The 51,531-nt window shown below is 69.6% G+C and carries 49 protein-coding genes, 2 tRNA genes and 13 pseudogenes; 31 read left to right on the plus strand and 33 right to left on the minus strand.

All coding sequences use genetic code 11. The features are described 5' to 3' along the window. Window positions 1-99: pseudogene (locus ACZ5ON_RS32200) on the plus strand (DDE-type integrase/transposase/recombinase); the annotation flags it as partial. Between the two features lie 21 nt (window positions 100-120). Here the strand turns inward: ACZ5ON_RS32200 and ACZ5ON_RS32205 are convergent. The 6 genes from ACZ5ON_RS32205 to ACZ5ON_RS32230 form a co-directional block, all read right to left on the minus strand. After that, on the minus strand, window positions 121-522 hold the full coding sequence (locus tag ACZ5ON_RS32205) for a hypothetical protein (RefSeq protein WP_465600086.1): 402 nt from the start codon (window positions 520-522) through the stop codon (window positions 121-123). After that, window positions 519-1,679, minus strand: a complete 1,161-nt coding sequence (locus ACZ5ON_RS32210) for an NADAR family protein (RefSeq protein ID WP_465600088.1) — start codon at window positions 1,677-1,679, stop codon at window positions 519-521. The genes ACZ5ON_RS32205 and ACZ5ON_RS32210 overlap by 4 nt, the downstream gene beginning before the upstream one ends. Window positions 1,680-1,847: 168 nt before the next feature. Continuing rightward, window positions 1,848-2,147, minus strand: coding sequence for a hypothetical protein (locus ACZ5ON_RS32215; RefSeq protein WP_465600090.1), 300 nt, complete (start codon window positions 2,145-2,147; stop codon window positions 1,848-1,850). Beyond that, window positions 2,148-2,792: a hypothetical protein gene (locus ACZ5ON_RS32220; RefSeq protein WP_465600092.1), complete on the minus strand. Its 645-nt coding sequence runs from the start codon at window positions 2,790-2,792 to the stop codon at window positions 2,148-2,150. Beyond that, the gene (locus ACZ5ON_RS32225) at window positions 2,789-3,469 is read right to left on the minus strand and encodes a hypothetical protein (RefSeq protein WP_465600094.1); all 681 of its coding nucleotides are present in this window, start codon (window positions 3,467-3,469) and stop codon (window positions 2,789-2,791) included. The genes ACZ5ON_RS32220 and ACZ5ON_RS32225 overlap by 4 nt, the downstream gene beginning before the upstream one ends. Before the next feature lie 29 nt (window positions 3,470-3,498). Further along, a complete protein-coding gene (locus tag ACZ5ON_RS32230; protein ID WP_465600096.1) occupies window positions 3,499-4,116 on the minus strand; it encodes a hypothetical protein in 618 nt (205 codons plus the stop codon). Between the two features lie 438 nt (window positions 4,117-4,554). Between ACZ5ON_RS32230 and ACZ5ON_RS32235 the strand changes: the two genes are divergently transcribed. The 8 genes and pseudogenes from ACZ5ON_RS32235 (at window position 4,555) to ACZ5ON_RS32270 (ending at window position 12,796) form a co-directional block, all read left to right on the plus strand. Continuing rightward, entirely contained in the window at window positions 4,555-4,986 is a 432-nt protein-coding gene (locus ACZ5ON_RS32235) for a hypothetical protein (protein WP_465600098.1), read from the plus strand. A 101-nt stretch (window positions 4,987-5,087) separates the two neighbouring features. Beyond that, entirely contained in the window at window positions 5,088-5,588 is a 501-nt protein-coding gene (locus ACZ5ON_RS32240; RefSeq protein WP_465600100.1) for a hypothetical protein, read from the plus strand. 428 nt (window positions 5,589-6,016) lie between these two features. Continuing rightward, on the plus strand, window positions 6,017-7,168 hold the full coding sequence (locus tag ACZ5ON_RS32245; RefSeq protein ID WP_465600102.1) for an ATP-binding protein: 1,152 nt from the start codon (window positions 6,017-6,019) through the stop codon (window positions 7,166-7,168). Window positions 7,169-7,874: 706 nt separating this feature from the next. Next, a pseudogene (locus ACZ5ON_RS32250) lies at window positions 7,875-8,035 on the plus strand (transposase); the annotation flags it as partial. A 358-nt stretch (window positions 8,036-8,393) separates the two neighbouring features. After that, the gene (locus ACZ5ON_RS32255) at window positions 8,394-9,833 is read left to right on the plus strand and encodes a serine/threonine-protein kinase (RefSeq protein WP_465600104.1); all 1,440 of its coding nucleotides are present in this window, start codon (window positions 8,394-8,396) and stop codon (window positions 9,831-9,833) included. A gap of 284 nt (window positions 9,834-10,117) precedes the next feature. Beyond that, window positions 10,118-11,224, plus strand: a complete 1,107-nt coding sequence (locus tag ACZ5ON_RS32260; protein WP_465600106.1) for a hypothetical protein — start codon at window positions 10,118-10,120, stop codon at window positions 11,222-11,224. Between the two features lie 70 nt (window positions 11,225-11,294). After that, the gene (locus tag ACZ5ON_RS32265; protein WP_465600108.1) at window positions 11,295-11,954 is read left to right on the plus strand and encodes a hypothetical protein; all 660 of its coding nucleotides are present in this window, start codon (window positions 11,295-11,297) and stop codon (window positions 11,952-11,954) included. A 147-nt stretch (window positions 11,955-12,101) separates the two neighbouring features. Then, window positions 12,102-12,796, plus strand: a pseudogene (locus ACZ5ON_RS32270) (DUF6928 family protein). Here ACZ5ON_RS32270 and ACZ5ON_RS32275 read toward each other — a convergent pair. Both ACZ5ON_RS32275 and ACZ5ON_RS32280 read right to left on the minus strand, forming a co-directional pair. Next, complete coding sequence (locus ACZ5ON_RS32275; RefSeq protein WP_465600110.1) at window positions 12,777-13,046, minus strand: ribosomal protein L7/L12; 270 nt, start codon at window positions 13,044-13,046, stop codon at window positions 12,777-12,779. The pseudogene ACZ5ON_RS32270 and the gene ACZ5ON_RS32275 sit on opposite strands and share 20 nt — an antisense overlap. A gap of 46 nt (window positions 13,047-13,092) precedes the next feature. Further along, window positions 13,093-13,469, minus strand: a pseudogene (locus ACZ5ON_RS32280) (hypothetical protein). Window positions 13,470-13,717: 248 nt separating this feature from the next. Between ACZ5ON_RS32280 and ACZ5ON_RS32285 the strand changes: the two are divergent. Beyond that, window positions 13,718-13,790 (plus strand) — tRNA-Trp (locus ACZ5ON_RS32285). 443 nt (window positions 13,791-14,233) lie between these two features. Here the strand turns inward: ACZ5ON_RS32285 and ACZ5ON_RS32290 are convergent. The 3 genes and pseudogenes from ACZ5ON_RS32290 to ACZ5ON_RS32300 all read right to left on the minus strand — a co-directional run. Beyond that, a pseudogene (locus tag ACZ5ON_RS32290) lies at window positions 14,234-14,395 on the minus strand (oxidoreductase C-terminal domain-containing protein); the annotation flags it as partial. Window positions 14,396-14,448: 53 nt separating this feature from the next. Continuing rightward, window positions 14,449-14,613 (minus strand): transposase domain-containing protein, encoded by a 165-nt coding sequence (locus tag ACZ5ON_RS32295; protein ID WP_465600112.1) that lies wholly within the window; start codon window positions 14,611-14,613, stop codon window positions 14,449-14,451. Between the two features lie 129 nt (window positions 14,614-14,742). Further along, a pseudogene (locus ACZ5ON_RS32300) lies at window positions 14,743-14,895 on the minus strand (nitroreductase family protein); the annotation flags it as partial. A 152-nt stretch (window positions 14,896-15,047) separates the two neighbouring features. Between ACZ5ON_RS32300 and ACZ5ON_RS32305 the strand changes: the two are divergent. The 9 genes and pseudogenes from ACZ5ON_RS32305 to ACZ5ON_RS32345 all read left to right on the plus strand — a co-directional run bounded on the left by ACZ5ON_RS32305 (window position 15,048) and on the right by ACZ5ON_RS32345 (window position 24,075). After that, window positions 15,048-15,200, plus strand: a complete 153-nt coding sequence (locus tag ACZ5ON_RS32305; protein WP_465600114.1) for a DUF6223 family protein — start codon at window positions 15,048-15,050, stop codon at window positions 15,198-15,200. Between the two features lie 238 nt (window positions 15,201-15,438). Continuing rightward, window positions 15,439-16,653: an NAD(P)/FAD-dependent oxidoreductase gene (locus tag ACZ5ON_RS32310; protein WP_465600116.1), complete on the plus strand. Its 1,215-nt coding sequence runs from the start codon at window positions 15,439-15,441 to the stop codon at window positions 16,651-16,653. Between the two features lie 18 nt (window positions 16,654-16,671). Then, window positions 16,672-17,625 (plus strand): sigma-70 family RNA polymerase sigma factor, encoded by a 954-nt coding sequence (locus ACZ5ON_RS32315; protein ID WP_465600118.1) that lies wholly within the window; start codon window positions 16,672-16,674, stop codon window positions 17,623-17,625. A gap of 273 nt (window positions 17,626-17,898) precedes the next feature. Then, window positions 17,899-19,098, plus strand: a complete 1,200-nt coding sequence (locus ACZ5ON_RS32320; RefSeq protein ID WP_465600120.1) for an NAD(P)/FAD-dependent oxidoreductase — start codon at window positions 17,899-17,901, stop codon at window positions 19,096-19,098. A 118-nt stretch (window positions 19,099-19,216) separates the two neighbouring features. Continuing rightward, window positions 19,217-20,113, plus strand: coding sequence for an RNA polymerase sigma-70 factor (locus tag ACZ5ON_RS32325; RefSeq protein ID WP_465600122.1), 897 nt, complete (start codon window positions 19,217-19,219; stop codon window positions 20,111-20,113). A 62-nt stretch (window positions 20,114-20,175) separates the two neighbouring features. Further along, window positions 20,176-20,580, plus strand: coding sequence for a hypothetical protein (locus ACZ5ON_RS32330; RefSeq protein WP_465600124.1), 405 nt, complete (start codon window positions 20,176-20,178; stop codon window positions 20,578-20,580). 152 nt (window positions 20,581-20,732) lie between these two features. Further along, a complete protein-coding gene (locus ACZ5ON_RS32335) occupies window positions 20,733-21,758 on the plus strand; it encodes an ABC transporter permease (RefSeq protein WP_465600126.1) in 1,026 nt (341 codons plus the stop codon). Between the two features lie 218 nt (window positions 21,759-21,976). Further along, window positions 21,977-22,545 (plus strand): annotated as a pseudogene (locus ACZ5ON_RS32340) (transposase family protein); the annotation flags it as partial. A 315-nt stretch (window positions 22,546-22,860) separates the two neighbouring features. Continuing rightward, a complete protein-coding gene (locus tag ACZ5ON_RS32345) occupies window positions 22,861-24,075 on the plus strand; it encodes a glycosyltransferase (protein ID WP_465600128.1) in 1,215 nt (404 codons plus the stop codon). A gap of 380 nt (window positions 24,076-24,455) precedes the next feature. Here the strand turns inward: ACZ5ON_RS32345 and ACZ5ON_RS32350 are convergent, their stop codons facing one another. Both ACZ5ON_RS32350 and ACZ5ON_RS32355 read right to left on the minus strand, forming a co-directional pair. Continuing rightward, window positions 24,456-25,322 (minus strand): hypothetical protein, encoded by an 867-nt coding sequence (locus ACZ5ON_RS32350; protein ID WP_465600130.1) that lies wholly within the window; start codon window positions 25,320-25,322, stop codon window positions 24,456-24,458. Window positions 25,323-26,032: 710 nt separating this feature from the next. Continuing rightward, window positions 26,033-26,353 carry a hypothetical protein gene (locus tag ACZ5ON_RS32355; RefSeq protein WP_465600131.1) on the minus strand — a complete coding sequence of 107 codons (321 nt, stop codon included), beginning with the start codon at window positions 26,351-26,353 and terminating at the stop codon, window positions 26,033-26,035. A gap of 398 nt (window positions 26,354-26,751) precedes the next feature. On the opposite strand from ACZ5ON_RS32355, the pseudogene ACZ5ON_RS32360 reads away from it, so the two are divergent. After that, window positions 26,752-27,111 (plus strand): annotated as a pseudogene (locus tag ACZ5ON_RS32360) (IS4 family transposase); the annotation flags it as partial. Between the two features lie 228 nt (window positions 27,112-27,339). Here the strand turns inward: ACZ5ON_RS32360 and ACZ5ON_RS32365 are convergent. Then, window positions 27,340-28,284 carry an IS3 family transposase gene (locus tag ACZ5ON_RS32365; RefSeq protein ID WP_465600187.1) on the minus strand — a complete coding sequence of 315 codons (945 nt, stop codon included), beginning with the start codon at window positions 28,282-28,284 and terminating at the stop codon, window positions 27,340-27,342. A gap of 416 nt (window positions 28,285-28,700) precedes the next feature. Between ACZ5ON_RS32365 and ACZ5ON_RS32370 the strand changes: the two genes are divergently transcribed. Continuing rightward, window positions 28,701-28,774, plus strand: a tRNA-Met gene (locus ACZ5ON_RS32370). Window positions 28,775-29,017: 243 nt separating this feature from the next. On the opposite strand, the gene ACZ5ON_RS32375 is transcribed toward ACZ5ON_RS32370, so the two are convergent. From ACZ5ON_RS32375 to ACZ5ON_RS32395, 5 genes are all read right to left on the minus strand, one after another. Next, window positions 29,018-29,641, minus strand: coding sequence for a PASTA domain-containing protein (locus ACZ5ON_RS32375; RefSeq protein ID WP_465600133.1), 624 nt, complete (start codon window positions 29,639-29,641; stop codon window positions 29,018-29,020). After that, window positions 29,641-30,174 carry a SigE family RNA polymerase sigma factor gene (locus ACZ5ON_RS32380; protein ID WP_465600190.1) on the minus strand — a complete coding sequence of 178 codons (534 nt, stop codon included), beginning with the start codon at window positions 30,172-30,174 and terminating at the stop codon, window positions 29,641-29,643. Before ACZ5ON_RS32380 ends, ACZ5ON_RS32375 begins: the two co-directional genes overlap by 1 nt. A gap of 223 nt (window positions 30,175-30,397) precedes the next feature. Then, window positions 30,398-30,517 (minus strand): hypothetical protein, encoded by a 120-nt coding sequence (locus ACZ5ON_RS32385; protein ID WP_465600135.1) that lies wholly within the window; start codon window positions 30,515-30,517, stop codon window positions 30,398-30,400. A 235-nt stretch (window positions 30,518-30,752) separates the two neighbouring features. Beyond that, window positions 30,753-30,908: a hypothetical protein gene (locus ACZ5ON_RS32390; protein WP_465600137.1), complete on the minus strand. Its 156-nt coding sequence runs from the start codon at window positions 30,906-30,908 to the stop codon at window positions 30,753-30,755. Between the two features lie 103 nt (window positions 30,909-31,011). Then, entirely contained in the window at window positions 31,012-31,386 is a 375-nt protein-coding gene (locus ACZ5ON_RS32395; RefSeq protein ID WP_465600139.1) for a cupin domain-containing protein, read from the minus strand. A 118-nt stretch (window positions 31,387-31,504) separates the two neighbouring features. Here ACZ5ON_RS32395 and ACZ5ON_RS32400 point away from each other — a divergent pair, with 118 nt between their 5' ends. Further along, the gene (locus tag ACZ5ON_RS32400) at window positions 31,505-32,002 is read left to right on the plus strand and encodes a MarR family winged helix-turn-helix transcriptional regulator (RefSeq protein ID WP_465600141.1); all 498 of its coding nucleotides are present in this window, start codon (window positions 31,505-31,507) and stop codon (window positions 32,000-32,002) included. A gap of 861 nt (window positions 32,003-32,863) precedes the next feature. Here the strand turns inward: ACZ5ON_RS32400 and ACZ5ON_RS32405 are convergent. The 4 genes and pseudogenes from ACZ5ON_RS32405 to ACZ5ON_RS32420 form a co-directional block, all read right to left on the minus strand. Further along, window positions 32,864-33,727 (minus strand): annotated as a pseudogene (locus ACZ5ON_RS32405) (hypothetical protein); the annotation flags it as partial. Window positions 33,728-33,797: 70 nt separating this feature from the next. After that, a pseudogene (locus ACZ5ON_RS32410) lies at window positions 33,798-34,532 on the minus strand (cation-transporting P-type ATPase); the annotation flags it as partial. Window positions 34,533-34,559: 27 nt separating this feature from the next. Then, window positions 34,560-34,769: a hypothetical protein gene (locus ACZ5ON_RS32415; protein ID WP_465600143.1), complete on the minus strand. Its 210-nt coding sequence runs from the start codon at window positions 34,767-34,769 to the stop codon at window positions 34,560-34,562. Window positions 34,770-34,897: 128 nt separating this feature from the next. Beyond that, a complete protein-coding gene (locus tag ACZ5ON_RS32420; RefSeq protein ID WP_465600145.1) occupies window positions 34,898-35,392 on the minus strand; it encodes a universal stress protein in 495 nt (164 codons plus the stop codon). Window positions 35,393-35,550: 158 nt separating this feature from the next. On the opposite strand from ACZ5ON_RS32420, the pseudogene ACZ5ON_RS32425 reads away from it, so the two are divergent. Then, window positions 35,551-35,718, plus strand: a pseudogene (locus ACZ5ON_RS32425) (trypco2 family protein); the annotation flags it as partial. A 58-nt stretch (window positions 35,719-35,776) separates the two neighbouring features. Here ACZ5ON_RS32425 and ACZ5ON_RS32430 read toward each other — a convergent pair. The 3 genes and pseudogenes from ACZ5ON_RS32430 to ACZ5ON_RS32440 form a co-directional block, all read right to left on the minus strand. Continuing rightward, window positions 35,777-35,899 (minus strand): annotated as a pseudogene (locus tag ACZ5ON_RS32430) (integrase core domain-containing protein); the annotation flags it as partial. A gap of 255 nt (window positions 35,900-36,154) precedes the next feature. Further along, entirely contained in the window at window positions 36,155-36,472 is a 318-nt protein-coding gene (locus ACZ5ON_RS32435; RefSeq protein ID WP_465600192.1) for a universal stress protein, read from the minus strand. Continuing rightward, a complete protein-coding gene (locus tag ACZ5ON_RS32440; RefSeq protein WP_465600147.1) occupies window positions 36,414-37,685 on the minus strand; it encodes an SPFH domain-containing protein in 1,272 nt (423 codons plus the stop codon). The genes ACZ5ON_RS32435 and ACZ5ON_RS32440 overlap by 59 nt, the downstream gene beginning before the upstream one ends. A 565-nt stretch (window positions 37,686-38,250) precedes the next feature. Between ACZ5ON_RS32440 and ACZ5ON_RS32445 the strand changes: the two genes are divergently transcribed. The 3 genes from ACZ5ON_RS32445 to ACZ5ON_RS32455 all read left to right on the plus strand — a co-directional run bounded on the left by ACZ5ON_RS32445 (window position 38,251) and on the right by ACZ5ON_RS32455 (window position 39,814). Then, window positions 38,251-38,742: a DUF5994 family protein gene (locus tag ACZ5ON_RS32445; RefSeq protein WP_465600150.1), complete on the plus strand. Its 492-nt coding sequence runs from the start codon at window positions 38,251-38,253 to the stop codon at window positions 38,740-38,742. A 59-nt stretch (window positions 38,743-38,801) separates the two neighbouring features. Further along, on the plus strand, window positions 38,802-39,047 hold the full coding sequence (locus ACZ5ON_RS32450) for a hypothetical protein (protein WP_344639253.1): 246 nt from the start codon (window positions 38,802-38,804) through the stop codon (window positions 39,045-39,047). A gap of 446 nt (window positions 39,048-39,493) precedes the next feature. Then, on the plus strand, window positions 39,494-39,814 hold the full coding sequence (locus ACZ5ON_RS32455; RefSeq protein ID WP_465600154.1) for an adenine nucleotide alpha hydrolase family protein: 321 nt from the start codon (window positions 39,494-39,496) through the stop codon (window positions 39,812-39,814). Between the two features lie 285 nt (window positions 39,815-40,099). Here ACZ5ON_RS32455 and ACZ5ON_RS32460 read toward each other — a convergent pair whose 3' ends face one another. Together ACZ5ON_RS32460 and ACZ5ON_RS32465 are read right to left on the minus strand one after the other, a co-directional pair. Beyond that, the gene (locus ACZ5ON_RS32460; protein ID WP_465600157.1) at window positions 40,100-40,309 is read right to left on the minus strand and encodes a hypothetical protein; all 210 of its coding nucleotides are present in this window, start codon (window positions 40,307-40,309) and stop codon (window positions 40,100-40,102) included. Between the two features lie 160 nt (window positions 40,310-40,469). Then, window positions 40,470-41,012 (minus strand): annotated as a pseudogene (locus tag ACZ5ON_RS32465) (amino acid permease); the annotation flags it as partial. Between the two features lie 338 nt (window positions 41,013-41,350). Here ACZ5ON_RS32465 and ACZ5ON_RS32470 point away from each other — a divergent pair. Then, window positions 41,351-41,602 carry a hypothetical protein gene (locus tag ACZ5ON_RS32470; protein ID WP_465600160.1) on the plus strand — a complete coding sequence of 84 codons (252 nt, stop codon included), beginning with the start codon at window positions 41,351-41,353 and terminating at the stop codon, window positions 41,600-41,602. 797 nt (window positions 41,603-42,399) lie between these two features. Here the strand turns inward: ACZ5ON_RS32470 and mgtA are convergent. Continuing rightward, window positions 42,400-45,054, minus strand: a complete 2,655-nt coding sequence (gene mgtA / locus ACZ5ON_RS32475) for a magnesium-translocating P-type ATPase (RefSeq protein ID WP_465600163.1) — start codon at window positions 45,052-45,054, stop codon at window positions 42,400-42,402. A gap of 488 nt (window positions 45,055-45,542) precedes the next feature. Here mgtA and ACZ5ON_RS32480 point away from each other — a divergent pair, with 488 nt between their 5' ends. Further along, window positions 45,543-46,034: a DUF5994 family protein gene (locus ACZ5ON_RS32480; protein WP_465600166.1), complete on the plus strand. Its 492-nt coding sequence runs from the start codon at window positions 45,543-45,545 to the stop codon at window positions 46,032-46,034. A gap of 55 nt (window positions 46,035-46,089) precedes the next feature. After that, window positions 46,090-46,299 carry a hypothetical protein gene (locus tag ACZ5ON_RS32485; protein ID WP_465600168.1) on the plus strand — a complete coding sequence of 70 codons (210 nt, stop codon included), beginning with the start codon at window positions 46,090-46,092 and terminating at the stop codon, window positions 46,297-46,299. 497 nt (window positions 46,300-46,796) lie between these two features. On the opposite strand, the gene ACZ5ON_RS32490 is transcribed toward ACZ5ON_RS32485, so the two are convergent. Further along, on the minus strand, window positions 46,797-47,375 hold the full coding sequence (locus ACZ5ON_RS32490) for a DUF5994 family protein (protein ID WP_465600171.1): 579 nt from the start codon (window positions 47,373-47,375) through the stop codon (window positions 46,797-46,799). A 370-nt stretch (window positions 47,376-47,745) separates the two neighbouring features. Beyond that, the gene (locus ACZ5ON_RS32495) at window positions 47,746-48,192 is read right to left on the minus strand and encodes a DUF5994 family protein (protein WP_465600174.1); all 447 of its coding nucleotides are present in this window, start codon (window positions 48,190-48,192) and stop codon (window positions 47,746-47,748) included. 258 nt (window positions 48,193-48,450) lie between these two features. Here ACZ5ON_RS32495 and ACZ5ON_RS32500 point away from each other — a divergent pair, with 258 nt between their 5' ends. Continuing rightward, window positions 48,451-48,879: a CBS domain-containing protein gene (locus tag ACZ5ON_RS32500; RefSeq protein WP_465600176.1), complete on the plus strand. Its 429-nt coding sequence runs from the start codon at window positions 48,451-48,453 to the stop codon at window positions 48,877-48,879. Between the two features lie 370 nt (window positions 48,880-49,249). On the opposite strand, the gene ACZ5ON_RS32505 is transcribed toward ACZ5ON_RS32500, so the two are convergent. Continuing rightward, window positions 49,250-50,074, minus strand: a complete 825-nt coding sequence (locus ACZ5ON_RS32505) for an alpha/beta fold hydrolase (protein WP_465600179.1) — start codon at window positions 50,072-50,074, stop codon at window positions 49,250-49,252. Between the two features lie 44 nt (window positions 50,075-50,118). Continuing rightward, window positions 50,119-50,739: a TetR/AcrR family transcriptional regulator gene (locus tag ACZ5ON_RS32510; RefSeq protein ID WP_465600181.1), complete on the minus strand. Its 621-nt coding sequence runs from the start codon at window positions 50,737-50,739 to the stop codon at window positions 50,119-50,121. A 92-nt stretch (window positions 50,740-50,831) separates the two neighbouring features. Here ACZ5ON_RS32510 and ACZ5ON_RS32515 point away from each other — a divergent pair, with 92 nt between their 5' ends. Then, the gene (locus tag ACZ5ON_RS32515) at window positions 50,832-51,383 is read left to right on the plus strand and encodes a dihydrofolate reductase family protein (RefSeq protein WP_465600184.1); all 552 of its coding nucleotides are present in this window, start codon (window positions 50,832-50,834) and stop codon (window positions 51,381-51,383) included. Window positions 51,384-51,531 lie beyond the last annotated feature (148 nt).

Below are 51,531 nucleotides of genomic sequence, written 5' to 3' on the forward strand. Positions count from 1 at the left end.
CGCGGCGACATCACCTACATCCCCACCGAGGAGGGCTGGCTCTACCTGGCCACCGTCATCGACATCGCCTCCCGCCGCGTCGTCGGCTGGGCCACCGGTGTCCGTCAAAGCGGAGCAAGCTCACTTTGACAAGATCCAGGCTCGCTTCTCCGGGCCTGCGGTGTTCCAGTTCCAACTCATCGGCCGTTCCCGCATGGCCCGCTCGTGGGTGCTGACGGGCTTCCTGCGGGAGGACCGCCGGCTGCGTGGCCTGGCGGACAACGGCAGGTTGTCGCAAAGGTCGGCCAGAAACCTGATGCGGTCGAAGGTGTCGGCAGCCGAGACCTCGTCCGGCAGGCGCCGAGCGCGTCCGGCAAGGGAGCGGATCTCAAGAAGCGCCATGGCTGCCAGATGCGGGGCCAACTCCCGGTCGTCGATCTCTCCCGCACGGGCGTGCCTGGCAGCGAGCCTCGCGACGATGGACGAGGCCGAGGTCAGCTCTGACGTCGCCTGCGTCCGAGCTTGGCTGTTCGGGCTTGTCATCTCTGCGAACCCGTGGATTCCGTCATCAGCGCTATGGCCTGTTCGAGGTCACGGTGGTTCTGGAGTGTCTGCCCGGCGGCGAGTTCGGAGCGGACCAGCTCCAGCAGGCGGCCCATCCAGTTCCGTCCCCGACCGCCGGGGATTTCCCTCCAGAATGGGGAGTCCGAGAGGCCGGTGTAGCTGATCCTCGCGTCCCCGGTGGCGAGGAGGATCTCGGCGATCTCGGGGTGCTGGGTGAACTTCGCGCGCAGCAAGCCGCTCATGACCGCGAGCCGGATGCTGGGCCAGTCCGATCGCCGTGCCACCCGGCCGCCCAGTTCGTGTGCTTCTCGCGCGCCCGGCGCCTCCCGGATCCGCTTGTGGTCGGCAGCATCGGCCGCTGAGAGAGCCCAGTAGCCGTGGAGTGCCGATGGATAGGTTTCGCCGGCGAAGACGATCTGCGCTGGATACTCGTTGCGCAGCACGAACAGGCCCAGCTCCTCTGGCCAGCCCTGCGGGTAGACGGTCTCGTGCGAGATGACGGTCGGCTGGCCGGCCTCGGTCGGATCGTCGGCGTGCAGGACGGCACGCCTTTCCTTCTCGCGTGCGATGCCTTCGTCTGCGCGGCGGAAGTAGTCGAGGGCCTCCTGGTGCATGTCCGCTGTCACTGTTGGGCCGTCTCCGTCGACGGCGGTGCCGATCTCGGTGAGCAGGATCCGAAGAGGGCGGTCCTGGCGGTCCATGTCGCCCAGGACGTAGATCCGGCGGTGCGGTGGAACGGCCATGTAGGCGTCCCGCAGCAGTGTGCGGTTGAGCTCGTTCGGTTCCTGTTGGAAGTGCTGGATGGCATCCCAGCAGCGCTGGCCGGCGGTCGGCCGTCCGTTGAGCTCCTCGATCTTGTCGGCAACCTCGCGGAGGAAGCCCTCCGGGGTCAACGGCTCACTGCGGCGCGAGTGCCATTTCGACGCTTCGTCAGGAAGAGTCGGCGCGCCTGGCTCCGTCACAGCAATTCGGCCCGATGCCAGCAGTTTCTCCAGGCCGGACAGGTCGGTCCGTTCCTCGCATCTGATTGCCCCGTCCGCGAAGACGATCAGATCGTCGATGAAGTACCTGCTGTCCCATCGACTCCGCCGCCAGACGTGGCACCAGACCCCGTCGATCCGCTCCCCATCCACCATTCGATACGTCGGTCCCCGCCATGTCATGGGTGCACGCTACCGCCCGAGAGGCGATCACGTGTGCGAGCTGCCGCAGGTGGGAACGACGACAGGCTGCGGAGGGCGGCACCTCGAGTCGGGTGTGGCAGGCCCTTCCCGGGGACCGTGGCGGGTACCGCGCGGTTGGCTTCACCACGTGCGGTGGGTGAGGGCGAGCAGTCGGTCGAGTTCGTGACGCAGGAGCACGTCGCGGAGCTGGTCCCGAAGTGGTGCACAGGAGTTGAGCAGGTGTCTGACGCGCTGTGGGTCGACCTGTCCGGCCTCGGGCAGTGCGTCGAGGCAGGCGCGGACCACCTCGTCGGCATTGGGCAGGACGCCGGCCAGCTCGTCCGGGCCGAGGTGCCAGCGCAGGTTGGCGGAGAGGACGGCCATACGCTCGGCGCGTTGGGCACGGTCGAAGACTTCCAGCTCGTTGCTCCGCTGGATCATTCAGAGCAGCAGACGGGCCCAGGGGAGCTGCTTGTCCGGAGTGGCGGAGACCATCCCGTCGATCACCGCGAGCTTTCCCGTCCACCAGGCCGGTCGCTCGGAGCCGTCGGGTTGGTTGCGCCCGATCCAGCGCAGCTGGTCCTCGTCGGAGGCGTCGAGAAGATGGCGGATCTGGTCGCGCTCGGCCCGAGTCGAGCGGAGCCCCTGGCGCAGGTCCGCGTAGTCGGGGGCAACCGGGCCGGTGATCTGGTGCAGGGTGCCGTCTCGAGTATCGACGAGGATGGCCACTCTGCTCCCGGGTTGCCAGTACTCGTCGAGGTCACAGGTGAGGGGCGTGATCTCCTCGACTTCACAGGCCAGTGTCGTCAGGGCTGTTCGGAGGTCCGCGAAGGTGGGCACGGGCGTGGGGCCGTGCTCGAGGCGGTGGCACTGGACGGTGAACCGGCAGCCCTGCCACGGTTCGTTCCTGGAGGGCCGCTCCCAGGTGAACCCGACCAGACCATGGTCGCGCCACATCAGGTTGTGCCGAAGGTTCTCCCCGAAGTCGCCGAGCCGGGCAGCGACCTGGTCGGGCGTGGAGCTGCAGTCCAGGCCGTGGACCGTGCCCCGGGCCACCACCTGGGCGAAGAAGGCGAGTTCACTCACCCGAGCCTCCCATTCCGCGGCTGCGACGAGCTCCTCACCTGCAGGCCGGCGATCCGGTCCTCGACGGTTCCGGGCCAGTGCGGGTTGGGCAGGCCGTCGTGGGTCATGTGCTCCCTGCGCCACAGGCGCGGCCACAGGTTTTGTTCGTGCGGGTGGAGGTGGTGAGGCTGGCCGCAGGCACACGAGCGCTGTACCGCTCCGCAGCCGCGGCACAGGTCGATGAACCCGTGGCCGGTCGAACGAGAGATGGCGGGGCGGCGGCTGCCGCAGTCCGCGCAGCCGGGCAGTGCTTCGCCGTTCGCCAGGCTGATTTGGCGGCGGACGAACTCGGGCAGGGCCAGGGCTGGATGGCAGAGCGGATCGAGCTGGTAGCAGCTCTGCCGCCCGTGGCGGTGCCACCATGTGCCTGGGCGTCGGGGGACCCGCTGGCCGGCATGCTTCTCGCGTCGCCGCCGCTCGGCGTACTGGGCGTCCTCGGCCAGCCGGAGCAGGCGGGCCTCGTGGAGTTCGTTCACCGCGCGTTCCAGCGAGTCGGGATCGGCGTCGAGGTCGCGTGGTATCGCGGCGTTGACCGTCAGGTGGTGGTAGGTGCAGCGGAAGCCGTATGGGGCGTACAGGGTGAGGCAGGTCCGCAGTGCCGCGTGGCGTCGCCGCGCCGGCAGCGTGCGGTCAAGCACGAGCCGACGGTGCGTCAGGAAACTTGCCATCAGCTTGACCTTCGCAGTGGTGCGGTGATGTCGAGCGACCGGTCGACCGCACTGACCACTGCCTGCGCCGACTGGGGTGCGTGCTGTTCGGCCCATGCGGCGACCAGGAGGAGGAAGTCGGCGAGGTCCTGCTGGACTCCGGCGAGCAGCCGGGGGAGCTCGGTCTGGGCGATCTCGATCACCGGGCCCGGGTGCTCGCCGTCCGGGTGGAGCCGGACGGTGTTGCCGAGGTGCTCGGCCAATGGTGTCGGGTCGTGGCCGAGCCACGGCTCGCCTCCGTCAGCGGTCTCCAGCCATCCGCGCCAGTCCTCCAGTCCGCAGCAGCAACCGGGCGTCAGCGTCGTGCCGATGCCCGTGTCCTGGACGCGGAGCCCGCCAGGGGCGACGAATCCCTCCTCGTGCAGCAGTGAGCTCAGGAAGGCTTCGGCCGGGTCGGTCAGGCGGTCGTCGACCCGGCTGGAGTTGTGGCCGGCCATGGTGGCTATCGTCGTGCCGACCTGCTCACTGCTCAGCGCGCCGTTCAGTGGGGTGAGGTGGTACGGCGGTTGCTCGGCGACCGGCCAGAACGCGAAGCCGGGGAGCGCGCCGGTCTCCAGCACGGGGTGTATGACGATCACCGGCCCAGTGTCGCGGACACTGGCCTCGGGCACCGCCGAATATCAGCACCACGGGTGGCGGGTAGCTACGATCCGACGGGGTGCTCCGGGCCCCGTGCCGCGCGCTGGCAGGCGCGAATGGGATGCAACGCCGGGCGCCGGACGCGACCTGGCCGGGGACGAACAGCGGACCGTGCAAGCGATCGGTTACCGAGGCAGGCGCTTTCGCCAATCCAGTGGGTCCAGCCGCAGCAGTCCCGGGTGCGGTTCGGTCGGGGACAGGCCCTGAGTGTGAAGCGCGTCGGTGACCTTGGCGGTGATCGCTGCGCGGTTCGAGGCGGGGGTGAAGACGCCGATGGCCAGCCACAGGCCGCGCCCATCGGCTTATCCCGGGCCGCTGGGGCCGCTGAGCCCGGACGTCGGCAGCCACCTGTCACTGGCGCCTGGGACGATCACGCCATGGGAAACATCTACGACTACTACGCGGCCACCGACGACGCACAAGCCCTGGTGGTCTTCGAGGACGGCCGCATGGACGACCCGTTCGGTACGGTCGGTCTCAAGGGCGTCGATCCCTACCTGCTCCTCGGAGCCGTCGAGGCACATCTGACGGGAGTGCCCGAGGATCAGGTGGAAGCCGACCCGCGCTTCTGCGAGCTGCTGAGCGATCCTCAGCACGAGAGCCACTGGCTGGTCTCGCTCACGGACAGCCTTCGCGACGCGCTCGCCATCGCCACGAGCGGGCGCCTGCAGGACGCCGCCTCCGCGTGGACTCGCACCGAGGATGGCGAGGGACAGGACGCGGAGTTGGTGGCTGACTTCCTTCGGCGGCTGGCCGACCTCGCCCGTGACGCCGGGCAGCGCGGCCTGTACTGCGGCATGTCCCTGTAGGCGGGCCGCCATCGAACAGCCTGCCGCAGCCTCAACTGCCGATAACGGAGCGATCGAACTTCATCCACGGAGGACGACCGCTTGTCAGTCCCGCCCGCCACATGCTCCTGGACGTCGGCGAGGGCCAGGACGGCGTTTTCCTCTTCCACGGCCGTCTGGATAGGGGTGTGATCAGCGTCCGCGCCTACCCGTGGGACGACCGTTGCCTGATCGATGTCTCCCCCGACGGTCGGGAGTTCATGACTGTCGGACACGGAGAGGATGACGCCGTCTTTCATGCCTTCCCGGAGGGAACCGAGCTGTGCCGCTTTGCCTTCGACCGCTTCCTCGCCCCCGCTAGACCCGGCGAGGACGGGAGCACCGATGACGACGAGGGCGAAGAGCCCCACATCGCGTGGAGCGGTGGTTACCTCGATGCCGCCACTGCGGTGATCACCGTCACCGGTGAGACCGAGGACGACGAGTGGAACATCCCGTACGTCGTCGACCTCTCCAGCGGAGCGATCCGAGGCCGTCTTGCCGCCGAGCCCCGGCTGCGCGGCGACGGCACCTGGACCACCGTGGACGACCAAGGGCAGCTGACGCTCTGGGAGCTTGGCTGATTGACTCGCAACACGCGCCCGACTCCACTTGGGGTCGCAGAAGCAATCGCACGCGAAAGCGTCGTTCCTCCACGCCCGGCGCCAGGAAGCGGAACAACTGAAACGGCCCACTCATCAGTCAAACCGTCCGGCTCCGCGGACCCAAATGGCCGCGGAGCCGGACGGCTCACGCGTCATCCACGACCGCACCGGGCCGACGTGAAAATTTCTTGAAATTCGTGGTCTCGCAGCCGCCCGAAACAGTGCCGCAGACGGCCTTCAGAGGGCCGCAGCGGCAGTGCGACGGCAGTGCGCACCCGTCTCGGTCGGGCGCTCCTGATTGCGCCTCAGGAGCCCGTCCACGGCCTCGCCAAACTGGCTCTGACCTGGTGTTTTCTCGGAAATCTCCTAGGCTGGGGAGCTCTGTCGGGCACCCTCGGAGGGGCATCATGAGCGAGGAAGCCAAGGCGTACGACGCCAGCACGATCGTGGTTCTGGAAGGCCTGGAGGCGGTTCGGAAGCGGCCCGGGATGTACATCGGATCGGTCGGTGAACGCGGCCTTCACCACCTGGTGTTCGAGGCCGCCGAGCGGGCGCTGGACGAGATCCTCGACGGCACCGCCAGCCGTGTCGAGATCACCCTCACCGCCGACGGCGGTGTCCGCGTCGCCGACGACGGCACAGGCCTTCCGGTCGAGCACGCCGGCCACAGCGGCAGCCCTTCGCTGGAGACCCGCTTGGCCGTGCTCTGCTGCGGGGCACAGGCGACCAACCGGCGCTCGCTGTGCGGCGGCTACTTCGGCGTGGGGCTGGCCGTCGTCAACGCACTGTCGGGCCGTCTGACGGCCGAGGTGCGGCGCGACGGCGCCTGCTGGGTGCTGGAGTACGAGCGAGGCGTAGCTGTCGCGACGCCCGCCCGCACTGGACCGACCGACGGCAGCGGGACCGCGATCACCTTCCGGCCCGATGCCGAGATCTTCGAGACGCTGGAGTTCTCGTTCGACGCGCTGGCCGAGCGCTTCAGGGAACTGGCTTTCCTGAACCGGGACGTGGACATCACCCTGACCGATGACCGCGACCCCGCGGCGCCTCGGGCCGTCCGCTTCCGCTTCCCGGGCGGCCCGAGGGATCACATCGCCGAGCAGGGCGACCCCCTCCACCCGGAGGTGATCGGCTTCGAGCGCGAGTACGCCGATATGGAGGGAACCGTCGAGGTGGCTCTCCGCTGGTGCGACTCGCGCGAGGAGCGGGTCGCAAGCTACGCCCACAGCCTGCCGACCACTGGCGGCGGCACGCACGAGCTCGGCTTTCGTGACGGCCTGGCGGCAGCGGTCACCGCCTATGCCCGGGAGCAACAGCTGCTCACCCCGTCCGATCCCGACTTCACTCCCACCCAGCTTGGCGCGGGCCTGACAGCGGTCGTGTCGGTAAAGCTCGATCACCCCGAGTTCGAGGGGGCCATCCGCGACCGACTGGGCAACGGGCCGGTCCGCGCCTGCGTCGCCGAGGCCGTCCGAGAGCACCTGACCGCCTGGCTCCGCGCCGACCCGGCGCAGGCGACGGCCGTCCTCGCCCGGATCTGGATGACCACCCGCCACTGACAGCAGCCCACCGAAGACTCCGAAGCCCAGGTCGGGGATGGTCCCCGGCCTGGGCTTTTTGGTGGGCGCAGGCGGTCTTCCGCGCATCGAACCCCCTGGTCGCTGCAGGCACCGTGTCGGCGGTCCGGACAGACTGGGAATCGTGGTTCGCGTCTCGTCGTGGGTCAGTGCGCCGCGGCAGGCGCAGACGACGGGGTGTGATTCGTGCTCGCGCAGGCAGCGTACGGCGGCGTTTGGGCCAGTTGGGTGCGCGGGGTACTGGCCCAGGACTGAGTTCGGGGTCATGGACGGGACTCGTAGCGTGCACCGGGGCGTGGCCAGCTGGGTCCATGAAGTTGGGGCGGTCGATCCGGTGGAAGCAGCGCACCAGGAACTCGGTGAACGTCCCGGCAGCCTCGAACCACTCGCCCTCGTCGCTGTTGATGATGATCCGCCACTCGGTGGGATCTTCCTCGACCGCGCGGAAGAAGTACCGGCTGCCGTGTTCATCGCTTCCCCACAGCAGCAGAACGCCGGAGCGGACGTCGGATTCGTCGACCTCCCACCAGCCCTCGGCGATCTCGCTGTACCAGGCTGGACGCCCAGGCGGCGGGCCCCCGTAGCGCTCCAGCTCGGCCGGTGTGGTGTCCATCGGTCGGTCGATCGTCAGATAACCGTCCACCGAGCCGGGGCCGTACAGATCGAGGAACGCCTTGAAGTCGTGTGCGGCCGTCCGAGCGAGGAGCTTGTCAACTCCCGTAACGGCTAACGGTATCGGGGCTGGGACACCAGGGTCGGGACCGTGGACCTGGCGATCCCGCGGGTCCGCTCCGGCTCGTACTTCCCGGCTGGCTGCTGGAGCGCCGCCGTCGTGCCGAGCAGGCCCTGGCGCTGCGATCGCTCACCAGCGGCCTCCCGCCGGGCAACCACACCTGATCGAGAGCCCCATCGACTACGGCCTTAACCTAACGGAACCACAGCCGACTTGACCGGGCGGCCCACGTCATTCACCCCACCCTGATGAAGTCGGCCGAAGTATCCGGTAGTCGACCGCACTCCCGTGAGAGCTCGGGTACAGTGGCAGACAGCCCAACAGGCCCGGGCCACCGGCAGCACCGGCGGAACCAGCCAGGGGCGGGAGCTTTCACCACCGTCCGGAGGCGCGTCAGCAGCGCACCCACCAGCGGAACTCCACCTCAACCGAGCACGCGCCCAGTCGCGCCTCCATTCCACTGGAGTTTTCCGCATGTCCGACCAGCAGGTCACCGTCGTTGCGCAGAACTTCTTCTGCGAACACACCCCCAGCAAGAGCCGCGTCCTGGCCCTTGTCGGCCATCAGACCGGTCCCGCATCACTTCAGGCCGTCCTCACCTGCCGTGAACCCGAACTCGCCTACCGCGCAGCCCGACTGCTCGTCCGCGCGCTGCGCTCACGGCCCGATACTTGGGCCGCGGAGCGCGTCGACGAATTGTGCGGGCAGCTGCCGGACGCCCCGGCAGCGTCCCTGAGGCAAGCCGTGACCCACGCGCTCGCCGGAACCTGGGCGGCCAACACCGGCACGCTGATCACATGGCCTGACAATCCCGCCGACGAGGAACCGGACCACGATGACGCGGACTTCGGTGACACCGGCAACGGAACTTCCCCTGAGCCGGCTGTTCGAGTTCGAGATGGTGCGCGACTTCGCGACCTCGCCGGCCCGGTCGTACGGATCGCCACACTGCGGGAGTTCCACGTCCACGACCGGCAGGCCCTGCTCGACAGCGCATCCGAGCAGGGGTGGACCCCGGCGCCCGCCGAAGAGGTGGCCGAGAATGACCCGTACGACGTAGTCGGCGCGGTGATGTGGCTCGCAGACCCGCCCATCGAATTCGACGGAGCCGACGGCCTCATCGACCGCAGCCAGGCTTCCATCCTTCGGCGCGACAAGGACCATGAGGTCGCCCAATGGAGTGCGGAGCCCATCATTGTGGACTTCGGCAGGGGCTGGCGCCGGCTGGAAGCCGACCCTTCCGCGGAGAACAGCGGGGACGACGAGATCCCGGACTTCGCCGCGCTCTTCCCGGCGGAGGCGGCGCACTGCGCAGACCCGGAGTGCGAGGACGAACGCTGTCTGTGGCATCTGACCCCCCGCACCGCGGACGTCCTGCACACCACGCTGTGCCTGCTTGCAGACGAGGCTTACGACGACGCCGAGGAACTCGGCGACGGGCGCCTCGTGCCGGACGAACGCGAGGGCAACTGGGGTGTGTTCGCCCGCCTGCCGAAGCTGACCTTCGGCGCCGACCTCCAGTGGCGGCGCCGATTCGCCCGTGCCGCCGACGACCTCGCCGACGACCTCGAACACGGCCACTGGCCGCAGCCGACCTGCACCGCAGAGGAACTCGCCCTGCACCTCGCCCTCGACGACGCCCGTGACCGCGTCGACGAACTCGGCGGCACTGAGGCCGACACCCACCATGGGCTGCCGACTCACCGGGACGACTACGAATTCGACGCCTGCACGGACATGTTCTTTCAGGACACCGATATCCTCATGCTCTACGACCGCCGCTTCGACGGCATCGAGGACCCGGATGACGACACCAACCGGCAGCTCGGAGTGGGCGACCTGCGCGCGCCCGCCTGGTTCGAGCCGTTCGGTAACGTGAAGACTCGCGACCCCCACCGCGGCTTCCGTCGCTGACCTGCACGGCCAAACTGCCGGTGTGGGCTGGAACGAGGAGCGTTCCGGCCCACACCGGGCAGCCGCATTCCTGACCGCTGCCGCTGGAGGAGGACCGTGGGGAGCTCGACCGTGACTCAAGGGGGAACTTCAGGGCCCGGATCCACGCTGTCATGGAATCCTGATCGCCCCAAGTGGATTGATCCCGCGCTCGAGACACTGGGGCACATGCGACGGACGCGAAAACTCGTTGGCTGGCTGCCACCAAGGTGCGACGATGCGACTGTTTCCCACGCGGAGGGCCCTTGTTCGTTTTCGTCTGTGCGAGATGTGAGGCCGGGCTGACCGCCCCGTTGTCCCAGGTCAGTCTTCCGGTGTACGCCCATCAGAAATACGGGAACGGGATCCAGCTGCCGGTGCTTATGGAGTCGGGGACGTTCGCCATGGACCCGGACCCCTGGGGACCGCCGTGGCGGCGGTGGGACGAGATCGCCCCGGGCGAGGCGGAGGCTCGCGGCATCTACGCGCCGGTCTACGCCCTGTCTGACGGCGCGCCCGGCGCGATCGTGATCGCCCCCGGAGATATCCGCAACACCCGACTGATTCCCGAGAAGCGAGGTGGCGCCTGCTGTGGCCTCGACGGGTCCGACGGCCCCAACATGGCCTGCGAGGCGTGCGGTCTGGCCGTGGCGAGCAGGGTCGACGACTGCTCGCTCTGGCAGGCGGTGTGGCTCGCCCCGGACGCCGTTCGCCGCCTACTCGTTGACGATGTCGACCCAGCGCCGCTCTCCTGGGAGGAGCTGATCGAGGAGGGGAACTGCACGCCCCCGTTCGAGCCGATCGCTACATGGGGGTCAAGGCTTGGGACGAGCCACTACTGGTCATGGAGCCCGCAATGGGAGGCGGCGGCCGGCCGAGCGCTTGCCCACCTGCTGGCGGCATCTGAAGGCCGGCCGGTGACGGTCCCGAACGGCCTGATTGCGGACGTGTTCCAACGCGCCCTCGACGCGCTGCTGCCCGTGGGTGCGCCGGAACGGCACGCCGTCCTAGCGGGACCGGGACGACCTGCTCCCGAAGCAAGCGTGGACATCCTCCTCGTACCGGTTCATCCGCAGACGGGCCATACATGGACACCCGCCGACCTGGCTGTATCGGCGTATCCGGTGCCTCTGCCGCTGGGGGTGTGGCTGTCGATGGCCTTTCCCAAGACGTACTTGCCCGTCCCAGCATCGGGCGGCATACCCCACGACGTCCTCCGCGACGACCCGCTCCCGCCGCGCCCCAACCGCCTGTTCCGGGCCGACGCCGGAACGTTCCAACGCACCTTGGTCCGGCTACCCGCCGTTCGCAGTCCGTGGCTGCGCAAGATCATCGAGAACCTCACGCAGCACATATCGACCGGCCTCTTCTAGCCGCCGGGCATAAGAGTCACATCTGCTCGTGACCGTCCGGCTGTCAGCGGCGGCCTGTTCAATGTTCGCCATGAACGTTCACGAGCTGGTGTCCGTGCTGGCTGACCCCAGCGCCCTGCGTGCCCGCTGTCGGGCGCTGGCGCTGCTCGACATCGTGCTCGACGGCTTCGCCCCGAGGCACGGCTACTACCCCGGCTGGCGTGCGGGCGTGGACCTGGCCACGATGGAGAACGGTTCCGGTGATCTGTACGGGATCGTCTTCGATCCGGCCGGGGTCTTTCTCTACGGCTTCGACCACGAATGCGACGCCACGCCGTGGCGGGACTGGCCCAGGGCACACTGGCCCGGGCTGCTGGAGGGCCTGCCCGCCGCGCTGGCGCACTATCCGGCAGATCCGGAGCTGCAGTTCGAGGGCTTCTTCGACGCGACGGTGTGTGCCTGGCGCGAGACGGGCGCGACCTCGTGGCAGTGCGGTCCGGTGATGTTCGAGCCGGGGGAGTCCGACGGAGCGGGCTGGCTCTTCGGCGTGTTGACCGACGGCAGTGCCGAGGCCGTCTGCAGTGACGCCGAGGACTACTATGAACGGCCTGTCGACCGGCAGGCCGTCGCCGCGCTCCTGGCGGGCGCCCCGCTGAACCCTCGGACCGTCGCCGCGCTCAACCCAGCGGCAGACTTCAAGGCGATAGCCGACCGCGCCCGCCTACTCGGCTACGCGGTGGTGGACGCCTGAACGAGCGGCCGGCTGTGCCTTCTCTTGCCGGTGCTCGTGAGTAGGGTGCGACCCGCGACGTGGGCATCACTGGAGGGAGGATCCTTGGGAGCCAAGACCGGTCTGCTGGTGTACGCCGACCGGGACGTGCCTTGTCGCCTAGGGCAAGTGGGTGGGGCTGACCTTGAGCAGACGACCGCCATGATGCGGCGTCTGTACCCGGGTTGGGTGATCGAAGCGGCTGGCGGTTCGACCTTGTGGGACGGGTTGTACCCTCCGGACGATCGGGCCTACGCGGGAAGCTGGCCTGGGTGGAGGTGGTCTGCGACCGGCGTGTGATGGTCGATCTGCCGTCTCAACTTCCGGGTGAGCTGGTGGCGCCGAGCGCGGGCCGGCGGATGGTGCTGCACGCGATGCATAGCGTGGTCGACTGGTTGGCCGTCGGTGTGTGGGAGGACAGGCGTCTCATCCGCTCGCTGAGTCTGTCCCCGGACAGCGGGATCGTCGAGAACATCGGCGAGCCGCTTCCCTTCGAACTGCCCTACTGGGTCGGGGAGCGCCCGGCCCAGGTCATCCCGTGGCCGGACCGGGACGACGAGTCGTACGCGCTGCCGTTCCACCCGCTGGGCATGGGCGAGGACGCACTGCGTGCGCTCTGCGGGTTCATCGTGGAAGGTCGCCCGGACCCCGGTGACGTGGATGCGGAAGCCATCCGGCTGCACGGATTCCTGGTGCGGGACCCGGATGCTCCGGATCCCGCCGTGAAGGAGGCCGCGCTCAGAGCGGCCGTGGCGGCCATGGGTCCGCCGCGTACCTATGTGCCGGACCCTGACGGCACGTTGATCAAGCGGGATGCTCTCTGACCCATGGCTCCACCGTGACCGTGGCAGCGGTTGCGCGCAGATCCTCGGCATGCCGTCGCGTGGCCTTCTCCTCGATCCCTTCGAAGAGCAGGACCGGGGGTGTGTCGGTCACGGTCTGCTTCGCGTGCCACAGGCCGCCGCCTGTCACTGTGCGGAACGTCTTCGCGACCTCCAACGGGCTGGGGCCGGCGTCGAGGAGCACCACGTTGTGGGGGATGTCGTCGCAGACGAGCGTGAAGTAGGCGGTCATGTGTGCCGCTCCTCGGGCTGGTAGCGGCGCACGCAGCGGAAGTCCGTCACCGCCTCGCCTCCGCGTGAGGCTGCGGTCGGAACTCGTGGACCACCTCGATGCGGCCGACGATGTGCCGGTTGAACCCCTCCAGCTCTTCCGCCGGTACCCACAGCTCGAGGATCGTGCGTCCGCCAGCTGCTGGACCGGGTAGCGGGCGGCAAAGTTGGCGTCGATCTCGAACCTGGTTACGTAACCGACGCCGGAGGCGGGCACGTTCCAGTCTCGGGCGATGCGAATCGCGTAGTCCTCGTTCAGCACCGGGTAGAAGATCGGCTGCTCGGGCAGGCGAGGCGGCCAGGCCCGCCAGCCCGATGCCTCGACCAGGGCCAGCTCCTGCGGGCCGGTCGGACGCCAGAGCGTCAGGGTCTTCGCCCGGGACATTGCGTGCTCTCCTTGATCCTCTGGGTGGGCGCTCACCGTAACCGCGTCGGCGGCCCGGCGGCGAATGGTTTCGGTTCCCGCGATTGGACACTCGCGCGCAGTGGGCAGCTCTTTCGATATTCGCTCGCACTGCCTGCCGGAAGCCTCCTACGATCGGTGCATCACCAAGCGTTGAGCGCTGGGACGCAAGCGGGGCTGTAACCCCTGCTCCCTTAGGGATAGCGAGGTTCGATTCCTCGGCAACGCACTGGTCCGTAGCTCAGTTGGAAGAGCAGCCGTCTCCAAAGCGGCGTGCCGCAGGTTCGAGTCCTGCCGGACCAGCAAAGAACTAACCGTTTTCGCAGAACTCCCGAAATGGGCGACCAGCACAATCCGGCAGGCAAGAGAATTAGAAGCTGTGGCCGTGTTCACCTGGGCGAGCAAGGCTACAATGAGGTTGTGAGGAACGTCACAGCTGAGATCGTCATCGCGAACCGCTTCTCACGCGCCTCTCACGGATTGGGCGTCATGAGACGACATCAGGTGTCATGCGGGGTGCACGAGATAGTCCCTGACCTGCGCGATTCGGACTGGTGAACATCAGTCAGACATCCGTTCGACCGCTGGGGGTCAAGTGGCCGGATGGGTCGCGCGACACGGTTTCTCCCTACTCGGCGAGGGTTGTACGCCCGCCGGAGGGAGGCCTGGCCACCGAGCCGGTCCCGTTGGTGTGGCCCGCAGCGATGATCGGTTGGCTGCTCGCAGGCCAGGGCTCCTGTCGGTTCTCAGACCTCGCCGAGGGGCATGTTCGGGTCGGCCAGGCGGTCGGCGTCCACCACGCGCTTGGAGATGATCAGTTCGCGCATCGGGTCAGTGACGTCCCAGATGTTCATGTTCATGCCGGCGAGCACCCGGCCGTCCTTGAGCCAGAACGCGATGAACTCGTTGGCCTTTACGTTTTGTCCCACACCGCCCGATGCGAGCACGTTTCGAACAGCGCCTACGCCAGCACGAAGTAGACCACCACGCGCGAGGGCAGCAGCCGCACCCGCCGCTGGACGCTCCGGGTCTCCGTCAGCACCGCGTCCACCAGCGCAAAGTCCACGATCTGCGTCGACTCGCCCAGATGCCCCGGCGCGAACGCCCCTGCCGCTACCGCGATCATCCTCGTGATGACAGACTTCTCCTGCAACGGGGCACCCCTTGATCAACAAGCTTGGTCGCAAGTTGATCTACAGGTGTCCCGTTGCCTCGTTCAACCCTCTTGACGAGCGCCCTCGCGCCCAAACGCAGCGGTGTTGACATACACATGCCACGGTTGGAGGTTCCCGCTCGACGGAGCCCGCGTCGCTGCAGTCAGCACTCGTTCGAGTACTTCTTTGGGTACCGGCTCATCGCTGAACGCCCGCACGGCCCGGCGACTGTCCACGGCTTCATATACATCCACGCCTTCTCGTCCTCTCACTCAACGGCAACCACCTCTCTATCCTCTTCAGCACGCGCACGGAGTCATCGGAGACTGGTGCTGGTGGCGGGCGGCAGCGGTGCGGAGTTTGGTGAGGATCCGCCGGTTCTTCAGGTGGGGCGAAGTCGTGTTCGATGGGGCCCGTCCGGCTGGCTCTCGCCCGCTCCACCGGCCGGATCGGCGCCGGCCCGGGGCTGCTGTGCGGAGCCGTCGTGGCCCTGTTGCTGGGGCTGAGCGGCACAGCCCTCGGCGGACTGGCGCTGACCCGCTCCCGCCGCACCGGCTGACCGGCTCACCAGCGAATGGGACCGCGTTCCGGGCGAGTGTCCGTGCTGTCTCAGCTCGCGAACCTTTCGACTCGCCGGCGTACGCCGGTCGCCTCCCGGACCCGCTACAAGTGCTGTCCGTTCAGCATCCAGAGCCATCCGTCACGCTGTGACCCACGTCACATGCGATTCCTGTCAGCAATCGGGGCCCTGTTCCGCTCAAGTCACCGGGAGCAATCGAACCGAACAGGAGCTACTCATGAAGCACCGCATCCTCGTTCTCGGCGCCGGCTACGCCGGGGCCTACACGGCCGGGAATCTGGCCCGCCGGCTGTCCCCGGCGGACGTCGAGATCACCGTGGTCAACGCTGTGCCGGACTTCGTCGAGCGGATGCGCCTGCACCAGTTGGCGGCCGGCCGGGACATCGAGGCCCCGAAGCTCGCCGACGTCTTCGCGGGCACGGGGATCCGGCTGCGCCTGGCCCGTGTCACCGCCGTCGACCCCGAGCGCCAGGTCGTCGCCGTGGCCGACGGCGGCGGCGAGCTCGGCTACGACACGCTCGTCTACGCGCTCGGCAGCCACGGCGACGTCGAAGGCGTCGCCGGCGCGGCCGAGCACGCCTTCGACGTCGCCGCCCGGCCCTCGGCGCTGAGGCTGCGCGAGCGCTTGGACAGCCTGGGTCGGCGGGGCGACGGCGGGCGTGTGGTGGTCGTCGGCGACGGGTTGACCGGTATCGAGACCGCCACCGAGATCGCCGAGGCCCGGCCCAGCCTGTCGGTGACGCTCATCGCCCGCGGCGAATTGGGTGCCCGGCTCTCCGCCGGGGCCCGCGGCCGCCTGCGCCGAGCCTGCGACCGGTTGGGCGTCACCGTCCTGGAGCACACCGTGGTCGAGGCCGTCGAAGCTGCGCGGGTGCTGTGCGCCGACGGCACCGCCCTGGCGTCCGACGCGACCGTGTGGACGGCCGGGTTCGCGGTCGACCCCATCGCCGCCGCCGGCGGGCTGGAGGTCGCCGGGGACGGTCGGATTGTGGTCGACCGCACCATGCGGTCGGTGTCACACCCGAACGTCTACGCCATCGGAGACAGCGCCTACGCCATCGGCGACAACGGCCGACCGCTGCCGATGTCCTGCGCGTCGGGCGCCTGCACCAGCCAGCAGGCCATCGGGGCGATCCTGGGGCGCCTGACCGGCCGCAGGATCGCCAATACCAAGCTGGTCTACACGTACAACCACATCAGCCTCGGGCAGGGGGACGCGATCTGGCAGGGGGTCGACGACGAAGGGCAGCCGAAGCCGAAGCACATGGGCGGCCGGAAGTCCGCGCGGCTCAAGGTGCGCCTCGTCGCGCTCTCCCGGTGGGCGACCTCGCACCCGACCCTCGGCATGCCCAAGCGCAAGCACCGCCTGGCCGCCGTGCCGGACGCGACTGCCGAAAATACCGTCACGTCCGGCACGATGACGGTCGCGTAGCCGCCTAGGGTGATCCACGTGGACAGCACCGCCGCTGATTGCTTCGACACCAGTCGGTTCGAGGCCGGCCGCAACCGGCTGGCCTCGCTGGCGTACCGCCTCCTCGGCTCGGCCGCCGACGCCGAGGACGCCGTGCAGGATGCGTTCGTGCACTGGCAGGCCGCCGACCGACAGTTGATCAAGGTGCCGGAGGCGTGGCTGACCAAGGTCGTCACCAACCTGTGCCTCGACCGGCTCCGCTCGGCGCAGGCCCGCCGCGAACGCGCCGTCGGCGCCTGGCTGCCCGAACCGCTCCTCGACGGCGACCCCATGCTCGGCCCGGCCGACACGTTCGAGCAGCGCGAATCGGTCTCCCTGGCCGTGCTGACCCTCATGGAGCGCCTGTCACCCATCGAACGGGCCGTCTACGTCCTGCGCGAAGCGTTCTCCTACAGCCACGCCGAGATCGCCGAGACCCTCGACATCACCGAGTCCGCGAGCCAGCAGCACCTCCACCGGGGCCGGGGCCGCATCACCGCCGCGCGCCGCGGCGGCGGCGAAGTCGACCCGGCAACCGCTCGCAGGATCGTCGAGGAATTCCTCGCCGCTGCCTCCTCGGGCCGCACCGAACGGCTGGTGGCGCTGCTCACCGACGACGCGACCGCGATCTCCGACGGCGCCGGCCTGACCGAGAAGCTGCTGCAGTACGACACTGCGCAGCGCATCGCCGCCATCGCACGGGCCGGCTTCAAACCCACACCTGCGAAACAGCGACTCGCCGGCGGCACGTCCGCCGTCCACTACGCGCTCGTCAACGGTGCCCCCGCCATCCTGTTCGTGCCCGGCGGCCAGGTCGTCGGTGCCGTGACGTTCGACATCACGGGCGGCAGGATCGCGACCGTGCGCGGCATCGCCGCCCCCAGCCGCCTCGCCCGCCTCAACGAAGCGTGGCGGCAGCACGAACCGGACACGCCGCTCATCGCCCAGTGGTGACCCGATGCCGACCGCGTTCAGGCCTACGCCGGACGCCATCGCACCTGGTGACCATCCAGGCGCGCAGGCGCGTCAGGCTGCTGCCGCGCCGGCAGCGTCCGCCCTGCCGGAGAGGAGCGCTGTCCTCCGGTCGATCGACCGCGTTCCGGGCTGAAGGTGGAGGGCTCCGCGCGCCGAGCCCGCACCCGTAGAGTGATCTGCGCCACATGCTGTCACAGTCGTCGACCGCGCGGTGTCTTGAGGCCGAACCCCCCTGGAGACGGAGGAGACACCATGGCTGAGAGCACCGACGTGGTCGTGATCGGCGGCGGGTACGCCGGCGTGATGGCCGCGAACCGGCTGACGCAGCGCGACGACGTCACCGTGACGCTGGTCAACCCGCGCCCGGCCTTCGTCCCGCGGCTGCGCCTGCACCAACTGGTCGGCGGGTCCCACGACGCGGTCGTCGACTACCGGGACATCCTGGCCGCCGGCGTCCGACTGGTGATCGACAGCGCGACCCGGATCGACGCGGCCGAACGCAGCGTGACGCTGGCGACGGGCGGCACGGTCGGCTACGACTACCTGATCTACGCGGTGGGCAGCGGCGCCGCCGACCCGGGCGTGCCCGGAGCAGCCGAGTTCGCCCACCCGATCGCCACCCTGGAGAAGGCGCAGCGGCTGCGGTCGATCCTCGACGCCGCTCCCGCCACGGCCACGGTGGTGGTGGTAGGCGGCGGACCGACCGGTATCGAGACCGCGGCCGAGCTGGCGGAGCGGGGCCGCCGGGTGACCCTGGTCTGCGGAGGCGTGCTCGGTGCGTACCTGCACCCCCGGGCTCGGCGCACGGCTTCCAAGCGGCTTGCCAAGCTCGGGCTGACCGTACTCGACGGTCCCGGCAGCAAGGTCACGGCCGTGACCCGCGACGCCGTGCACCTCGGTGACGGCCGTGAACTGCCGAGCGAGGTCACCATCTGGACCGCCGGTTTCGACGTGCCCGATCTGGCCATGCGCAGCGGGCTGAACACCGACGCCGCGGGGCGCCTGCTCACGGACGAGACGCTGACCAGCGTGGACGACGGCCGCATCATCGCGGCCGGGGACTCGGCGGCACCATCGGACCTGCCGTTCCGGATGAGCGCCTATGTCGCGGGCTGCCTGGGGGCACACGCCGCCGACACGGTGCTGAGCCGGATCGCGGGAGGGCGGCCTGCGCCCATCAACCTGTCGTTCCCCGCCATGTGCATCAGCCTGGGGCGTCGCGCCGCCGTCTTCCAGCTCGCCCACAAGGACGACACCGCGAGGAGGCTCTACGTCACCGGCCGACCGGCCGCGAAGCTCAAGGAACTCTCCTGCGCGTTCAGCGTGAAGCACCTGGTGGAAGAGGCGCGCAAGCCCGGTTCGCACACCTGGCCCAAGGACGACAAGCACCGGCCGCAGCTGCTGCTGGCCAGGCGCGGCAAGGCGTCGGCCGCCGCTGAACGGGCAGCGTAGCCAGGCATCCGCGTCCGACCCGGCCGAATGTCGGCACGACGGGCCAAAGACCATGCCGTTGATGCATGTTCGAACGCCGCCTGTGACCAGGGCGGCCGCCGAGGAGAGAGACCCAGAGATGACCGACCACGCCACTGACAGGGCGACCGACACGTTCGTCGCCCACCGCAACCTGCTGTTCACCGTCGCCTACGAGATGCTCGGATCGGCGGCCGACGCAGAGGACGTCCTCCAGGAGACCTGGCTGCGATGGGTCAAGGTCGACCTCAGCCAGGTGAGCGACCAGCGCGCCTACCTGGTCCGGATCACGACCCGTCAGGCCCTCAACCGGCTGCGCACCTTGAAGCGCCGAAGGGAGGCGTACGTGGGCCAGTGGCTGCCCGAGCCGCTGCTCACCGCGCCGGACGTGGCCGAGGACGTCGAACTCGCCGAGAGCGTGTCGCTGGCGCTGATGCTCGTCCTGGAGACGCTGTCGCCGACCGAGCGGGCCGTCTTCGTGCTGCGCGAGGTCTTCGACGTCGCCTACGACGAGATCGCGGCGGCCGTCGACAAGAGCCCGGCCGCCGTCCGCCAGATCGCCCATCGCGCCCGCCGGCACGTCGACGCCCGCCGCCCACGGAACGCGGTCTCCCCGAGCGAAGCGCGGGCGGCCGTGGAGTCCTTCCAGGGCGCTCTCGAAACCCGGAACCCGCAGGCCCTCCTGGACGTGCTCGCCCCTGACGTCGTCCTGGTGAGCGACGGCGGCGGACTGAAGCGAGCCGCGCTGCACCCAATCATCGGCGCCGACAAGCTGGTCCGCTTCTACCTCGGCGGCTCCAGCAAGGTCGAAGCCACGATCACCTGCAAGCCCACCGTGGTCAACGGCAACCCGGCACTGGTCGTGCGCCTGGACGGCGAGCTCGACGGTGTCATGGCCATGCGTGTCGAGGACGGCCGCATCACGGGCGTCTACTACGTCCGCAACCCCGAGAAGCTGACCCGCGTCGAATCCGAGACCCCGCTCACCCTGCGATGAACACGCCGGACCACCGCCACGCCACCCATCCGTCACCGAGAGGCAGAACAGGAGACCGCGCCATGGCCACACAGACGACGGCAGGAGAGCGCAGCCTGACGTTCATACGGGTCGCGGTCGCCCTGCAGACCCTGGCCATCTTCTTCCAGGCGGCCACCGCCGGACTGCTGCTGTCCACGTCCTACGGCCAGACGCTGCACAGCGCCGGAGCGCGTGTGATGTACGGCGCGTCCATGCTGTACGTGCTCGCCGCGATCCTCGCCTGGCGGCCGGGCGGCGGTACACCCCGTCCGATCTCGTACGCCATCGGCTTCCTCGCCCTCGCGTCGGTACAGGTCGTGCTGGGCATCGCGCACGAGCCCTCGCTCCATGTCCCCCTGGGCGTCCTGATGTTCGGCCTCAGCACCCTGGCATTGGGGCAGACACTGTCCACCCGCCTTCGGAGCCGTACCAGCATCAGGCCGTAGCCACCGCTCCCTACCGTCGCAACGGCAGCCCGGCGCGACGAACACCGAAGGCCCCGCTCCGAGCCAAGGCGCCGCGCTGGGGATTGCGCAGCGCGCCCACCCGGTCCCCGTCACCCCGTGAAGCACCTACACGCACTGTCCGAGGAGGAAGCATGGATACTCCGACCCCGCGCGCAGCCGACACACTGCCGTCACCCTGGCCGACGGTGGCCAGGACGGTCGTCCTGCTCACGGCGATCATCAGTGTGCTGCTCACCGCCTTCGCCTGGCCGTCGGTGCGGTCGCACGTGCACGACGTGCCGATCGCCGTCGCCGGGCCGACCACCGCCGTCACACAGATCAGCACCGCTCTGGACCAACGGCGGCCGGGCGCCTTCGCGATCACCAAAGTCGTCGACACCGCAGCCGCCGAACAGCTGATCCGTGACAGGAAGGTGTACGGAGCAATCGACCTCAGCTCCGGCACCCCGCAGGTCATCACCGCCTCGGCCGCCAGCGCAGCAGTCGCCCAGACCCTCCAGAGCATCGCGACCGTGCTCAGCCAGGGCCAGACACCAGGAAACGGCACCGCGGTCCCCACCCGCGACCTCGTCACGCTGCCGGCTGACGATCCGCGCGGTGCCGGCCTCGCCGCCGGAGCCCTGCCCCTCGTCATGGGCGGCCTGCTCTCTGCGGTGTTGCTGACCAGGCTCGTCCGCGGCACTGCCCGCCGGGTCGCCGGGTCGCTCGCCTTCGCGGTCACCGGCGGCTTGGCCGTGGCAGCGATCCTGCAGTTCTGGCTCGGCTCGCTGAACGGCTCCTACCCGGCCAACACCGCCGCGATCGCCCTGGCAATCGCGGCCACGTCCCTGAGCATCATCGGGCTGGAGTCACTGCTCGGCTACGCCGGAATCGGCCTCGGCGCCGTTGCCATGATGCTCGTCGGCAATCCCCTGTCAGGAACGTCGACCGCACCCGAGATGCTGCCCGGCTGGTCCGGCATGCTCGGTCAGCTGCTGCCGCCCGGGGCGGGTGGCCAGTTGCTGCGCTCCACCGCTTTCTTCGACGGCGCCGGCACCACCCGCTCCGTCATCGTTCTCGTGACCTGGCTCATGCTCGGTGCAGTCCTGTGTCTGGCCGACGGCCTGCGGGTGCGCCGCGCCGCGAACGCTCACACGCCACCGCTCGGCAGGTCCTGACACCGGCCGGGTGGCGAGCGGAATTGATGCGCTGCTCAGGGGCGCGTGGCGGTGATCGCCTCGGTCCGGATGAGTTCGTCGAACTGGCCGCTGGGGGCGAAGACCGTGAAGGCGTCGCGGAGGTCGCGTCCGAAGGCGTCCTTAGGGCCTGTGTGATGGCGTGATCAATATTGCGATTTCGCGCCCACCCGAAGGTGGAATCCGGTAGGACGCTGTGTGTGACGCGTAGGCAACTCACCGACGAGCAGTGGACGTTCATCGAGCCGTACTTGCCCATCGGTGAGTACGGCCCGTACCCCGAGAGGCTGCGGGATCAGTTCGAGGGATTGATCTGGTGCTTCCGCTCCGGCGCCCAGTGACGGCGCTGGTCAGCATCGACTCCACCACCGTCCGCGCGCCCACCACGACGCCGGGATGCACCTGGACCCCGACGCTCTGGCCGCCGTGGAGAAGGCCGCCGACGAGGCGGAGAAGGCCCGCCCGAAGGGGGCGGCTCAGAAGGACAAGACGGGCAAGACGCAACAGACGACCCGGAACGGGAAGAGCGGCGACGTATCCGGCGCCGGCGCAAGCTTCGACTGAAAGCCGCCCTGCTCGGACGCTCCAGAGGCGGGCAGATCAGCAAGATCCATTGTGCCGGCGACCGCAAGTGCCGCCCGCTGTCGTTCGTCCTGACCGAGGGGCAGGCCGCCGACAGCCCGCAGTTCATCCCCGTCCTGAAGAAGGTCCGGGTCCGCGGGCGGTCGGCCGTCCCCGAACCCGGCCCGACGCGGTCGCCGGAGACAAGACACCTCACGGCGCCAAGCCGTCAAGTTGATGTCCGGGTAGCTCGTGGGGCGGTCGAACAGAGCGGATCTTCGTACGCCAGAATCGCGGCATAGCGATGGCGCGGCACTGGTACTCCTCGGCTCCCGTTCTGGACGGTCTTCCGTTGCTGGACGAGCCCGGGTTCTGGGCCGCGCACCTGGTCGACCAGTGCCTCGCACCCCTCGGGGGCGCCATGAGTTACGACGGCACTTGCACCTGCCGTAGCGGTGCAGCAGAGGGGCTGCGCTTGCGGTGATGGGACGTCAGCACCCAGGCATTGTCGGAGAATAGTTGTATGCGGATTCTGATCATCACTGCCGGTTCACGAGGCGACGTCGCGCCGTTCACGGGTCTGGGCCAGCGCTTATTGGATGGTGGACACCAGGTTGCCGTGGCTGCCCACCCTCCGTTCGCGACCCTCGTCGAGGCGTGCGGTCTCCAGTATCGGCCGTTGCCGGGAGACCCGCAGGAACTCATCCGCTCCAGGGGCCAGACGGCGTCACCGGAGGAGATCCGGACGGTGATGACGGCATTTCTGAACAGGCTCGCCGATGGAGTGGCGCAGGCTGTGGCAGGCGGAGCCGACCTGGTGCTCACCGCCTTCGGCCCGTCGGCGCTCAGCCAGGCGGCGGGGGACGCTTTCGGTGTTCCCGTCCTCGGCACCTATCTCACGCCGGCTTTCGCCACCAGGGACTTCCCGCTGCCCGGTGCTCAGGGAGACGGCGACCTCGGGCCTGACGGCAATCTCGCCGCCGGCCACGCGGTGCTCCGGCGTGCGGATGCCCTCTCCGCAGGCGCTGTGACGCGGCTGCGCGGCCGCCTCGGCCTGGCCGCCGAAACGCCCTCGGCATCGCTCGGAAAGGCTGGGCCGGTTCTTCACGGCTTCAGTCCGCTGGTGGTGCCGCGCCCGGCGGACTGGCCGTCCGGGGTTGACGTGACAGGCTACTGGTGGCCCGCTCGACCGCAGGGCTGGCAGCCTCCGGTCGAACTGGTCGACTTCCTTCAGGCCGGTCCGGCCCCGGTGTTCATCGGGTTCGGCAGCATGGCACCGGGGGAGGGCGATCGGCTCGGCGAACTGGTGGCCGCCGCGGTGAGGCGGGCGGGTGTGCGTGCGGTCGTGCAGGCGGGATGGGCCGGGATGAGCGGCGCGGGTGATGACATCATGGCCGTCGGCGACCTGCCCCATGACTGGCTGTTCCCACGCACGGCCGCCATCGTCCACCATGCCGGGGCGGGAACCGCCGGAGCCGGACTGCGGGCCGGAGTTCCCACTGTGCCGGTTCCCGTCATGGCCGACCAGCCGTTCTGGGCGGCACGCCTGCACCGGCTGGGAGTCGCCCCTCAGCCGCTTCCGTTCCAGGACCTCACCGCTGAGAACCTCGCAGCCGCGATCTCGGCCGCCAGGGCCGAGCCGGTCCGCCACCGTGCGGCCGACATCGCCAGGCGCATGGCGACAGAGGACGGCGCTGCCGGCGTCCTCGCCCACATCGGCGAAGGATTCGACCACTGACAGTGAGGATGTTCATGAGCGGTGTCCGGGAAGGTCTGACCCAGCCTCTGACTGACCTCGGGTCCTCAACCCGATCTGTCGGCCTCGTCCGGGAGCCGCTCGTGTGTATCCGCCGGCCCGGCTTGCGTGACTTCAGAAGCGATTCCCAAAGCGGACGTAGTGTCAAGTTTTCCCAGCTCAGGTGTGAAGTCGACGCCTGGTAGGCAGGCTCGATCCGCTGTGTTCATTCGCGAAATGGCGGAGGTGGCGGATGCCGTCGGTGCTGGGAGTGTTGGAGGAGCGCGAGCGGGTGGCGCTGGCCCGGGCGGAGGGGCTGCGGGTGGAGTTGGAGCGGCTCCAAGCGGCGGTGGCCGAAGCGGAGGAGGCCGCGCGGCGCGCGGTCATCGCCCGTGAGGAGGTCGCCTGTGCTCTCGCCGAGGCGGCGGACGGCGCGGTGGTGCTGCCCGCTCGGGCGGTGACTGGTTGGGTGTGGAGCTGCAGTCCAGGCCGTGGACCGTGCCCCGGGCCACCACCTGGGCGAAGAAGGCGAGTTCGCTCACCCGAGCCTCCCGTTCCGCGGGCTGTGACGGGCTCCTCAGCTGCACGCTGGCGATCCGGTGCTCGAGAGTGCCGGGCCAGTGCGGGTTGGGCAGGCCGTCGTGGGTCATGTGCTCCCTGCGCCACAGGCGCGGCCACAGGTCCCGTTCGTGCGGGTGGAGGTGGTGAGGCTGGCCGCAGGCACACGAGTGCTGTACCGCTCCGCAGCCGCGGCACAGGTCGATGAACCCGTGGCCGGTCGAACGAGAGATGGCGGGGCGGCGGCTGCCGCAGTCCGCGCAGCCGGGCAGTGCTTCGCCGTTCACCAGGCTGATTTGGCGGCGGACGAACTCGGGCAGGGCCAGGGCTGGATGGCAGAGCGGATCGAGCTGGTAGCAGCTCTGCCGCCCGTGGCGGTGCCACCATGTGCCGGGGCGTCGGGGGACCCGCTGACCGGCATGCTTCTCGCGTCGCCGCCGCTCGGCGTACCGGGCGTCCTCGGCCAGCCGGAGCAGGCGGGCCTCGTGGAGTTCGTTCACCGCACGCGTCAGCGAGTCGGGATCGGCGTCGAGGTCGCGCGGTATCGCGGCGCTGACCGTCAGGTGGTGGTAGGTGGCGCGGAAGCCGTACGGGGCGTACAGGGTGAGGCACGTACGCAGTGCCGCGTGGCGTCGCCGCGTCGGCAGCTTGCGGTCAAGCACGAGTCGGCGGTGCGTCAGGAAACTCGCCATCAGCTCGACTTTCGCAGGGGTGCGGTGATTTCGAGCGATCGGTCGAACGCGTTGACCAGTGCCTGCGCCGACTGGGGTGCGTGCTGGTCGGCCATGCAGCGATCAGCAGGAGGAAGTCGGCGAGGTCCTGCTGGACCCTGGCGAGCAGCCGGGGGAGCTCGGTCTGGGCGATCTCGATCACCGGGCCCGGGCGCTCGCCGTCCGGGTGGAGCCGGATGGTGTCGCCGAGGTGCTCGGCCCACGGTGTCGGGTCGTGGCCGAGCCACAGCTCGCCTCCGTCGGCGCTTTCCAGCCATCCGCGCCAGTCCTCCAGTCCGCAGCAGCAACCGGGCGTCAGCGTCGTGCCGGTGCCCGTGTCCTGGACGCGGATCCCTCCTGGGGCGACGAACCCATTCGCGTGCAGTAGTGAGCTCAAGAAGGCGTCGGCCGGGTCGGTCAGACGGTCGTCAACCCGGCTGGAGTTGTAGTCGGCCAGGGTGGCGATCGCCGTGCCGACCTGGTCGCTGCTCAGCGTTCCGTTCAGTGGGATGAGTTGGTACGGCAGTTGCTCGGCGAGGCCAGAACGCGAATTCGGGAAGCGCGCCGATCTCCAGCACGGGATGTATGACGATCACCGGCCCGGTGTCGCGGACACCTGCCCCGGGCACCGCCGAATATATCTCGGCCGCGATGACAACGCCGGGGCCGGGTAAGGCCCAGAATCGGGCGCCTCACCCGATGCCGCGAGCGACCGGGTGCTCAGCCTGGAAGGCCAGCCTGCGTTCGGCGTCCTGAGCGATGTGGTCGAGGAGGTCGTCGAGTGCCGCGAACGCTTCCCACGGCTGCTGGCGGCCGGCTTCGGCAAGTCGCTCGATCAGCAGTTGTTCGAGATCGGTGACGCGCTTGTCCTTCCAGATCTTGTCGGCGAGGCTCACCATCAGCTCGTCGGTGCTGATGGCGGGGGCGATCCACGATGCGTGGCTGCGGGCGAAGCGGGCGGGCGCTGGAAGCCCCGACGTGCCCCGCCCGGCGCACCGGTAGCGGGCGGCCAAGCCCGTCCACGCGCGAGGGGTCGAGCGGCGCGGAAGGGCGGGGTAGGGCCAGCGGCACCAGGCTGCGGCGCGGACGGAGCGGGAGCTCGCTTCGCCAGGGCCCTTATGGGCGGGATCGCCTCTTCCACGGGCCGGCACTGTGTCTGCGCTCGTACACGGCGGCGTTGACTGGCCGAGCGGCCGCGGACCTTCCGGCGCCGAAGCTGCCCCCGCACTGGCTCGGCGATGTCGCTACCAGCAGCAGCCTGTGCCGTTCGGAAACTCGTCGCTGCTGGTCAGGCCGCATATCGGTACTCGTTGATGATGCCGCCGAGCACTCGCGTGCGAAGGAGCCGGTGAGCGGCCAGGCCGGCTCTTGGCACCGCTCCACCCGGCTGTTGCAGCACCTGGACCCCAGGATGCTGGTGCTGTGGGACCGGGGGTTCGACGGCAACGACTTCCTCGCCGCCGTGCACGCCACCGGTGCACAGGTCCTGGGCCGTATCAACGCCCGTCGCCGCCCGCCCGTCCTGCAGCCGCTGACGGACTCCTCCTATCTCTCGGTCATCGGCGGTGTTCCGGTACGCATCATCGAGGCCACAGTTGGCGTCACCTGCTCGGACGGCAGCAGCTTCGAGAGCTCCTACCGGCTGATGACCACCCTGCTGGACGCCCGGCGCTACCCCGCCGACCGCCTCGTCCACCTCTACCACGAGCGCTGGGAACACGAGAGCGCCTACTACGCCCTGCGCCACACCATCCTCAACGGACGCATCCTGCGCTCGGGCGACCGATTCGGCGTCGAGCAGGAGATGTGGGCCCTGCTGGTCCTCTACCAGTTGCTGCGACGGGTGATGGTCGAGGCGGCGGAGTCCCGGCCCGGCACCGATCCCGACCGCTGTTGCTTCACGATCGCCTTCCACACAGCCCGCGACCTGCTGGTATGTGCGGAAGAAGTCGTCCAGGAGGGCATCGGCACGATCGGGCGCCGCCTCCTGTCGGCGCTGTCACCAGCCCGCCGCCTCCGCGTCAGTACCCGCAAGGCGAAGTCGCCCATCTCCCGTTACGCGGAACGGAAAGCGGACGGCCGCCCCGACACAAGCCGGACCACGACCTCGGTGACGATCGCCGGTCGGATGTGCGGTGACACCGAGAACGTGGACGCGCCGGGTCTTGATCTCCATGACGAAGAAGACGTAGAGGCGCCAGAGGAAGACGGTGTCCACGTGCAGGAAGTCGCAGGCGAGCAGCGTGTGGGCCTGGGAGCGGAGGAACGTGCGCCAGGTCTGCTGGGTGGCGCGCTGCGGTGCGGGTGGCAGGCCGGAGCGGCGCAGTACGCGCCGTATGGTGGCGGCGGCGACCCGGTGTCCGAGCCGTCGCAGTTCGCCTTGGATCCTGACGTAGCCCCAGGTCGGATTGTCCGTGGCGAGGCGGCGGATGAGTGCGGCGAGTTCGTCGGGCAGCGGTGGCCGGCCCGGTCTGGTCGGCGGCTGGCGCCACCTCCAGCGAACCAGCCGGCGGTGCCACGCCAGCAGCGTGCCCGGGGTGACGAGCCGCTGCCGGCGCAGCGCGGTCGGCAGCTGTCGCGCGAGTGCCGAGAGCACTGTGCGATCGGCCCACGACATCCGTGGCCGCGCGACCTGCGCCGCAGCACCGCGACCTCGTGGCGCAGCGCGAGGATCTCGGCGTTTCTCACGGCCGAGGAGCGCCCCAGCAGCGTCAGCCAGTCCAAGGCCCGGCAGAAGATCAGGTACACCAGTCGCAGACCCACGACCAGCGATCATGCCCAGGACGCATACATGCACAAACCTGTTGATCAGACCTGGTCTGCGGGTAAAGACACCCCTCAGGCGCGCTGACCCACGGAGGGGTTGTCCTGGCAGAGGCGCATGGCACTGCTGGACGCCTCCAAGCCCTTGCCATCGGCAGGCTCGCCGGCGCCAGTGGGGCATTGCGCCAGAAGTCCGTCTGTACGCAGATCGCCCCGTTGTCGAGCATGTGTGTGCCGCCCTTGCCGATGAAGGCGAGCCCGCAGAGGCAACCCGGCCGTCATGGGCCAGCACCGCGCACACCCGCACGCGAACCGGTCCGGTCGCCGTGCCGCTGCCTGCCGTCGCCGAGATGAATGCTCGAACTGCTCGCCCCCTACACCGGCCACCGCCACCGCGTCTGCAAACTCATCGCCGTGACCGGCAGCCGAGCGCCCCGTTTCAACCCCCGGCTGGCCCCCCGACTGGCCCCCGACGACCACCGAGACCGCTGACCACCGGTCCCCGGCCGGCGCCTTGCTCCGGACCATCTGACGAACGCGCACCGAGAGAAGCGGTAGGGAGCGCTCTACCGGGTGCCGTAGAGTAGAGGCTACCGACGCGGGGTGGAGCAGCTCGGTAGCTCGCTGGGCTCATAACCCAGAGGTCGCAGGTTCAAATCCTGTCCCCGCTACGAACGTGAAGGCCCGGCTTCCGCCGGGCCTTCACTGTGTCCGGAGCCGTGCGGCTCGCCCCCTTCACCAGCCTCCGCCACCAGGCCTGCCGGCCCATCGGCCTCACCGGAAGCCGGGCACCGCGCTTCGGCCCCCGGCCCGCGTCGGTTTCCGGCCGGTCACCGCCGCCCTGATCGCCGAACCGGTCGGCGCTCACCGGCGGCGGCCCATAGGGCCGTCCGCCGGGTTTGGGGCCAGTGGCGTCAGGGCTTCCCCTTTGAGACGAAAAGGGTGACGGCGGTGCCCGGGGCGACCGCGGTGCCGGCCCTGGGCTCGCTGCTGATCACCGCGTCGGCCGGGGTCTTCCAGTCGGTGAAGTTCTGGACATGCTCGATCTTCAGTCCGACTTCCGCGAGGACCTTCTCGGCCTGGGCCTGGGGCATGCCGAGGACTGCCGGGACGGTGACGGAGGGGGCGCCGGGCGCTGGTTCGGCGCGGGTGCCGGGAGAGGGTGTGGCACTTCCCATCGGAGCCTCGGGGGAAGCAGTGGCTGAGGTGTCGGGGGCGGGGGAAGCGGTGGAGGTCGGCTCCGGCGGCGCGGGCGAGGGTGTCGCGGAGGCTACGGGCGCGGCGGCGGCGTGCCGGACCGGGGGCTGGTCAAAGCCGTGCAGGGCGAAGGCGGTGCCCGTGGTCAGGACGATGGCGGCCGCCGATGCCGTGACCGCGAGCAGTCCGCGCCGACGGCGGGTGCGGCGCAGGATGGCGGTGCCGTCGAACACGAGGGGGTGTGCGTCGTTCGCGAAGTTGTCCATGGCCTGGATCAGTGCCTCTCTCAGGTCGGGGTCCGGGGTGGAGCCGAGGTGGCCGTCGGGCGGGAACGAGGTCATCACGCACCTTCGAACTGGGGCAGAGGGGTGGGCCGGCCGTCGTCCGGTACGGGCGCGGGCGGTTCGGACCGGGGCACCGCGGTGCGCAGTTTGGCCAGCCCGCGGGCGAGTTGCGAGCGCACGGCGGAGGGTGAGATCCGGAGCGTCTCGGCGATCTCCTGGTCGCCCATGTCATGCAGGTAGTGCAGCACCACGACGGTGCGCATCCCGATCGGCAGGGCGTGGAGCGCCTGTACCAGTTCGTCGCGAAGGTCCACGAGCCGGTACGGGTCATGGGGGTCGGCGTGGTCCGCGAGGTCCGAGCGCTCGCCGGCCCGGCGGAGTCTGCGCCACCGGTCGTTGGCCAGGTTGACCACGATCCGGCGTACGTAGGCCTCCGGCGAGTCCGCGACGGCCACCCGGTTCCAGTGCCGGCATGCCTTCTCCAGCGCCTCCTGCAGCAGGTCCTCCGCACTGTCCTGACTTCCGGTCAGGATGTAGGCGGTCCGGAACAGTGCCGCGGAGCGCTGCTGGACGAACTCGACGAAGTCGATCCGCCGGGTGTCCCTACCGCGCCAGCCCAGCCTCACCAGCTACCCGCCGATGCACTCATGTTCTCCCCCTTCAGCGTTCCCGCACCCATGACGGCCCCGCACCGCATCCTGCTGCACCGAACCTCCCGAAGTGACACACATCACCTCGACCAGTGGTCCGGAACGCCCGCCGCCCGCCGACGGCCCGTAATGGTCAGCTGGGGCATCGACCCACCGGGCGTGGTCAGAGAAGGGCGACGGCGGCCACCGGCTGCTCCTGGGCACCACCGTCGGTGTCCAGGAGGCGGGCGACACGGTCGTGCTCGATCACCGCGCGCACCGTGCCCACCAGGTCGTCGTACACCGGAACACCCCGGCCAAGCCCGGGTTCCAGTACATGACCACGACCTTCGGCGGGGCGGCGGGGCGTGCATGCCCGCCACGTCCTCGGCCGGCATAGTCAGCGCGTAGCGCTGCACAGGTCCATCCTCTGGTCCTGCCCCAGACCGACCTCGTACGCCGCGTGGCCTGGCCAGGGCGGGTGACGGGTGCATCCGGGCGTGCCGCTCGATGAGCGGTGCGGGATGGCCCAGCCCGGTCTACGCGAAGCAGACGGGGGCGGTGGGGTGGAGCGGCACGGTGGCATTCAGTCCGGCGGCTGCGGCGGCCCTGAGGTAGGCGCCGGGCAGGAAGTGGGCGTGCACGTCGATGCGGGTGGCGGCGGTCATGATGGCCTGCTCAGTGGTCTGCTCCACTCTTCTGCGCCTTCTGCCCATGGGGCTGCTGCTTTCTCCTTGGTAGGGCCGCTGCTCCGCCGAGGTCCGGCGGAGCAACGGGTGTCCCGTTGGCCGTGTCAGTTCACTGGGCCCACGGCGGGGGGAACGTCGCGTCGCCGACCGTGGCCTTCATCCCGGCCGAGGTCACCGCGGTGAGTGTGGCGGGGTTTTCGGTGCAGGCGTTGCGGATCTGCAACTGCGTGCCGGCGGGGACGATGATCGCGTCACCGTCCCCCGCGTTGACCTCCACTCCCGCGACGGTGGCCGAGACCTTGCCGCTGACGATCACGAAGACCTCTTCGCGGTCCATCGAGTGCGCCTCGCTGGCCGCCCCCGGGGCGATCTCCAGCGCCCAGATCGCGAGTTCCACGCTCCCACGGGAGGGCACGGCCAGCGGGCGGAAGGTGAAGCCGTCGCGGTCGAACACCTTGGCGTCGGCAATGGTCGACAAGGGCATGAATTCCTCCAGAAGTAGTCAACTGGACTGACTGGTTTGACGTTAGGTCAGACTCTCGAAAAAGGTCAACCAAACTGACTATGATGGTCGAAAACGCCTCGCCCCCAGGAGGGACACCATGCAGACGCACATCGCCTCGGCCGCCGGCAGTGCGGACCGCAGGCCTGGCGAGGTGCCGCTGATGCTCGCGATGACCTTCCGCGCCATGACCGACCATCTGCACGCCCGGTTGGCCGAGTCGGGGCGGGAGCCCCTCCGCCCCGCCCACGGCTACGCCTTCCGCTACCTTGCCGACCACCCGGGAGCCACGACGATGGACCTCGCGTCCCACCTCAGCGTGACCAAACAATCCGCTTCCAAGACCGTCGCGGAACTCGCCGACTGGGGCTACCTCCAACGCCACCCCCACCCCACCGACCGACGCGCGCAGATCCTGCAACTGACCGACCGAGGGCAGGAATACCTGCGGCTCGCCGACCAGCTGTGGAGCGAGACCGAGCAGCAATGGGCCGAACTCATCGGCATCGACCGCCTCGACGCCATCCACCACGACCTGCGCACCTACCTGGACCACCTGCCCGGCAGCCATCCCGCCAGCCTCCGGCCGGTCTGGTGAACCACCCGCCAGGGGAGGCCGTTCACCGCCACGGCCGCCCGGGAGTCGCGCCGTCCCGTCCGCGAAACAAAGCGCCGTAATGGCCGGCCGCTTGCCGGAGACGACCGGCAGCCACTGCCCGAGCCGCAACCGCACATCCGGCTGACCCACGCGCCCGGCCCCCAAGGAAGCAGTACGTGGTGAGTTGGACGGCCGAACCGGACAGTGGGGCGCGGGAGTTGGAGATCGAGGGGGCCGGTGGCGCGTTGTTCCAGTTCCGGCCGGCCACCGTCGAAAAGTCGCGCCGGCTGCACGCGCCGCAGCCGAGTGCAGAAGAGATGCGGGCAAGGCTGCGGGCGGGGAATGGTCCGCTTTCGTGCCGGATTCGCCTACGTGGCAGCCGAGTTGCCAGGCGAGCAGAGCCTCCCGCTGTACCGCCTACGGTTCACCAGCGTGCTGCACACCTGGGGCTTCGCCCTCTACCTGGCCAGCACTCGGCGCGCGTGGTGTGTATGGGCGCGGCGGCTTCGCTGGGGTGCGTCGCTCGGTTCCGTTGGCCAGCACTGTGTGCAGCACGCTTACTACTTGGTCGTTCTCGTCTCGATGTCCCGGGCAGAACCGGACGGCGCCAATCCCGGGCATGGGCCGAAAGGAGCGCCCCCGCCTCGTACAGAACCACCACTGCCCCAGCCCGGCACGACGTGAGTCGGGGGAGGCGGTGAGCGGCGTGGCGTCATGGGCCGGTGAACGGTGCTATCCGCAACGCCGTCGGGTGGTCTGCGGTCGGCGCGCCAGCGGCTGTCAGGAGGTCGGTGCCGGTGTGGGTGTTGGCGGGGTCGGCGGCTGCTCGGGTTGGACGCGTCGGGCTGCTTTCGCGCTGTGCTACACGTGGAACGGGACGGTCGTGACGACGATCTTCGGCAGGGGTCGGAGTGCCCGTCGCAACCGAGCCGCGAGTCGGTTGTGCAGGAGGCGGTGCCGCCAGTGCCGGACGACGATCTCCGGGAGGATGACGGTCAGAGTGAGGTCCGGGCGCTGGTGGTGCAGCGACTCGATGTAGTTGACCAGCGGAGCGACGATCGTGCGATAGGGGGAGACCACGATCTTCAGCGGTAGGTGGTCGCCCCACTCACGCCAGTACTCGCGGAAGCGTTGGGCCTCGTCCTCGCTGGGGCTGATGTGGAGCGCGAGGACGGGCTGCTTGAGCGAGGCCGCGTAGGCCAGCGCACGCATGCCGGCCAGGTCCAGCGTGGCGATCGGCACGATCGACAGCGGGTGGATCTCCTCGGGAGTCTCCTCGGTCTCCGCTTCTGACTGGGCCTCGGTCGGCGCCTCGGGCTCGGGGCCCGGCGTCTGTGCGTCGGTTCGCTTCGTGCCGTCCTCCGAGCGCGGCGGTGTGATGGTACGGCTGGGGACTTCGACTGCGTGCGGATGCAGTTCAAGCGCTTTGCCGACCACGTCGTAGTGGTGCCGGATTCGTGTCGTCACCAGGATGAACAGTCCCACCACGAGCACGGCGAACCAGGCGCCTTCGGTGAACTTGGTGACTCCGGCGGTGATGAAGACGATCGCCGAGAGCAGGGCGCCGGTGGCGTTGAAGGCCAGGCTCTTGCGCCAGTGGCGGTCGCGCAGGCGCCACCATCGTTCGGAGAGCGCGGCGATGCGTCCGAGTTCGGTGTTCATACCGGTGGCGAAGACCACGCCGTGGGCTTCGCCACCGGTGCAGCTGGTGCCGCTGAAGACGAGATCGTGTGCTTGTGAGCACGTGGACGTCCACGTCCAGGATCGCGGCCGAGTGCAGTGTGGTCACCGACTCCCCGGTCAACGCCGACATGTCGACCTCGATGGCCCCTTGCAGGAGGCGGATGTCGGCGGCGATCCGGCCGCCGGCCTCGATGACGACGATGTCGCCCGGGACCAGTTCGGTGGCGTCGATCTCCCGCGCGACACCGTCGCGGTGGGCCTTCGCCCGCTGGGGGATGTAGGCGGCCAGCGCCTCGACCGCGTGTTCGGCGTGCACCTCCTGGATGAACGCGAACGCGGCCTTGAGGAAGATGATGAGAACGACGGCGGCGGCGACGACGTCCGAGCCCACGGCGGTGAGCAGCGCGGCGGTGAGCAGCGCGGCGGCGAGCCACAGCAGCAGGGCGAGTGGGTGCGTGAACTGGCGGGCCAGCTCCCAGGGCCAGCGTCGGCCGCCGCGCCGGTGCAGTTCGTTGCGACCGTACTGCACCAGTCGTCGCCCGGCCTCGGTGGAGGTCAGTCCGGCGCGCGAACTGTGCAGATCGCGCAGGAGCAGCTCCGCCGCTTCCTCGGGGTCGAGGCCCGGCGGCCGTACCCACGCCTCGTGTCGACTCTTCACCCGACAGACGTTAGGTCCGGTTGGGAGCCCGCTGATGGAACGACACCTTGGGCCGGGGCTCGTGCTTGGCTGCCCATGCGGCCTGGGGCGGCCGGGCAAGCCGCCGCGGTTTCCCGTGGTCGCCGACACGGACGGCGGGGACGAGGGTGCCGAGCAACCCGATGAGCGTCCCCGGGGACGTGAGTCCACGCCCGGCAAGGTGGGGAGCTGTGTGTCCTAGGCAGCGGGCTCATCCCAGGTGATGCGCTCTACAGCATGCGCTGGGAACGACACCCGGGATCCGTCCTTCTGGGTGACGTGCACCCATCCGCGCTCGTCGATGCGGACAATGCCCTCGACCGACTCGCCGAGCGCGACGCCAGGGCTGACATAGCCCGCCCCATGGGCCAGATGCACTGTTCCGGGGTTCGCTTCAAGGCCTGCCATGACCTGATTGTCCGGGGTCGATCCGGGGCCCACCACCGGAGCCCTCCTGCCGCCCTCGACGTCGGCCTGCTCCTGCTGCGCGGCGTCGTCTCCACCTGGCCCGTTCCGTGGGGGGCTGGAGTCGAGGTTCAGGAAGGTGTGGTGTCGTGCTTCGCCGGTACGACGACCACGGGGAGGTGGGCGTGGTGGACGACCTCGGTGCTGGTCGAGCCGAGGGTGAGGCGTCCCCAGGCACCGGATCCTCGGGTGCCGACCACGAGCAGGCTGGCGTCCTCGCTCGCTTCGAGGAGGACCTGCGCCGGGCGGCCGCGTTCGCAGACGATCTCCACTTTCACGGAGGGTCCGCCGAGCTGTTGTTGGAGTTCCTTGACGGAGTCGGCCACGGCCTGGGTGACGAGATCGCGCTGCTGCGGGATAGGGCCGCTGTCGGGGCCGGAGCCGGGTGTCCTCTCGAAGCCGGAGTGCTGGGTGGGGGTGTACTCGTATGCGCAGACGGCCCGCAGGCCGGTACCGCGCAGTTGGGCCTCGCGGAGTGCGAAGGTCACGGCCTGCAGGGCTGGGGCCGAACCGTCCGTGCCGACCACGATCGGGCCGACCGGGTGGGGGACGGGAGGATCGGTCACGGGAGACCTCCAAGGATTTGGCGGGCGTGGAGACAGTACCGTCGCGGCGTGTCTGGCGCTGGGGTCCGTGCGGTCGTCCGTTGCGGGGGCACTTCTCAGCCTGCTCCTGCTCGTCGGCGGGCACCAGCTCACGCGTGAGCCGTACGCGATCGGACCCGGTGGCCGCTAGCCAGGGCAAGCCCGTGCGACTGGCCGTGGAGTCGGTCGACCTGGAGATGCAGGTGACCGTCTCAGCCTCGGCGGAGGTCAGCGGCCGGGTCAGGTTCCGGGTCCTCACGGCCGGTGCCAGGGCCGCGGGCAGCGCCGGTGCCTCGCACACCGTCAAGCTGCAGCTGAAGGCGGAGACGTCCGACGGCGGCCGGGTGCTCACCGCCAACCCGGATCGGCTGCGGCGATCGAGTGCCCGAGACGGGCGAGCTCGCCCTGGAGACGCCTGTGTCCCCACTGCGCGTTCTCGCGAGCGAGCTGCAGGATCAACTTCTTGAGTGCTGCCTTGGTCGGCGGTCGGCGGTCGGCGGTCGGCGGTCGGCGGTCGGCCGGTGCGGGTGCGCCGCGCCCAGCCGTCGATGGCCTTGCGTCAATCTCCTCGTGCGGATGGGTTTTCGCGGTTCGCGGTGAACAACGTCCCGGTACGGCCGGGAAAGGCGGCGCCGGGTCGGGTGTGGTACGAAGCTTCGTTGCGAAGGCACGGGTCGGCTGACCGGGGCCGCTTCGATCTTCCGGGGCGTTCGAATCGCGGTCCACGCCGCGCTGGATCGACGTTCAGGAAGCGGCTTTGTCATGCTCCGCCGGGACGGCAACGACGGGAAGGCGGGCGTGGTGGATGACCTCGGTGCTGGTCGACCCAAGGCTGAGACGTTCCCAGGCAGCTGATCCTCGCGAACCGATCACGAGAAGACAGGAGTCCCTGCTCGCTTCCAGGAGGACCCGCGCCGGACGTCCCTGTTTTGCACGCGATCTCCACCTCCACGGAGGGCACCGAGCTGTTGTCGCAGTTCCTCGATGGAGTCGATCATGGCGGTCAGCTGTCTTCGGAGGCCGTGTCGACGGTTGCCCTCGCGGGCCTGTGCTGCCCTCGATCCGGGGTGTTGGGCGACTGCTTCAGCGTGTCGAGAATCGCCAGGCCCTGTCCGACGATTCCTGCCACGATCTGGCTGACCCCCTCGGTTCCGTTGAGGACGGTCAGGTTCGCTCCGGCGAGGCCGCGGGCGGCCGAGTCGGCCAGTGCGGGCAGGGATTCGATGACCCGGTTGGCGGCGATGAGCTCCTGGTTACCGCTCTTGAGCGAGGCGGCGCGCGCGTTGTTGGCATCGGCCTGTGCCTGTGCCGTGGTCCGTTCGGCATAGGCGCTCGCGTCGGCCTGGACCTTGACCGCCTCCCCCTCCGCGGTGGCAAGGGTGGTCCGCCGGTAGGCCTCGCCCTCCGACTGGAACTTGGCCTGGTCGCGCTGGGCTTCGGCGAGGGTGCGCTGCCGGTACGCCTCCGCGTCGGCCGGGCGCCGCACCTCGGCCTCCAGTCGTTGGGCAGCCAGGTCGGCCTGCCGCTTGGCCAGTGCGGTCTGCTCCTCGATGACCTCCTGCGAGGCCCGGGCCTCGGCCAGCGGTCCGGCCTGGGCCGCCCGAGCGTTGGCCTCTTCGATCTCGGCCTGGAAACCGGCGCGCTTGATCGCTGTGTCCCGCTCGTACTCAGCCCGCAGAGCGGCTGCCTGCTGCTCGCGTTCGGTGGCTTCCTGATCGGCCTTGGCTTGGGCGATGCGGGCCAGGCTGGCGACGACGGCGGCGTGCGGGGCGGCGAGATTGGTGATGTAGCCGGAGGCGTCCTCGATCTCCTGGATCTGCAGCGCGTCCACGACGATACCCAGCTTCTCCATCTCGCTGTGGCTGCCTTCCTTGACCTCCTGGGCCACCCGGTCCCTTTCGCGGATGATCTGCTCCACCGTCAGCCCGCCGATGATGGACCGCAGGTGGCCCGCGAAGATCCGGCCGACGAGTTCCTCCATCCGATTCTGCTCGGACAGGAACCGGCGGGCCGCATTGGCGATCGACGCGAAGTCGTCGCCGACCTTGAACACGGCGACGGCCCGGACGTTGAGTCGGATGCCCTGCTGGGTGACGCAGTCCTCCGTGATCTCGGCCTCCCGGAGCGCCAGGGAGAGGATGCGAGCCTTCTGCTTGACCGGCAGGACGAAGCTGCCGTGCCCGGTGACGATCCGGAACTGGGTGTCCTGTGCCTGCCGTTTGGAGCCGGAGATCAGCAGTGCCTCGTTCGGTGCGGGAACATGCCAGAACAACATGTGCGGACTCCTGCCATGTCGGACTACGGGGATGCGAAAGGGACGACGACGACGGAACGCGCGGACGTCCACTCCACGACGATGACGCGCGTGTGCCGGGCGATCGGTTCGTCGGCCCAGGCCGCGTACGCCTCGCTTCCGCCGCGTACCGGCAGCAGGACCTCACCCGGACCACCGAGAGGGATGGAAACGGTCACTCGTCCGATGGCTCCGATCGGGTTCTGGTCTGTGTCATCAGACGCGCCCATCCGGTGTTCCTGGCCTCTACTGCAGTACAACCCCCAATTCAATATAGCGATCAAGATGCGGCTTTCCAGCCAGGCATCAGCGACACCGCAGCCAGGCGTGGGACTCCCGCTCTTCTCCCGCGATGATCATCGCGGATGCCGTACTCCTTCCGGACCGGTTCTACGACCGCTGCCAGGTGCGTCACGGACCGTAGGCAGGCCGAGACCACTGAGCGGAGTACGGTGGGGATACCGGGGGTGGTCCGGATGTCCGCGACCCGCGCGTCCCCCTCGGCGATCAGCGGGTTCCTTCGGGGCCTGTGGATGGGCGGCGGGCCATGGAGGTTGACTCCGACACCTCGTTCCCGGGGTTCCTGCCGGACAGGTTCCGTCAGTTGGCGAAGCCGGGTTCGGTATTGCTGCGGCTGGAGACGACGCGCTCGCGCGAGGGAGCGCTCGACGGCGCGTGGTGGCCGCGCTCCCGTGACATCGGCGCCGAGCTGCCCGGCCTGGTCACCGCGCTGACCGAGCACCTGGGGCCTATCGCGAGCGTCGGTCTGGACGCGGACGCGTGGGACGACGTCCCGGCCCGGCTGGTCATCGACGGCCGGTCCGTCCACATCGACCAGTACCGGGCCGGTGATGACACAGTGATCATCACGCGAGGTGATCGCGATCATTTCAGCCTGCTCGTCATCCCTCCGCAGGCGAGCCCGGAGGCAGCACATGCGGCGATGGCGCAGGCGGTTCAAGCCGGTGGCACCGACTCGGCACGGCAGATCCTCATCGCCACCGGCATCAGCTCCGAGCCTCCCGGCGAACCGTCCTGACCAGTGGGCCCCACGAGCTGCACGCCACCAAGCACGCCACCAGGAAGGGCGGTAGCGACATGTCCGTCTACGTGAAACTCTCGACCGAGGCCCGGTCACCGGCGGAGCCGTCCACGGGGCCGCTGGACATGCAGTACCAGGACAAACCCGGCGGCACCACGTACGAGTACGACCTGCACCCGAGCGGAGCGCTGCGGATCGTGCGCGTCTTCCAGGACACTCCGCACGTGGTCGAGGCGTACTTCGGCCCTACCGCGTGGCTCCAGGTCGTGGGCACCTACCGGCGAAGCGGTTCCGAGTACTGATCCGCAGGCCGCACCGGTGCACCCGCCGCGCGCCGTATGGCGGGTGTGTCGGATGTGTCAGCGGGTGGGGCATCGGCCTCCGCGCCGGAACCGGACTGCGGAGACGGGGACGCGGACGAGGTGGTGGTGTGCTCCTTCACCCCTGTGCGCCTGGAGCTCCTGGGAGTCCGGAACCTCGTCGCGCGATCGAGGGTCACGGTCATGATCGAGAACCTGTCTCCGGACCCGGCAAGCGAGATCCGGGATAGCCGTGCGCCGGAGACGACGCCAGTGTGTCCGGTGCCGGCATACGAGGTGGACGGCAGCCCGACGTCGCAGGCAGCGCTGGATTACGCCTTCGAGGCCGCGTCCCTGCGCGGCGCGGGCCTGCGCGCGATCCACGGCTTCCATCCCGCACATTACGGGGACCGGAGGACGAGTACCGTGCCGAGCAGGAGGCCCGTCGGATGCTCTCGGAGACCGCGGCCGGACGCGGCGCGTCCTACCCTGACGTCGAGTTGACGCACGAGGTGGTGCGCGGCCATCCCGTGGCCGTGCTCGCCGAGGCATCCAGACACGCACTGGCATTGGTGGTCGGAACGCGCGGCCTCGGCGGATTCACAAAGGCCCCCGATTCGTTGCTGGACCGGCTCGAGCCGGAGGCCGTCTACCTCACCCCGCTGGCGCCCTTACGAGGCGGCACGGTGGGAGATTGGCAGGCGCCTGCCACCGCCGGCACCCGCCGAGCCACCTCGGCGCGATTGTCATACGGTCGAGATGAGGCATGAATCCGACGGAGGCCCCCATGGCGAGATACAGATGGCGAGTGCGCGTGCTCTCGGCAGAGGGCAACGAAACGGTCACACAGCCAGCTCTGCCGTACACGGACCATTTCGATGGGTCCGCTCAGGAGTACGCCGACTTCCTGGTCGGCAGGGCTCTGAAGCAAGGCCAGGACGATGCGGGGCCGACGCGTGCCGTGCGTGTTGTTGCCGATGTCTGGGAGCCGGACGGCCAGGGGAGCCCCGAGGGGCACGCTGGGTGGCCGCAGTAGCAACAGCCACGCAGCATGTCTAGGTAGCGGGCTCGCCCCAGGTGATGCGTTCTACAGCATGCGGCGGGAACGACACCCGGGATCCGTCCTTCTGGGTGACGTGCACCCATCCGCGCTCGTCGATGCGGACAATGCCCTCGATCGACTCGCCGAGCGCGACGCCAGGGCTGACATAGCCCGCCCCATGGGCCAGATGCACTGTTCCGGGGTTCGCTTCAAGGCCTGCCATGACCCGATTGTCCAAGCTCGATCCCGGGCTCACCACCGGAGCCCTGTCATGCCGCCCACCCGTCCGGCCTCCAGGGCGCCCAAGGGGTCTGGTGTGCAACTTCGTGCCCTGCGGGTTCGAGATCGCGATTGGGGGCGCACGACCTTGACGAGGAACCGGGCGGCTGTGGTGTCGTCGTCGGGTGGAAACCGCGGCCGGCCGCATCGGACAGACCCACGGCGACGAGTGCGAGGACCGCGAGAACGAAGGCGTACGTCGGTGCGGCGGACAGCGCACCCGCCTGCCGCACACCGCGGAGGTTGCCGGCGAGCAGCACGGCGATCACGACGACGCCGATCGCAACGTGTCGGGTTCGAGTGAGGGGATCGCCGAGGTGACCGCCGCCATCCCGGAGGCGATCGAGACCGCGACCGTGAGGATGTAGTCGGTCACCAGGCCGGCGGCGGCCGCCAGCCCGGGAACGCGGCCCAGGTTGGCGGTGGCGACGATGTACGAACCACCGCCGTGCGGATAGGCGGATCGTCTGACGGTAGGACACCCCGACCGCGAGCATCAGGAACACGATCGTCATGGCGATCGGCACCGAGTACCACAACCCGCCGGCACCAGCGAGGACGAGGACGGCCAGCATCGCCTCGGGTCCGTACGCGACCGAGGAGAGCGCGTCGGCGGATAGCACCGGCAACGCCACCAGCTTGGGCATCCGCTCATGCGCGATCGCGGTGCTCCTCAGCGGAGCCCCGAGCAACGGGTGTCGGACTCCAGCGTGCCGATCTTGTGGCGGTCGGCGTCGAGCATGTCGTGGCCGCGCCATTCCCGGATGTCACCTGCTTCGAACACCGGCAACCTCCGAGGTCTGTGGGCGTCTCCCATTCCCTATCGGGGGGCGTGCGCGCTGCACTCGCCCGGCGCGCCGACCGGGCGACTCGGCGCGACAACCGGCCGCGCGGCGGTGCTGGTGGAAGCCTCCCCGGTCGCGGGCGGCCTGTCCAGCCCCTACGGTCGTGTTCCGGCACGGGCTCGTCGGAGTGGGAGGCCAGGATGCGGTACTACCGGTGGATACTCGAGACCCAGGACGACGACGGCCGCTGGTCCCAGCAGGACGGCGCTCCCATGCCGAACCCCCTGGAATACGACGGGCCACCCCAGCGGGCGGCCAACCACCTGCGGGACGTGTTCGTGCGCACCCTCTCCAGCCCCGCTCCCGGCCCCCGGGCGATCAGGGTCCGAGCCTGGGAGGGGCGACACTCGGTCGGCGAGCCTCATGCCGAAACCGAGTGGTCACGCGAGTAGCGGGACCAGCCACAACCAGGACGCGAGGCCGCCGCGGAGCGGCGAACGGCATGATGTCGTCCGCTGCCGATCGTTTTCACCCGTCGGCCCGTAGGTCTGCCGTCGGCACACCTGCGGCCGTCAGGAGGTCGATGCCGGTGCGGGTGTTGGCCGGGTCGGACGTCGCCGTCATCAGCCACTCGGCGGCGGAGGCCTCGGCTTTTTTGGGGCACCAGGAGCTCCAGGCGCACAGGGGTGAAGGAGCACACCATCACCTCGTCCGCGTCCTGTTCCTGTTCGCACCACCCGACGCTCGTCCTCGACCGGCTTCCCTGTCTTGCTCCACGTGGGTCGGCGTACGCTGCACCGGCATTTCCCCTGTCCCAGCATCGCACCGGCTCTCACCCGGCGACACCTCGGCCAGGATGGCTCCTGTGGCCGTGGGGTGCGGCGCAAGAAATCTCGGGTGGCTATTCTGGTCGAACGTCGCGCGGGGGAATTTTCAAATACTGACTCATGTGTACGGCAGGTTGCTTTAATTCTCGAAATTCGGAGTATCCTGGAAGGTGCCGGTAGGAGTTGCCGGAAGGGCTATCGCGAGGAGGCGAATATGCAGATCACTGAGGCAGGATCCCTGGCTCTGCGGCTCGTGATCAAAAAAATGTCCGCCTTTTCGGCGGGAAGATCATAGGGTGAATGGGGTTAGGGGGGCGTGGATTCAGATCCTGCTGCTGGTCGGCGCCACGTTTACGCAGGCCGGAAGGCCGTTCCCCGCAGCGATGCGGGGAACGGCCTTTTTCTGGGGTGGGGGCCGTGTGTCATGGTTCGGCGGAGGACGGGTTGTGCCGGCGTCTGGCGGTGGTGAAGTAGGCGGCGCGGCGGCGCAGGTGGCGGCGACTGCTGTAACGGGGCGCACCCGGTACGGCGGGCGCGGCGCCGTAGAAGATCCGCTTGCCGACCTCTACCAGGGCGAGGTAGCCGACGACCATGCCGACGAGTGCGGCGAAGAACGCGCCCGGCAGGGGATGGAAGCCGAGTGCGGCGGCCACGGGCGTGGCGGGGATGAGCGTGCCGACGGTGACGACACCGAGGGCCGCGAGGGTGAGCGGCAGGCTGGGATGGCTGCGGAAGAACGGGATGCGGCGGGTGCGGATCGCGAAGATGACCAGGGTCTGGGTGGCCAGGGACTCGACGAACCAGCCGGAGCGGAACTGCTCGGGTCCGGAGTGGAAGACCCCGAGCATTACCCCGAAGGTGAGGAAGTCGAAGACCGAGCTGAACGGACCGAAGTAGAGCATGAAGCGGCGGATGAAGCCGATGTCCCAGTGCGAGGGGCGGCGGAGCTGCTCCTCGTCGACGTTGTCGGTGGGGATGGCCAGCTGGCTGGTGTCGTACAGCAGGTTGTTGAGCAGGATCTGGGACGGAAGCATCGGCAGGAAGGGCAGGAACAGCGAGGCGCCGGCGGCGGAGGCCATGTTGCCGAAGTTGCTGGAGGTGCCCATCAGCACGTATTTGATGGTGTTGGCGAAGATCCTCCGCCCTTCGGCGACGCCGTCGGCGAGTACGTTGAGGTCCTTTTCCAGCAGGATGACGTCGGCGGCGTCCTTGGCGACGTCGGTGGCCGAGTCGACCGAGATTCCCACGTCGGCCGCGTGTAGGGCGAGTGCGTCGTTGACGCCGTCGCCGAGGAAGGCGACCCCGCGGCCGCCGTGCCGTTGGGCGTGCACGATGCGGGCCTTGTCCTCCGGGGTGACCCGGGCGAAGACGGTGGTGTGTGCGATGGCTGCGGCGAGTTGGGGCTCGTCGATTGCGTCGAGGTCGGTGCCGGTCAGCGCGCCGCCCTCGGCCAGCCCCAGGTCGCGGCAGATCTTGGCGGCGACGGCGGGGTTGTCGCCGGTGACGACCTTCACCGCGATGCCGAGGTCGGCCAGCCGGCGCAGGGCTTCGGCGGCGTCGTGTTTGGGTGGGTCCAGGAACACGAGCAGTCCTAGGAGGCGCAGGTCGTGTTCGTCCGCGGGCTGCGGCGGGCCGCTGCTGTCGGCGGGGCGGGTGGCCACGGCGACGACCCGGTTGCCGGCGGTGAACTCGGCCGCCAGGGCGTCGTGGGCTGCGGCCGGCACGTCGGAGCAGCGGTCGAGGACGCTCTCCGGTGCCCCCTTGGTCACCAGGGTCACCTGGCCGGCCGTGTCGCGGACGAGGACGGTGACCATGCGGCGCTCGTGGTCGAAAGGGAGTACCCCCAGCCGGGTGTAGCCCGCCGGTGCGGTCCGCTCGCCGACGGCGGCCGGGGACTGCCACAGCGCTTGGTCGAGGGGGTTCCCCCCGATGGGCTGCCCGTCCGGTGTGGTGTTCTCGGTGCACAGCAGCCCCCAGCGCAGCACCGTGTCAGGGGTGTTGTCGCCGGCCGGCACAGCGCGCATGTAGTGGATGCGGCCCTGCGTGAGGGTGCCGGTCTTGTCGGTGAACAGAACGTCGACGTCGCCGAGGTCCTCGATGCACACTAGCCGTTTGACCAGCACCTTGCGGCGGCCCATCCGCCGGGATCCGGCGGCGAGGCTGGTGGAGACGACGGCAGGCAGCAGCTGCGGGGTGATGCCGACCGCGATCGCGAGTGAGAACAGCAGTGCGTCGATGATCGGTTTGTGCAGGACCACGTTGATCACGAAGATCGACGTGGTCAGCGCGCCCGCGACGTACACCAGAAGCATGGAGAAGCGGCGCAGCCCGACCTGGAACTCGGTGTCGAGCAGGTGCGTGCTCAGTCCGGCGGCGATCCTGCCGAACTCGGTGCGGGCTCCGGTGGCCACCACGATCCCGCTTCCACTGCCGGCCCGCACCACGGTACCCATCAGTGCGCACCCGGACAGTTCCGCCAGGGACGTTCCCGCAGGCACGGGGGCGGAGTGCTTGTCGACGGGCAGTGATTCGCCGGTCAGGACCGACTCGTCGCACTCCAGGCCCGCGACGTCGAACAGACGTATGTCGGCCGGGACGATGTCTCCCAGACGCAGCTCGACCACGTCGCCGGGGACCAACTCGGTGACGTCCACCGAGCCGGGGCGTCCGTCGCGGATGACCACCGTCCGGTGGCGGATCTGGGAGTGCAGGGCCTCGGCGGCCTTCTCCGCCCGGTACTCGTTGACGAAGCCGAGCCCGACCGACACGCCGACGATCAGACCGATGATGACGGCGTCACTGCGTTCGCCGACCAGGTAGGAGGCGACGGCGGCGATCAGCAGCAGAGCGAGCAGCGGGGAGCGCAGCTGGTGCCAGAGCACGGGAAGGAACCGAGCCCGGTGCGAGGCGACCGCATTCGGGCCGAACTGCGCCTGTCGCCGCGCGACCTCTCCGCCGGGCAGGCCCCGGTCGGCGGCCACGCCGAACTCCTGCAGCACGTCCGCGACGGGCAGCGCGGCCGCGGACACTGCCCCGGCCACGGAGCTGGTCGAATGTGCGGGCGCGGAGACCGTCATCGGCTTTCCCGGCCGGATCCTGGAGGCCGCTCGGGCCGGTTGCCCCAGCCGCCCTCAGGTCCGACGGCCGAACGGGACGCAGGCCGGGACTCGGACGTGGCATATGGGGTGGCGCTCATCGATCACCTTCACCGCCTTGAGTCACGGCCTTGAGCCACGTCGTCCGGCGGGAGCGCAGTCCGGCAGCCCCGGACGCACTCCGTGTCACCAGACTGCCACCGATCGATCACGAAGGAAACGCGGGGGATTGCCACGGCCCCCGCCTCGCGCGCCGGAAGCGCCACTCGCACGGTATCGACGCCGCCGCTGCGACGGGCTGAGCAACGCCCGGATCGAACCCGTGACGAGCCTGATCGAGTGGCGCTGAGACGCCCCGCACCCCCGCCGCGGCTCTCCTGAGCGGCCGGATCGGCCCGGGTGCGGGCGGAGTACCGTGGGGATGTCGGGGCGGCCCGAGCCGCCGCGCCCTGAGGGATGGGTGGCGAGCCATGTCGGACGAAACCAGTGCTTCGCACTACGGGCTTCTGCCGGACCGGTTCCGGCAGGCCGCGCAGCCGGGTACGGTCCTGTTGCGCCTGACGACCACCCGGTCACGCGAAGGTGCACTCGACGGCGCGTGGTGGCCACATTCACGGGACATCAGCGCCGAACTTCCCGGCCTGGTCCGCGCGTTGACCGAACACCTCGGCCCCGTCGCGAGCGTCGGTCTGGACACGGAAGCCTGGGACGACGTCCCGGCCCGCCTGGTCGTCGACGGCCGGTCGGTGCACATCGACCGGTACCCGGTCGGCGACGACACCGTGATCATCACGCGGGGCGACCGCGATCACTTCAGCCTGCTCGTCGTCCCCCCGCAGGCGAGCCAGGAGGCGGCCCTGGCTGCGATGGCCCGCGCGGTCGAGGCCGGCGGAACCGACTCGGCACGGCAGATCCTCATCGCCACCGGCATCGGTCCCCAGCCACCGGCCGAAGCGTCCTGAGGGACGGCCTCGTGGGCCGGGCTCCTCGGCCAGACAGGAAAGGCGGGACGCAGAGATGTCCGTCTACGTGAAACTCTCGGCCGACGCCCAGGCGCTGGCGGAGCCGTCGAAGGGGCCGCTGGACCTGCAGTACGAGGACGGCACGGACGACGGCGTCACCTTCGAGTACGATCCGCATCCGAGCGGCGCGCTGCGCGTCCTGCGGGTCTTCGAGGACACGCCGCACCGGATCGAGGCGTGCTTCAGCCCGGGGGCGTGGCTTTAGGTTGGCTTTAGGTCGTGGGCACCTACCTGCGAAGCGGCTCCGAGTACTGACGGCGGTCCGCTCCGGGCGAACCGCAGGCCCTCGGCGGCGGTTCGCCCGGCTGCTCAGCGGTAGCCGGGCGGCGTCCACCGGTCGCGGTTGATCCGCCCCGCCCATACCGTCTTTCCCGGGGGCAGGATCGTCGGCACAGGAGGCCAGGATGCGGCACTTCCGATGGGTTCTGGAGACGCAGGACGACGGACGGCCACTGGTCCCGGCAGGACGGCACTCCCCTGCAGAATCCGCTGGAGTACGACGGGCCGCCCCAGCGGGCGGTCAACCACCTGCGGGAGGTGTTCGTGCGCACGCTCTCCCGGCCTGCTCCCGGCCCCCGGGCGATCAGGATCCGCCTCTGGGACGGGGCCGATGCCGCAGGCCAGCCCCAGGCCGAGGCCGAATGGTCACGCGAGTGACACACCCGGCCCCGCGGCCGTAGCGGGCGGCTCCCGTCCCGCCGACTACGCGGGTGCCGGCCAGGAGGCGGCCCGGCTGTGGGCGACATCCGCCCGCCTGGCGGCCCCACCAGCGCCGTCGGAGGGAGCGGCGGCCGACGGCAGGAAGCCGGAGCGGGACTCCGGCTCTGCCGCACCACCGCCCGTCTCCGCGGCGAGCAGGTCGCTCGCGGTCCGGGTGTCGGCCGGGTCCGCCGCCTCGGACATCAGCCGGGCGGCGTCGACGGCATCCGTCGCCGGCGGGACGACCAGCAGGTTCAGCTGGCGGGGGGCGTACGAGAACACCGCGATCGTGTGCTCGTCCTGCTCGGTGGTGAACCAGCCCGCGTGGACGGTGTGCCCGGTGACCGGGATGCGCGGGGGGATGATGGGCCACTGCGCGGGGTTCACGGTGATCCGGGTGATCCGGCCCCACCGCTCGTCGATTTCGGCGGCCAGGGAGGGGAGTTCGAGAAGAAGATCACGCGAGCGGGGCCACCAGGCTCCGTCCAGTCGGCCGGGCCGCGCGCCCCGGGGCGCAAGGGAGAGCCGTGCGGTGGAATTCCGGATGGGAGGCGTCGTCGCACGATCGAGCGTCGTGGTCATGATCAAGAACCTCTCTCCGGGCCCGGCCCACGAGGTCGGGTCCGGCATTGCCATTCGCCGGAGACGACGCCAGTATCCGGTGCCGGCATGCGAAGTGCCTTCGGTGATATCCAGGCTACTCTCGGTCCGGCCCGAACCCGGCATGGTCGCGGTCGTCGGGGTTGCCGCCCGGCGCCTACGCCCGGCGCCTACGGACGGACATCCCGGAACGACGAGGGCACCCCTCCGACACGCCCGTAGCGGACCGCCTGGTCGGCGAACTCCAGGGCCATCTCCTCGGAAACGATCGGACGGGTGCGGTGGATGGCGTCCAGGTACTCCTGAGTGCTGGGCTGGGGCCGCTCCCCCGTGTCGAGCGTGCGCGGACCGCTCAGCCGAGCAGGAGTTCTGCCGCCGGGGTGTGGTTCCCGGTCGCCGAGGCGCCGGCCATCGCCGAGGCGGCCGTCGCCGGGTTGGTGCCGGGCGGTACCACCAGCAACAGGAAGTGGTCCTGGAACCCCCGGGTGACGCTGATCGTCGCGTCGCTGCCGGCGAACCAGTTGATCCTGATCGTCAGGCCGTTCGCCGCGAGGGACCGTGGTACACCGTCCCAGGCCGTAGTGTCGAGGCCGACCCGGACGATGCGTCCGAAGTGGGCGCCGAGCGCGGTGATCAGGTCCGGCAGTTCGGCGAGGACGTGGTTCGAGCGGGGCCACCAGGCCCCGTCGAAGATCCCGTCCCGCGACATCGTCGGCTCCAGTTCCAGGCGGGGCAGCAGCGGGGTGCCGGGCACCGACCACGGCCCGGAAGAGGAAGGGGTGGGGAAAGAATTCGGCATCATGCGAAGCCGCCCGTCCGGTCCGGAAAGGGACCAATCACGACCCAGGGCGACGTCGGCGCTGATGCCGGTGTCCGGAATGTCCTCGGTTGTCTCTCACAGTACTCCGCTGCGGTCTCCCCTGGGCCGCCCGCCACGGGAGTAGGCTCGAAGAAATCCAGGGCATCCCGCATTCCGGTACCCGTTCCGGCTTCGTTCTGGGTGAAGGACAGCCCGGCAGCCCCGAGCCGGCAGCCGGAGACGGGAACGGTGGACACCGTGACCACTCACTCCCCGCAGTCGGCACGGCCCGGCCACGGCCTCACGGTCGCCGACGCCATGGAACCCTGCGACTACCAGATGGCCGACGACAGCACCGTCGACCAGGCCAACGACATCTTCCGCGACGCCGACATCGAGTACCTGCCCGTCCGCGACCACGACGGCCGGTGCGAGGGGCTGGTCACCCGCGCCGGACTCCACCCGTTCCTGGCCCGCTCCTGGTACACCGAGCTGACCACGATCAGCGCCACCTCGCACCAGCGCGGCCCGTTCGCCTGGCCCACCATGGGCCTGGCCCTGGCCGCGATCGCGATGCGGATCGAGCACCTGGCGGTCTGGCCCGTCGTCGACGAGGACGGCTACATCCTCGGCGTGCTCACCGCGGCCCGCGCCACCGGCCTGCTCACCGTCGCACCGACTCCGTGAAGCCGTCGGTGCTCCCCGCTGCTCGGCGAGAACCGGCCGGACCGACGAGACCAGGGCACGACGAAGGACCCGACCGCTCAGCAGTCGGGTCCTTCGTTATGGCTGATCAGCCGTGGCGGAGGATACGAGATTCGAACTCGTGAGGGGGTTGCCCCCAACACGCTTTCCAATTCTCCCGAACGCCGTCCACTGGAGTTCGCACCGGTCCTGACCTGCGGCGGAGCGAACGGCTGGGCAGTGGCTGAACCCGGCCGGACGGGGCTGAATGAGACCAGAGCTGAGACCAGGATCGCTGATGCCGGGCCGTCCCCGACAGGGCTTGTGCTCGGCGGATGTGGGCCCGAGCCGGAGAGGTCGGGTGGTTCGGTCGTCAGGGCCGCTCGTGGGAGGGGTGCCGGGTGACCTGCTCCAGGAATTCCTGGAGCAGGTGCTGCAGCACGTCGGCGCGCTCCAGGTGTACGTCGTGCCCCGCGCCGGGGACGCTCACGGCCGTCGTCGCCGGCTGTCGTCGGAGCATGGTCTCGGACTCCTGGGGAGGGATGATGCCGGACTGGCCCAGGACAGCCAGGACCGGGCAGGTGATCCTCGCCCACTCGTCCCAGAAGGAGCGCTGGGCGATATCGGCCAGTGAATCGACCATGACGTCCCGGTCGAAGCGCGGCCACCAGCCGTCGCCGCGTTGCTCCAGCCCGGCGGCCCAGCCCTCGCCGACGAAGCCGCCGCCGAAGAACTCGGCAGCGGCTTCCCGTGACGGGAACGGTGTCGGCCATGCGTCGAGCCATCCGCCGATCTCGGCCTGCACGTTCGGGTTCGGGCCGCCGGGGCCGGCTTCGACCAAGACGAGCGCACGCACGAGGTGGGGGTGTGCGGCGGCGGTGAGCATGGCGGTGTGGCCGCCCAGCGACTGCCCCACCAGGACGGGCCGCTGCAGGTCGAGCTGTTCGAGGACGGCGACGACATCGGCGACGTAGGCGGCTCGGGTTACCTCGGGCGGGCGGCGCTCGCTGGCCCCGTGGCCGCGCTGGTCGACGGCGATGACCCGGTGGCCCGGGCTCAGGGCCCGGGCGAGGGTGTCCCACTCGCCGACGTGTCCGGCGAGCCCGTGCAGCAGGACGACGGGCGGCCCCGAGCCGCCCCAGTCGCGGCAGGACAGGCGGACGCCGTCGCGTTCCGCGATGCGTTCGGACCAGGTCATGTGGCCCCCTTCCTGGTTTGGCGGATCGGCTGCCGAAGTGCTGGTCAGCGGTAGGCGGCGAGGAAGGCTCGGGTGCCGGAGGTGGCGTAGCGGTCGAGGTCGGCCTCGGTGTGCTGGGAACTGCCGGTGAACATGGCCTGGTTCACCGGGATCCAAAGAAGCAGCCCGGAGAAGTGATTCGCGGCCAGGAGCGCGTCGTCGATGCGGAGCAGCCCTTCGTCGGCCAGGCGCTGGAAGGTCGCCGCCAGCGTTGCGAGCCCCCGTTTGAAGCCCCGCTCGTACCACTCGGCCCCCAGGCCGGGGAAGACGTCGGCGTTGGCGATGATCAGGCGCCGCAGCTGGATCACCTGGGGATGGGTGAGGGTGGTCAGGAAGTGGCGGGCGAGCCGGGTCAGGTTCTCTTCCAGGTTGGCGGCGTCGGTCGGGGCGTCGGCCAGCAGGTCGATCGCGGTGTCGAGCCGGTCGGTGGTGGCCAGGACGATGGCGGCGAAGAGTTTCTCCTTGTCGGAGAAGTGCTTGTAGACGGTCTGCTTCGACACCGCGGCCAGCCTCGCGATGTCGTCCATGCTGGTGCCCGCATAGCCCTTCTCCATGAACACCGCGGTCGCGGCCTCCATGATCGCCTGGTGCTTGTGGGCCGAGCGGCCTTGTCCGTAGGTGTCCATGCATCTCCTCAAGGGGGTACTGGACAGTCTAGTTCCCCTGTGGGTACTGTACCGTCCAGTTCCGAACTGCGGACACCTCAAGGGGGACAACCATGCGGAAGATCGTTGCGGGCCTGTTCATGTCGCTGGACGGAGTCGTGGAGGGCCCGGAGAAGTGGGGCATGCCGTACAACACCGGCGAGGCGGCAGAGGCGGTGACGCGGCTGTTCGATGACGCCGACACCGCCCTGCTGGGCCGCAACACCTACCAGATGTGGGGCTCGTTCTTCCCGCACGTCACCAGCGAGCAGGTCCCCACCGCCGACTGGCTGAACGCCGCTCCGAAGTACGTAGTCTCCTCCACCCTCGCCGAGGTCGGGGAGTGGCAGGGCAGTCGCCTGATTACGGGCGATGACATCGTCGGTCAAATTCAGGCCCTCAAGCAGCAGCCCGGCGGCAACATCAACGTGGGCGGCAGCATCACCCTCGTCCAGTGGCTCATGAACAACGGCCTGCTGGACGACCTCTACCTGCAGATCGCCCCCGTCATCGCCGGCGCCGGCCGCACCCTCGCCGACGGCGAGCAGATCCCCTTGCGCCTGGTAGCCACGCGCGCCTTCGCCAACGGCGTCATCGAAGCTCACTACATTCCCCAGCTCCGCTGACCCCACCCGACCGCCACGGCTGCCCATGACCAGGAGAGACCTCCACATGGCTCAGAAGCCGTTGTCTTTCCGAACGTGATCGTTGAGTTTCCGCTGTTCAGGCATGGTGTCGGCGTTTTCGAGGCAGGGTGGAGCCGTCGGGTTGTCT

Source organism: Kitasatospora sp. NPDC032150, from assembly GCF_055579945.1.

Bases quoted from the DNA above. Each gene is read 5' to 3' on its own strand.
- ACZ5ON_RS32205 (WP_465600086.1), bottom strand. From the start codon at position 522: ATGACAAGCCCGAACAGCCAAGCTCGGACGCAGGCGACGTCAGAGCTG.
- ACZ5ON_RS32210 (WP_465600088.1), bottom strand. From the start codon at position 1,679: ATGGTGGATGGGGAGCGGATCGACGGGGTCTGGTGCCACGTCTGGCGG.
- ACZ5ON_RS32215 (WP_465600090.1), bottom strand. From the start codon at position 2,147: ATGATCCAGCGGAGCAACGAGCTGGAAGTCTTCGACCGTGCCCAACGC.
- ACZ5ON_RS32235 (WP_465600098.1), top strand. From the start codon at position 4,555: ATGGGAAACATCTACGACTACTACGCGGCCACCGACGACGCACAAGCC.
- ACZ5ON_RS32240 (WP_465600100.1), top strand. From the start codon at position 5,088: ATGCTCCTGGACGTCGGCGAGGGCCAGGACGGCGTTTTCCTCTTCCAC.
- ACZ5ON_RS32245 (WP_465600102.1), top strand. From the start codon at position 6,017: ATGAGCGAGGAAGCCAAGGCGTACGACGCCAGCACGATCGTGGTTCTG.
- ACZ5ON_RS32255 (WP_465600104.1), top strand. From the start codon at position 8,394: ATGTCCGACCAGCAGGTCACCGTCGTTGCGCAGAACTTCTTCTGCGAA.
- ACZ5ON_RS32265 (WP_465600108.1), top strand. From the start codon at position 11,295: ATGAACGTTCACGAGCTGGTGTCCGTGCTGGCTGACCCCAGCGCCCTG.
- ACZ5ON_RS32275 (WP_465600110.1), bottom strand. From the start codon at position 13,046: ATGACCGCCTACTTCACGCTCGTCTGCGACGACATCCCCCACAACGTG.
- ACZ5ON_RS32295 (WP_465600112.1), bottom strand. From the start codon at position 14,613: ATGATCGCGGTAGCGGCAGGGGCGTTCGCGCCGGGGCATCTGGGCGAG.
- ACZ5ON_RS32305 (WP_465600114.1), top strand. From the start codon at position 15,048: ATGGGGCCCGTCCGGCTGGCTCTCGCCCGCTCCACCGGCCGGATCGGC.
- ACZ5ON_RS32310 (WP_465600116.1), top strand. From the start codon at position 15,439: ATGAAGCACCGCATCCTCGTTCTCGGCGCCGGCTACGCCGGGGCCTAC.
- ACZ5ON_RS32320 (WP_465600120.1), top strand. From the start codon at position 17,899: ATGGCTGAGAGCACCGACGTGGTCGTGATCGGCGGCGGGTACGCCGGC.
- ACZ5ON_RS32325 (WP_465600122.1), top strand. From the start codon at position 19,217: ATGACCGACCACGCCACTGACAGGGCGACCGACACGTTCGTCGCCCAC.
- ACZ5ON_RS32330 (WP_465600124.1), top strand. From the start codon at position 20,176: ATGGCCACACAGACGACGGCAGGAGAGCGCAGCCTGACGTTCATACGG.
- ACZ5ON_RS32335 (WP_465600126.1), top strand. From the start codon at position 20,733: ATGGATACTCCGACCCCGCGCGCAGCCGACACACTGCCGTCACCCTGG.
- ACZ5ON_RS32345 (WP_465600128.1), top strand. From the start codon at position 22,861: ATGCGGATTCTGATCATCACTGCCGGTTCACGAGGCGACGTCGCGCCG.
- ACZ5ON_RS32350 (WP_465600130.1), bottom strand. From the start codon at position 25,322: ATGGCGAGTTTCCTGACGCACCGCCGACTCGTGCTTGACCGCAAGCTG.
- ACZ5ON_RS32365 (WP_465600187.1), bottom strand. From the start codon at position 28,284: ATGCCCCACTGGCGCCGGCGAGCCTGCCGATGGCAAGGGCTTGGAGGC.
- ACZ5ON_RS32375 (WP_465600133.1), bottom strand. From the start codon at position 29,641: ATGACCTCGTTCCCGCCCGACGGCCACCTCGGCTCCACCCCGGACCCC.
- ACZ5ON_RS32395 (WP_465600139.1), bottom strand. From the start codon at position 31,386: ATGCCCTTGTCGACCATTGCCGACGCCAAGGTGTTCGACCGCGACGGC.
- ACZ5ON_RS32400 (WP_465600141.1), top strand. From the start codon at position 31,505: ATGCAGACGCACATCGCCTCGGCCGCCGGCAGTGCGGACCGCAGGCCT.
- ACZ5ON_RS32415 (WP_465600143.1), bottom strand. From the start codon at position 34,769: ATGGCAGGCCTTGAAGCGAACCCCGGAACAGTGCATCTGGCCCATGGG.
- ACZ5ON_RS32440 (WP_465600147.1), bottom strand. From the start codon at position 37,685: ATGTTGTTCTGGCATGTTCCCGCACCGAACGAGGCACTGCTGATCTCC.
- ACZ5ON_RS32445 (WP_465600150.1), top strand. From the start codon at position 38,251: ATGGAGGTTGACTCCGACACCTCGTTCCCGGGGTTCCTGCCGGACAGG.
- ACZ5ON_RS32450 (WP_344639253.1), top strand. From the start codon at position 38,802: ATGTCCGTCTACGTGAAACTCTCGACCGAGGCCCGGTCACCGGCGGAG.
- ACZ5ON_RS32455 (WP_465600154.1), top strand. From the start codon at position 39,494: ATGCTCTCGGAGACCGCGGCCGGACGCGGCGCGTCCTACCCTGACGTC.
- ACZ5ON_RS32460 (WP_465600157.1), bottom strand. From the start codon at position 40,309: ATGGCAGGCCTTGAAGCGAACCCCGGAACAGTGCATCTGGCCCATGGG.
- ACZ5ON_RS32470 (WP_465600160.1), top strand. From the start codon at position 41,351: ATGCGGTACTACCGGTGGATACTCGAGACCCAGGACGACGACGGCCGC.
- mgtA (WP_465600163.1), bottom strand. From the start codon at position 45,054: ATGACGGTCTCCGCGCCCGCACATTCGACCAGCTCCGTGGCCGGGGCA.
- ACZ5ON_RS32480 (WP_465600166.1), top strand. From the start codon at position 45,543: ATGTCGGACGAAACCAGTGCTTCGCACTACGGGCTTCTGCCGGACCGG.
- ACZ5ON_RS32485 (WP_465600168.1), top strand. From the start codon at position 46,090: ATGTCCGTCTACGTGAAACTCTCGGCCGACGCCCAGGCGCTGGCGGAG.
- ACZ5ON_RS32490 (WP_465600171.1), bottom strand. From the start codon at position 47,375: ATGACCACGACGCTCGATCGTGCGACGACGCCTCCCATCCGGAATTCC.
- ACZ5ON_RS32495 (WP_465600174.1), bottom strand. From the start codon at position 48,192: ATGCCGAATTCTTTCCCCACCCCTTCCTCTTCCGGGCCGTGGTCGGTG.
- ACZ5ON_RS32505 (WP_465600179.1), bottom strand. From the start codon at position 50,074: ATGACCTGGTCCGAACGCATCGCGGAACGCGACGGCGTCCGCCTGTCC.
- ACZ5ON_RS32510 (WP_465600181.1), bottom strand. From the start codon at position 50,739: ATGGACACCTACGGACAAGGCCGCTCGGCCCACAAGCACCAGGCGATC.
- ACZ5ON_RS32515 (WP_465600184.1), top strand. From the start codon at position 50,832: ATGCGGAAGATCGTTGCGGGCCTGTTCATGTCGCTGGACGGAGTCGTG.